Raw genomic sequence first — 57,671 nt, 5'->3', positions numbered from 1 at the left:
GGCTGAACAAGATAAGTCACATCCGTTGTTTGACAAAGTAGGTGGCTACGATCACAACTATGTGCTTCAAGCGGCTATAGAGAATGACCCACAAGCTACGGTTAAAGCAACTGATACAGGCATTACGATGGAACTATACACTAGTCTTCCCGGACTGCAGTTTTATACGGGGAGCCTGCAAAAAGATGAGCAACTAGGTGCTCTGTGTTTAGAGCCCCAATACTTCCCTGATTCACCTAATAAACCTTCGTTTCCAAATTGTTTTGTAAAGCCGGGTGAAACTTATGAAGAAACAATTCGATATAAGTTCAGCGCTGAGTAAATTCTCTGAGCGGCTAAAAGAAAATTAATTGTTATTAATTTAACAATTAATTTTCTTTATTAGTTAATTGATAAACAACATAGCTTGCTATATCATTACAGGGTAAACGTTTAACCATCGCGTGTTATGTAAAAGCGTTATGCTAAAGCTTAACCGGTCTATTCAGAGAGAGTGATTATGGGAACCCCTTTCGACCCAACCAATGATCCGCATCGCCGTTATAACCCGTTGTTGGGCGAGTGGGTGCTAGTATCGCCACACCGAGCCAAGCGTCCTTGGCAGGGGGCTTCTGAAGAACCGAATAACGAACAAAAGCCATCTTACGATCCTACTTGTTATCTGTGCCCGTCTAACACGCGTGTGAACGGCGAGGTTAATCCAGACTACAAAGGCACATTCGTTTTTCAAAACGATTTCGCTGCGCTCAAGCAAGACACTGAGCAAGCGAGTGAGAAAAAAGGTCTGTTCCAATTTGAAACAGAGCAAGGCTGTAGTCGCGTTATTTGTTTCTCACCTGATCACAGTAAAACACTTCCTGAGCTTACTGACGAAGAACGGGTAGATGTGGTTAACACGTGGAAAGAACAAACCGCTGAGCTGGGTGAAAGCTATCGTTGGGTACAGGTTTTTGAAAACAAAGGCTCAATGATGGGGTGTTCTAACCCTCACCCACATGGTCAGGTATGGGCGCAGCAGCACATTCCCACAGACCCAGCAAAAAAATTAGTACAGTTAAAGCAGTACTTTGGTGAAAACAACGCACCTATGCTGTTAGATTACGCTGAGCAAGAAGTTATTAAGCAAGAGCGCGTTGTATGCCAAAACGATGATTGGGTGGTTGTGGTTCCATATTGGGCTGCATGGCCATTTGAAACGTTATTACTGCCGCGTTTTGATGTTCAATCTTTGCATAAGCTATCTGATTCGCAATCGCTTTCACTTGCTAAAATCATTGGTGAGATAACGGCGAAATACGACAATTTATTTGAGACGTCTTTTCCATATTCAATGGGTTGGCACAGTGCACCATTTGATAATGAAGACCACCCTGAGTGGACGCTCCATGCTCATTTCTTCCCGCCACTATTGCGCTCAGCGAGTGTTCGTAAGTTTATGGTTGGATATGAAATGATGGCCGAAGCACAACGAGATTTGACCCCTGAACAGGCGGCAGACAGATTAAAAGCACTGCCTACGGTGCACTACAAGCAACGTGAGAATACTAATGGATAACCAAGTACTTTCTTCTAAATTTGAAGCGCATTACGGCAACGAGCCAACGCTGATAGCACATGCCCCTGGCCGAGTGAACATCATTGGTGAACACACCGATTATAACGAAGGGTTCGTCTTTCCGGCTGCAATCAACTTTGGAACTTGGGTTGCGGCAACTAAGCGCGATGATAATGACATTTTGGTTACTGCTATGGACTATGAAGATCAGCAGAATCAGTTCTCATTGTCAGACATTAATTACGACGAGGAACAAGGTTGGGCAAACTATGTTCGCGGCGTAGTGAAAGTATTAAAAGAGGCTATGCCAGACTTTGGTGGAGCAAATTTGCTGGTAACAGGCAATGTTCCACAAGGTGCTGGTTTAAGCTCTTCTGCGTCTTTTGAAGTGGCAATTCTGAAAGCCTTGAGCGCATTGTATGAATTGCCTCTAGACGGTGTACAAGCCGCACTATTAGGTCAAAAAGCAGAAAACACTTTCGTAGGCTGTTCATGCGGAATCATGGATCAATTAATTTCAGCCATGGGCAACGAAGGTATGGCAATGCTGCTTGATTGCCAGTCATTAGCCATCGAACATTCACCGCTTCCAGATTCTCACCAAATAGTGATTATCAATTCGAATGTAAAACGTGGTTTGGTAGATAGCGAGTATAATTTGCGTCGTCAGCAGTGCGAGCAAGGTGCATCGCTACTGGGTGTTTCATCGTTGCGCGAAGCAACCATGGAGATGCTAGAAGAAGCCAAAGCGCACATGCCTGAAGTGGTTTATCGCCGAGCAAAACATATTATTACTGAAAACGCGCGTACTTTAGCAGCAAGCCAGGCTTTAAAGTCTGGTGATATTGAGACGGTAAGTGAAGCTATGGCGCAGTCTCACGTTTCTATGCGCGACGATTTCGAAATTACAGTACGTCCAATTGATTTCTTGGTTGAAATTATCGGTGAAGTGCTTGGTAAATCTGGTGGCGTTCGTATGACGGGCGGTGGTTTTGGCGGTTGTGTTGTAGCGCTTGCCCCTACAGACCAAGTTGATGCTGTGAAGCAAGTAGTAGCAGACAAATACTTTGACGAAACTGGCTACCATGCAGATATCTACGTGTGCACTGCAACACAAGGTGCTTTCGCCTAGGAATACACCATTAGGAACAAAGGTTTTAAATACATATCGCTCCCTTTTCTAAACAATTCTACTCCCTAGAATTGTTTGTGTCCCTTAAGCCGCTTCCACAAGAAGCGGCTTTTTTTACAAAAGTGCACATTTCTTGTTAAAAAAAATCAACAAAGTGTGGTACTAATACTACCCGCAATAACACGATGCGTTTATCGGTGGTTTTCTGACCGGTGAACGGTTTATCGTAGAATGCGAAACGCGTTTTAATACGTGACACTGGTGTGGCAAAAACCAATAAAATAATAAAAACAATTTTTCACCTGTGTACCCTGCATAATAATCGCCGCACCCAAAATAAAAACTTTGGGAAAAATTATGAAATTAGCATCAATAGATATCACATTATTCGTGATATACGTCGTCGCGCTAGTCACAATAGCATGGTGGGTTTCTCGCGAGAAGCAGGGGCACCAGAAAGACACAAACGATTATTTTCTAGCAGGCTCAAGCTTGCCGTGGTGGGCGATTGGCGCATCGTTAATTGCCGCCAATATCTCTGCCGAACAAATCATTGGTATGTCTGGCTCAGGTTATCAACTGGGCCTTGCTATCGCGTCATATGAGTGGATGGCCGCCATTACACTACTCATTGTGGGCAAATTCTTTTTACCTATCTTTTTGAAGCATAAAATCTATACGATGCCTCAATTCTTAGAACAGCGATACGATCATCGCGTGCGCAAAGTAATGGCAATATTCTGGTTGGGCGTTTATGTATTTGTAAACCTTACTGCAGTGCTGTGGTTGGGTGCTTTGGCCATCAATACGATTGCCGGTGTAGATATGGTTTACGGCATGATGTTTTTAGGTCTTTTCTCGCTAGCCTATTCACTTTATGGCGGCCTGAAAGCGGTAGCGTTAACCGACATTATTCAAGTGGTGCTGTTAGTCATTGGCGGACTGTTCCTATCGTATACTGCGTTAAACCTAATCAGTGATGGAAACGGTGTTATTCAGGGGTTTGTCGATTTAACCAATAAACTACCTGAAAAATTCGACATGATTTTGTCAAAAGATAACCCGCACTATATGGACTTGCCGGGCATTTCTGTACTGGTTGGTGGTATGTGGATAATGAACCTGTCGTACTGGGGCTTTAACCAGTACATTATTCAGCGTACGTTGGCAGCAAAGAGTGTGCAAGAAGCCCAAAAAGGTATTGCGTTTGCGGCATTCCTTAAGTTACTTATGCCGTTAATTGTTGTATTGCCTGGCATTGCTGCGGTACTAATTGTGCCTGATCTAGCTAAGCCTGACCAAGCTTACCCAAGCTTGATGACGCTAATGCCTGTTGGACTTAAAGGTATTATCTTCGCCGCGCTTGTGGCAGCAATTGTCTCATCACTTGCTTCAATGACGAACAGTGTATCTACTATCTTTACCATGGACCTTTATAAAGACAAGCGTCCTAACGAGTCGCAGCAGCATTACGTAAAAGTAGGACGAATCGTAAGCTTGGTGGCGCTTATCATTGCAATGGTGGTCGCTAAACCACTTTTAGGCAATTTCGACCAAGCATTCCAATACATCCAAGAATTTACCGGTTTCTTTACACCAGGTATCTGCGCGTTGTTCGTTTTGGGTATGTTCTGGAAGAAAACCACAGCAAACGGTGGCCTATTAGCTGCGTTAGGTTCATTTTTATTAAGCATTGTATTTAGACAGTTTTGGCCAGAACTACCGTTTATTGACCGTGTAGGGCTCGTGTTCCTACTGTGTGTTGCTCTGGCTGTAGTTGTTTCACTTCTGGAGAAAAAGGGCGTTAGCGAAAACGCGGTTGATATAAATGAAGTGCAGTTCAAAACCACAAGTGGTTTTAACGTAGCTTCAATCGCTGTAGTGATTTTGACGGCAGCGTTTTATATTACGTGGTGGTAGCAAGTACAAGAGGGTGTTTCTAATAGTAACGCCCTAACTAAGTTCTGCTCAAAACAACGCGAAAGTTCAGAAGACGCTGACAATAAATTTTGTTAAGTTCTAGAACGTGTTGCAGTTAGTGGAGTAAACGTGAGGCGAAAAATTTCAATTTTCCCTCATAAAATACGATATACTAGCCGGCTATTATTCGATGAACTTTCGCGCTTGCTGATGTCTTACTAAGAAGAGTTATACAGCAAGCCACTAAAAACGTTACAGGAGACATCAATGGCAACGAAAGGCGTTAATAAGGTTATTCTTGTTGGAAACCTTGGCAATGATCCTGAAGTTAGATACATGCCTAACGGAAACGCCGTTGCGAACTTAAGCCTAGCAACTAGCGAAAGCTGGAAAGACCAACAGGGTCAGGTTCAAGAGCGCACTGAGTGGCACCGCCTTACAATGTACCGTCGCTTAGCAGAAATTGCCGGAGAGTACCTGAAAAAGGGCTCGCAGATTTACGTTGAAGGTAAACTGCAAACGCGCAAGTGGCAAGATCAGCAAGGTCAGGATAAGTACACTACCGAAATTATCGTAGACCAAATGCAAATGCTTGGCGGTCGCGGCGGTGAAGGCGGTGGTGGTAACGGTGGTTACCAACGTCCTCAAAATAATCAAGGTGGTTACAACCAAGCACCAGCGCAGGGCGGCTATAACCAAGCGCCACAGCAAGGCGGTGGTCAACAAGGTGGTTACAATCAAAACCAAGGTGGCGGCTATAATCAAGCACCTCAAGGTGGTAACCAAGGTCAGCCTAAGAACCCACCAATGGCTGAGCCAGACTTTGACTTCGACGACGACATTCCATTCTAGGGAACCAACCTTTTTAGGAAGAATAGTTAAAAATGTTCTAAGAGCCGCTTTATAGCGGCTCTTTTTTTAGCTAAGTTCGCGCAATTATGAGATTGGTGCCTGCCATTCTTTCTCCGATTACCTTAAAATTGTTTTAGTATAATTCCATCGTTGTTTCCCCATAAACGCGGTGAGTTAGCTTTAAGAATGAGTTTTAACGGGTGGTTTTTGCAGTGTCAAAAGTAGTAACCGTAGTAGCTTTTGTTGTGCTATACCTACAGAGCAGCGTGTTGTTTGCTCAAATAGACGGCGAATGTGAAGGGGAAAGCTGTGCTTTTCAAAAGCCTACAGTCGTATGGTTGCGACCACCAGAGCTTGGAATTGAAGGCAGTGGTGTCAGTATAACTTCAGGGCCCATATATGACGTTATGGTGTACCTCTCTACACACTTGCATGATTACGAGCACCAATTTGAAGCTTATCCGATTAAACGCGCATGGTCGTTGGTACAGCATCAACAATCCGCACAAAAAGTGTATTGCTTTTATGGTGCTGCATACCGAGAAGAGCGCGCTGAGTGGGGACATTACTCCCAGCCAACCTCTATAAATTTACCGCTTCTTATTGTTGCTAGAAAAGCACTACAGCCTTCGTGGAAAAATCAGTTAGACAGCGCGCAGCCAATGCAAATGCAGAGGTATTTTGAGTCAATTTCTTTACGTACTCTTCTTGAGCAAAATTTTAAAACGGTACTCTACTACGGGGTGAGTAATGTATACGCCGATACTGTTGAACAATGGGCTACAAAGAATAATGTGGTACGTTTAAATGGGTTGGGTAAAGACTTAGGTATGCACACCATAGCGCTTTTGAAAAGTGGAAGAATAGACTTTGGGTATGTAGGGCACCGCGAGCTTTCAGCATTACCTGAGGAAGAGCTCGATATGCTTAATGTTTATCAAATTACTGAATTGTCACAGAAGTTAAGAGGAACGAAGCGCGTACTTTGCTCTAAAAATGAGTTAGGGCAAGCGGTAACGCATGATTTGGATAAAGCCCTCAGCCACATTATGTCTAGACCTATGGAAAGCCAAACCTTAAGAGACATTAATTTTGCGGCAGATGGCTACCCTTTATTTCTTAAACCGATTTTTGATAAAAGGTGGAAGGAATACCTTTTAAACTGAATATCTATAAGGTGTTACGTTTTACCGTTTCTTTTACGAAAATTTATACTTAATTCAAAGCTCTTGGTGGCTGATGGCGCGCAGTCGTGAAGTGCATTTAGGGCTAATTAATCCCGTGTTTGAAGTCCTCAGTAATGCACGGCTCAGCCGATGTAATTACCTCTCCTTATTTTTCTTAATCAACAATAATAATAGTGTTTGGCTTGTACGATATCCGCGACACGGTATTATAAATTTGCCTATTAATAACGAGAAAATTCCCCGAATTATGAAAACGTTACCCCTGCTTTTTGGCGGTGCTGCTCTGGTTTCAGCGACTGCGGTTATGTCTCCCTCGGTATCAGCTGCTCAAACGCTCTATAAGCCGTTCCCAGCCGATGTAATGCCGTCGTTAAGTGAGAAAGGCACACATACAGTTGGCGTAAAAACTATTGAAGCAACTTACCCTGAAAAAGTGAAAGATATCGCTGGAAACGATGTCGAGCGTAAATTGACGCTAGAGGTTTGGTATCCAGCTTCAAGTGCAGCTGAGACGGCAACCTATATTAATGAAACGCGAAGCGGTCAAGTATTTGAAATTGAGGGTGATGCAAGCCGCGATGCGCCCATTGCTGCAACAGATTCTGATTACCCAGTGGTGGTTATATCTCACGGTTATACTGGCTATCGCACACTTATGTATTATTTAGGTGAACACCTTGCGTCTCACGGCTATGTAGTAGCGGCAATCGACCACACAGATTCTACGAATAAAGATGTTAATTTTGCTGAAAACCCGTATTCAGGTTTTCCAAGCACATTACTAAACCGCTCACGAGACCAAATACTTACTTTAAACAGCATCAGCGAAAATGAATTTTTCAAAGAGAATGTTGACGCAAGTAAAGCAGGGGTAATTGGTTATTCAATGGGAGGCTACGGCGCGGTAAGTACAGTCGGTGGTTGCTACGCATTTAACAATCAAACAGCAGCAACCTTTACCGGAACACAAGACCCTAAAGTTGCAGCCCTTATTAAAGAGGCGCTAAATACGTGCGCCGGTGGTGAAGAAAGTAGCAAAGATGTGCTGCCAGCTTGGAAAGCAGCGCTAGCGCTTGCACCATGGGGCGGACAACATCAACTCTTTGACGTTGAATCACTTAACAATATCAAGGTACCTGTTCTTTATGTGGCGGGCGATAACGACGATATTTCTGGTTACGACGGTATTAAGTGGTTATTCGAAAATACTGGCAGTGAAGGCTCTAAACTACTTACCGTTAAAAATGCGCGTCATAATGTCGCACCTCATCCTGCCCCAAAAGAAGCCTATGGTAGCGAGTTTGATTTGGGCAGCTACATTGAACCTGCGTGGGAAGTGCAAAAGCTTAATGCTATCAACGAGCACTTCGCTTTAGCGCTAATGAACTGCCATGTGAAAGGTTTAAAAGATGATTGTGAATACCTGAACGTGAGTGGCAGTAGCGCCCAAGTACCTGTAGACGGTAAGAAGCCAGAGCCTTGGAAGGGTTTCGACGACCGATGGGCATTGGGCCTAGAGATGGACAGTAAATAACCGTTTGAAAAGGGTGCTTCGGCATCCTTTTTTAATTTTGTTACATATTTATTTTCTATCGTAACCCATTGTGGCGTAATGTAAGACTGCTTCTATCAATCATTGATAGTAAAAAGCGCTTTAAAGCGGCATTTCGGGCTACCCATAAACTAAACCATAAGGAAGTGAAAATGCGTAAATTTGCTGTGTCAGCACTATGTGCGTGTTCTATTTTGTTAATGCCAGCAGCGGCTATTACCGAAAGCCATGCAGCAGCACAAGACATTGCTACAGCGAACGCCGATGAGGTAGCAAGGCTAAATGACTACTTCAAACAAGGCGACTTTAATTACGTTGTAGAATCCCTTGAAGCCGTTAAAGGCAAATCGCCAGAACAGCACAACATGCTTATTTCTGCCTTGATGAACATAGATTTAGATGATGCCGAGGAAGCAGCAGAGCTGTTTATTCAGGATTACAGTGATAACTATAAGGCTTATCATACACACGCCAGCGTAATGGGAGCCCAAGCCTCAAGCAGTATATTTTCGGCACTAGGCTATGCGAAAAAAGCAAAAAAGAGTTTAGAAAAAGCCGTAGAAATTGCCCCAGAAGAGGTTGCTGTTTACCAAGCCTTATTACAGTTTCACTTAATGGCTCCTTCTATCGCAGGAGGGGACATAGATGAAGCCATGACACTTGCGCAAACAATCTCAAAACTAGATGCTACCGAAGGTCAGTTTGCCTTAGCTAAGGTTTATTTGGAGAAAGATAAACAGGCAGAAGCAGAGACAATCTTTGCCTCTTTAATTGAAGATGACAGCACCCAAATTCGCGCTAGGGTGGAGCTTGGTAGTTTTTATTTGGGTGACGAGCAGTACGCAGCGTCTTACAATACTTTGTTGCCGTTATCAGATGCTGAGGTGGCTGTTGTTTCGAAAGCAGATACTGAGGCCTGGGATACTTATCAAGAGCGTAAAGCTAATCTTATGTACGGAAAGTATCGCTTAGGGCAGGTTGCAGTTGAAAGTGGCGAGTACACAGATTCAGGCATAAACGCGTTAAAAAGCTATTTGGAAGACTACCAGGTCACGACCATTGATACTGAAGGCTTACCAGGAGCTAATTGGGCCCAGCTGCGCTTAGCTGAACTTCTTCTTAATGCTGATAAGGTAAATGAAGCGCAAAACCTTGTGGAGGCAATAGAAGAAGATAAAGATGAACGTTTTGCTAAGACACTCAAAAAAATCAAAAAGGCACTTAAAAAGCGAGCTGCGGCCTGATACCGCATAGCTCGCTTACTTTTATTTACATTAGACAGCGCTTAGAAAGCTAAACCGCTTTAACAGTATAAATCAGCGCTGTCTGTGGAAAGAGTACCGGCAGTTGCATACCGTATTTCATCAAGACTTCGCCAGAGAATACTTGCCCTTCAGTTTGCTGCAAAATTGAAGGAGTGTATTCTTTCAGCTTTTCAGGCCATACACGCTCAATGGTGTATTGCTTGTTAGCATCAAGCCCTGCAAAGTAGAAACGATTCGGCGTAGTACGTACGGTTTCTGTAACACTGTTATATGCAAAAATGCCTTCCTGCTTGTCTTTCGACATATAACCAAATTTCACATTCATGCCGTCATCGTCCATGCGGAATAGGTCGCCGCCGTGGGTAATATGACGATATTTCTTATAAAGCGAAATGGCGTCTGTTAGCACGCTTTGCTCGTGGTCTGTCAGTTCACGTGGGTCCATTTCTATACCCATGTGACCAAACAAGGCGACTGCTGAACGAATTTCAATAGGTAGGTTACGGCCAGTTATATGGCAGTCACGCGGACCTACGTGGGCGCCCATGACTTCAGATGGGAAGAAGTAAGAGCAGCCGCGCTGAATATATAAGCGGTCTAGTGCATCGTTAGAGTCTGACGTCCAGAAGCGATCTGTGTGTGGCAATATGCCTAAATCTACACGTCCGCCACCTGAGCAACAGCTTTCTATTTCAATGCCTGGCTTAGCTGCTTTTACGCGGTCAATTAAACCGTAAAGCGCTGCCATTTGGCCGTGCATTGCCGGTTTGCCTTGCAGGTTCCCTGGATGGTTTACGTCGCGGTTCATGTCCCATTTGATGTAGCTAATTTTGGGATAGGCTTTTAGTACATCAGTAATCACTTTATAGAGGTACTCAACCACTTCAGGGTTGGTTAAATCCAATACGTACTGATTTCTGAAAGGAACGTGAGGGTTATTCTCGGTTTGCAGCGCCCATTCAGGATGCGCGCGATATAAATCGCTATCTGGGTTAACCATTTCTGGCTCAAACCAAATACCGAATTCCATGCCAAGGCCGGTAACATGGTCAATTAGCCCGTTTAGTCCTTCTGGGTAGATAGCTTCATCTACAAACCAGTCACCAAGTCCAGCTTTGTCGTTTCTGCGGCCTTTGAACCAACCATCGTCTAAAACGAAGCGCTCAATGCCTAACGGTGCTACTTTATCAGCCAAGGCTTTAAGTTCGTCTTCGTTGTGATCGAAGTAAATTCCTTCCCAGGTGTTGTAGTGCACTGGGCGAGGTTTAGATTCAGCATTGTGGTTTAGCACATTACTGCGAATGAAATTGTGGAACTGTTGCGACAGGGATGAAAAACCTTCGCAGCCATAGCCTGTGTAAAGCACCGGAGATGTGTAGCTGTCCCCAGCATCAAGTACCACTTCACCAGGAAACAGTAATTCACCGAACTGAACATAACTTCTGCCATCAGCCATGAGTTCGGCGCGAAGCTTATGGTTTGCTGAAGCGCCAAGGTGGTAACCAAAGCACTCACCGTTAAGTTCACCTGTTCCTTCAGGAAATGCAATTAAACCGGGAAAAGTGTCGTGAGAGGTTTTGCCACGACGGTTTTCACGCACGTAGCTGCCAAAGAATAAGTCGTGATCTTTAGTTTGGAATTCAGCAGACCAACGACCTTCGAATGTCTTAATTTTACTAACCGTTGTAGGAAGTGGAAGGCTAGCGGCATTTAAGTAATTTAAGTTAAGTGGAGTATCACCACTGTTTTCAATGCGAGAAACATATTTTACCACACTAGTATCTGCATCGAGCTCGGCAGTTGTAATAAGGCGCATGCCGCGGTGCGAGTCTTCGGCAATAAAAGAGACAGATTGCGCGTTATGATTAATATCAACCAAGGTAAAGCCCGCCGACCACTGATCTGCATTGCCCGATACCTCTAGTCCTGGCTGACCTGTCCAACCTTCACCGTGAGTAGGCACTAGTGTAATCGGTGGCTCGATAACCGGCGCACATTTAGCTTCTTGACGTGTATTAAGAACGCTTAGCATCTCTGGTGTGGTGCTGTCACTTAATGGCGCACCATAGTAAATGACCTTGGGCATACGACCTTGGCAGTCGAATATTAAAGTAGCCTTTTCGTTCGACAGGCGCACGAATTGAGAAAGTGACGACATAAAAACCTCAGCGTTAATAAAACGTAAATTAGGTGGTGATACAACTCTTTTACAACGCAAGCAGCGTCTTCTTACGTCATAATTTTGCATATTAAATCACGTTCACTAGACCTATTCTACAATTTTAGGGTAAACGTTTTACTTTCAATGGTAGTCTGCATTGTGAACGAAATGAAGTCTGACCAATAGTTGCAAAATATAGATGATATTAACTGTTAAAAACAAAAAAGGATGTCAAAAGACATCCTTTTTCGACATGTTACTAATTTGTTAGGCTTCTTTTTTATAAAGCTCCAAGGAAAACTCTGCCTTCTGGTTAAACACTACACGGTTCACAATAAGAGCAAAGGCGACACAGCCGATAAGGGTTGCGAACATTAGGTGTATGTAATGAAGTCCAAATGGTGCATACAGAGGTGAAGCTTCAAAGCTCATTAATGCGTAAATTGAAACGCCGAATAACACTGCACCAATGGCTGCAAATGCATGCACGTTTCTAAACAGTAAGCCAACGATGAATACCGAAAGAATAGGCATACTTAATAGACCGTAAAGCTTCTGGACTAGGTTAATAATACTATCAGCTTGTTGGTATACGGGGATTAGCGCAAGCGATACTAAGCACAACAAAATAGTCACGTAGCCGCTTAACTTAGGTACGTTAGGTGTTTTGTTGATATAGCTTTCATGAATGTCGCACACGTAAAGTGCAGTAGCAGAGTTCAGGTTACTGTTAAACGTGGTTAACACCGCAGCTGCCATAGCCGCTGCGAATACGCCAGAAAGCCAATCAGGCAATACCGTTGCAACAATTTTTCCGTAAGCACTATCACCAATATCACCAAATAGTTTGTATGAAACAATACCTGGAATAACAATAATGGCAGGTACAATCAGCAAGCGAATACCGGCCGCAGCGAATACGCCTTTCTGCGCTTCTTTCAACGAAGGTGCCGCCATTGCGCGCTGAGTAATAACTTGGTTAGTACCCCAGTAAAACATTTGGATAAAGATCATCCCGGTAAGCAAGGTATGCCAAGGAATTGGAGACTCATCATCGCCAATTAGGGTAAGTCGCTCTTGCGGAATGCCGTCAAAGTTATAGTCGATGGCTTGAAGCGCCAGAATAACCACCAGTACGGCCATGGTTAAAAGAAGCACGCCAGAGTAGGTGTCAGACACCGCTACTGCGCGAAGGCCGCCGAAGATAGCATATAGGGCACCAACGATAACGAAGATAACCGCAATGTACATAAGCGGCAGCTCAACGTTAAACATAGACTGCATGAACAATGAGCCCGAATAGATTACTGCCGGGCAAAATATCAAGGCACTGCCTGCGAAGAAGAGCGCACTAATAACCGCGCGAATGTGCTTATCGTGATAGCGCTGCTCTAGAAGTTCTGTCGTCGTTGTACACTTGAACTTGTAATACACAGGTAAGAATACTTTTGCCAGTACGAAAAGGCCCACAACGGCTGCTAGTTCCCATAGGGCTAACAAAGCCATTTGGTTACCGTTCATACCTACAAGCTGATCGGTACTCAAGTTAGTGAGCGTGATACTACCTGCAACGAAATACCAAGCTAGACCTCCGCCTGCAAGAAAGTATTCGCGGTTTTGATTTTGTGCATTTCTATTTTGTCCGCGGCAACTTAAATAGGTAAGAAAACCAATTAAAGCAGTCACAAAGACAAAAACAGACACCTGAATAGTGCTGGAAAACATGTTTTACTCCTAGAGAATAGTTATGACTTGCTGGTTTCGAACTTAATGTTATTTACAGCGCGTTCAGGAAATTTAGTGTTATGAAGACGGATAACGCGGTTTACTTGCAAAATAGAGCCAAGAATATTGAAAAGCACGTTGAGCAGGCCCTTTTGATTCAAACTAGCCAGCTCTTCAGCTGTAAGGTTTTGCAAGCGTTGTTCATTCACCGTAGCTAATCCGCCCACCCGCTGACTAGTGTTGTCTTTGTACTCTATGATCAAGTCGACAGTATGAATTAGCCCCATCTCGCTAATTTGATTCATCATTACAGCGGTTTGCTGCATGGCGTTAACGCGCTCATCTAGCAATTTCTTCTTATTATCAAGGTATGCAGTAGGGCGCTTTGAAGGCAAAAAGAGTGCTTCACCGTCTTGAGAAGAAACAGCTGGCGAGTCCACATCAACTAAAACTTCTTGTTGCTGAGCATCATTTCCCAACCGTACGATAAAAGGTAAGGTGCGAAGACTGAGCGGTGTATAGTGACCAAGCCACATGCCTTGCGTTTCAAATACGTTTTCTTGGGGAGCAAGGCCGCACAGCGCTGAAATAGTCCAATATTGTGCTTCAGAAGATTTACTGAAAAACAGAGGAAAATCACTAGATGCTTGAACGGCTTCTTTTATCTCAATATTGAGAAGATGAAATTTCGAATAAGTACTAGCAAGCTTGCTCTCGTCAATAGTAAGAGCGTTGTGGGTATCAGCCGATAAGGTTTCAAATTTTGGCATATTATAGTTCTCGTTAGCTTGCCAACCACTGCTCAATGTAGTCGCGGTGATTAGGTAGACTGCTTAGTTTTTGCTGGGTGATTAGCTGATTTTGCTGGATGACCTTATCAGCTAAGTCACGTTCGTTGTAGAAATGAGATTGCAAAGAGAAATCTGGAGAAAATCCCATTCCATATAGTACATACTGATAGCTGGCGGCAGGGAATAACTCTATTGCCGCTGAAAAATCAGCAATTTGAGGGCCGCGATACTTCCAAATTTCCAAATCTTCTTTTAAAGAGTCGGGAATGCTTGAAGGATCGCGATTAGCAACCCAATAAGGTTCATTGCGTTGATTGAAAATATAATGGAGTTTTAAAAAGTCGATAATGCGTTGCCAGCGATAGTTCATTTGCTTGTTAAAGCGCTGACTGACTATAGGCATGGCAGACACAGGCAACGGCATTTGCTCTGCAATATAACGTGCTGAAATCTCGATAAGCATAAGGGCTGTTGCCTCTAATGGCTCTACGAACCCTGCGGAAAGACCCACACCAACGCAGTTGCCTTTCCAAATGCGCTTCTTATAACCAGAGTTGAAACGAATTGTGCGCGCTTTCAAATCGCCGTGTTTGTCACCGACATACTGACGCAAGACCTCTTCCGCTCGCTCGTCGGTAGTAAAATCGGTGGAGTAAACATGACCTACGCCTCTTCGAGAAGATAAACCAATATCCCAAATCCAGCCTGCTTCTTGTGCTGTTGCCTGGGTATAGGGTTTTATTTCGAAGTTCTCCTCGTGGGGTACATGAAGGGCAAGGGCTGAGTTATTAAATAGCACGTCATCTGTGGGAATAACGCTTTCACCAAGGGTTTCGCCGAGTAATAGGGAGCGAAACCCAGAACAGTCGACAAATAAATCGGCGTGTAAAACCATACCGTTATTGAGAGTAACGCTTTCGATATGTTCGTTTGAGGTTGCGGCTACGCTTTCTACCGTGGCGACAATGTGTTTAACGCCTAGCTCCGCCTTACTGAAGTCTCGTAACATGTCAGCGAATGCGCCAGCATCTAAATGGTACGCGTAGTTCGACTGCGCGCTGCTGTATTCTTGTTCGCTGAGCGTGCGAGGCGCCATATTACGCTCACACACGTGCTGCTGAAAGTTAGTGGCGTTGGCAAAATTTGCAATATCGCCTACGTAAGGGGCCATCTCAACACGACCATAACCTAGCGGAACGGTAAACGGGTGGTAATAGAAGTCACCGTCGCCATTTACCCAATTTACAAACTTACCGCCTTGCTTAAATGCTGCACTACAGCGCCTAAATACTTCTCTTTCAGACAGGCCAATGTCTTTAAGCGTATTACGCATTGTTGGCCATGTTCCTTCACCTACACCTACAGTGGGGATGTCACTGGATTCAACTAGGGTAATTTCTAGACCAGATTCACCCTTTGCTACTTGATGCTTAGCTGCGACGATGGCGGCAGTAAGCCAGCCTGCGGTACCACCACCTACGATAACAATACGCTGTTTTTGAGATGTATTAGTTGAATGGTTCATGAAACAACACTGCTTAAATAGAATTATGACTGTTTTCTACATTTATCCATAAACGTACTCGTTTTGCCAATAGGCTTATGGATAAATGGCAGGGTTTTACCCCTGCCAAAACACACACAAATCTTAGAATGAGCCTCGGATACCTACAGAGTAGCGAGCACCATTGTCTTCAATTGAGTAAATTTGGTCTGGGAAGCGACCAATCTGCGTAAGTTCTTCTTCCGTTACGTTAATACCTTCAACGAATACTGTTAGGTGTTCATTGATGTCGTAGCTTGCACTCACATCCCACTGACCATAGGTTTCAGTAGTGGTTGGTTCGCCTGATAAACCGTTATCAAGTGCAAATAGGAACGACTCACGGTTGTTAAACGCTACACGAGCTTGGAACGCATCGCGCTCATAAAACACGATAAGGTTTTGTGAATCGCCAAGCCCTTCTAATGCAAACGTTTGGCTAGTATCACCAGATACTTCCGCATCACTGTTAACTACCGTAGCGTTAGCAGTTACACCAAAGCCGTTATCCCATACGTGGGTAATAGCCACTTCATAACCATTAACCGTTGCTGTTTCGCCGTTTTGAGGGCGAGTTACTGTATAAACTTCGCTTGCACCATTAAGCTCTTCAGTATCAGCTACCACATCGCGGTCAGGGTCTTGTGGGTCAAGCGAAACGCCCGGCGCACAATCTGCTGCTGCACAGCGGAAGTCTCCTGGTAGGCGGTCAGTCATAGTGTAAGTTTCTGCGCCTGAAAGCGTAACAATGAAGTCTTCAACTTCTTTGCTAAATACTGCAAACGAGAATACAGAGTCATCGCTGTAGTACCACTCAAATGATAGATCCCAGTTTTCCGCACTAAATGGCTTCAGATTAGGGTTACCACCGCTTGCCTGAAGGTTTTGACGACGAGGTTCACCAAAGGTGGTTGCTGGAGACATCTGCGACATAGTGGGGCGCGTCAGAGAGTCGTAGCGCGAGAAACGTACAATCATATCTTCTTGTACTTCTAACTTCACGTTAAGGCTAGGTAAAAGGTTAGAATAAGACGTTGTTCCAGTAATATCCTCTGCTGGAGCAAATACGTTTGAGAAAAGCGTTAAGTCAGTGGTTGGAATAATGTCAGAAACAAACGCTTGTACCGCTGAAACAGCCACGTTTGTCTCTTCATAACGTGCACCAAAGTTCATGGTTAATGGCATATCACCAATGTCATAACCAAATTCGAACTGAGCATAAAGTGCAGTGACTTCTTCTTCAATGTTGTAGTAGTTGTTTTGCAACGTTGGCGTTACTGGAGCACCTTGAGAGGCAAGGTAGTCTAGATATGCATCACCATCATAGGTATACCAAGTGTCAATCAGACCGCTGAAGAAGTTGTTTGCAGTAAACGGGCGGATATTAAGCTCATCAATTGGCGCTGCTGTACCATAACCACAGAACGCACATTGTGACGCAAACTCTTGGAATACGAATTTTTCGCGCTCAGAACGCAAAATACCAAAATCAACCTTACGGAAAACGTCTGAATCAGCTAGGTACGTAAAGTCTGCTTTATATTCCGTAACTTCATCTTCTGATGCAACTACGTTACCCAAGTCATTGTAGTGAAGGCGGTTAAGGTTAATGTCAGGCAATTGACCGTTGCCAAAACCGTCGTGAATTACTGTAGGTGTGCTTCCAGTGCCGTCAAACTCGTAGTTATTAATAATACCAACTACGTTGAAGCGTCCTTTACCGCCAATATCATTTTCAGCTTCAGATGTTGAAACGTCGAATGTTGCCGAAAGGGCATCTGTTACTTGCCAGTCAACATTTAAACCAAAACCCTTGTTAGTTACGTCACGTACACCACGGGTCGATGAAACGAAGTCAGACGCAGGGTTACCGCTACCTTGGTGTAAGTCAATTTCTTGCGTAAATTGAATAGCAGTGCCGTATTCAGAAATGGTCGCAGAGCCAACGCGGTCTGGTTCGAACCATGATGCTAGGTCAGTTACTTGTGAATCAATTTCAAATTTAGATACAAAACCGTCTAACGTGATAGTGACATCATCAGATGGTGCGAACTGCGCAACAAGCGACGCATTTGTACGCGTTCTGTCTTGTTGATCTACAACCTGATCCCAGTTACGAGGAAGGTATACATTTGATGCAATTACGCCGTCATTTCTGTTCGACAGTGTCAGTCCTGGTCGCCAGCCTGCTGTTTGAATGCGGTTAATTTGAACTTCACGCTCTTGATGTGATACCGCTAGGAGTAAGCCGAACTTATCGTCAGCAAACGTGTTGCTAACTAAGAAAGAAGCTTGTGGAGACGTTTCTTCAGAAAGCGTCTCATACATGCCTTTCAAGCTACCAACAGCTTGAAAGCCGTCGTAGTCAAACGGACGAGCAGTAGAAACGTTGATGGTAGAGCCGATACCACCTGATTGAAGGTTAGCAACGCCACTCTTGTAGATATTTGCGCCAGTAATTTGGTCAGCAGCAAGTACGTCAAAGTTAAATGCACGCCCAGCATCATCTGAAGCTAGTTGGCGACCGTTAACAAGTACCGTGTTAAATTGGGGACCAAAACCACGTACTGTTACCTGCTGGCCTTCGCCTCCGTTACGGTCGATAGAAACACCAGTGATACGCTGAAGTGATTCAGCTACGTTTAAATCTGGGAACTTACCCAAATCTTCTGCTGCAATACCGTCTGAAACAGCGAGGTTTTCTTTCTTATCAGCCATAGCGCGTTTCAGGCTGCTGACAATACCGCGAACCTCAATAACTTCAACAGGTGCATCGTTTACACTTTGAGTGTCAGCATCTTGAGAAAATGCTACCGGTGCGTGTAGGGCAGAGGCGATAGCGACACCCAAAAGTGAGCGTTTCGCAATCGGGCCTAACTGTGATGTGTTAATTTTATGTGTCACTGTGTTTTCTCCGTGAGTAGGCTACGTTTTAACGTACTTTGCACTTAAATTACGTTTTTGGTATCTGTGGATCAAGCTTATTAACATTACTTTTACATATTTAACGTTATATTTTCTCGATTATTATTTGTAACTTTTTGAAAAATATAGCGTTTACGTTTAAAGGTAAAAGGTGAAACGTTTACCTTGGGTTCAATACTAGCACAAAATGACAATGTAATTACAATGTTATAAAAATTTTTTTTGTATAAAAAAAGTGCGGTATATAACCGCACTTTATTAACAATAGGAAAAATAAGGGGAATTTAAGCGTCATTAACTGCAGCGGATACGTTCTACGGCTGCTTTCCAACCTTCATAGGCCTGATCGCGCTCCGGCTTCGACAGTCTTGGAGTGAAAACGCTATCACTCTTCCAGCAGTGGGTTAAATCGTCAATTGAATTAAAGACACCAGCCTGTAATCCTGCTAGGAAAGCTGCACCTAGCGCAGTAGTCTCTGTAATTTCAGGGCGTTCTACTTCAGCCCCTAAAATATCCGACAGAAAGCCCATGACCCAGTCGTTGCGCGACATGCCACCGTCTACACGTATATTTGTAGGGCGAGCGCCGTCGCTTTCCATCGCCTTTTGAAGGTCTTTGGTTTGATAACAAACCGATTGCAGGCCTGCTGCAACGATCTCGCTTATCCCTGTATCACGGGTAAGCCCTAAAATGGCGCCACGAGCATCAGGATCCCAATAAGGCGCGCCTAACCCGGTAAATGCGGGAACTAAAAACACACCGTTATCTTGTCTAGCGCGCTGCGCTAAAGCTTCTGATTCTGCAGCATCATCAATAAGCTTTAAGCCATCCCGTAGCCATTGAACGGTGGCGCCAGCCATGAAAATACTACCTTCAAGTGCATAGGTAGTTTTCCCTTCGAGGCGGTAACCCACTGTTGTCAGTAATCGATTTTTCGATTGAAGCGGGGCGTCGCCTGTATTAAGGATCATGAAGCAACCCGTGCCATAAGTACTCTTCGCCATGCCTTTTTCGAAGCAAGCCTGACCAACCAAGGCGGCTTGTTGATCACCAGCTACACCATGAATAGGAATCGCTTTTCCGATGATGTCTTCTTTAATAACTCCGAAATCTGCTGCACAGTCCATAACTTCCGGCAGCATTGAAGCTGGAATTTTAAATTTATCGAGTAGCTTTTCATCCCAACACTGGTTATGAATATCAAACAACATGGTTCGAGACGCATTGGTGGCATCAGTTTTATGTGATTCACCGCCCGTTAAGCGCCAAATCAAATACGCATCCACAGTACCAAATAGAAGCTCGCCATTTTCAGCCTTCTCTCGTGCGCCTTCGACGTTATCTAGTATCCATGCGACTTTGGTTGCTGAAAAGTATGGGTCGAGTAAAAGTCCTGTTGTCTCAGTTATGTACGAAACAAATTCTTGGTCTTCGCTAAAATCTCGGCAATATTGCGCTGTGCGTCTGTCTTGCCACACAATAGCGGGGTAGATGGGCTTTCCGGATTGTTTGTCCCAAACTAGCGTGGTTTCGCGCTGATTTGTGATACCAATGGCGGCGATATCTGATGGCGCGACACTACATTTGTTAAAAACTTCCTTCAGGGTAGCGACAACGCTTTCCCAAATTTCCTCAGGGTCATGTTCTACCCAACCATCCTTAGGGTATTTTTGCGAAAACTCTTGTTGAGCAATAGCTTCTATACTTCCTTTCGGAGAAAAAATAATGCTGCGAGAGCTTGTTGTGCCTTGGTCAATGGCAAGAATATGTTGTCCCATAAGGTCACTCCTGAAGATGATTTTTCATAGAGTTTGCATCATTTACAGATGTTTAACAATGCTATATTTTCGAAAACGAACATTTGATTTTCGTTTTATCGCGTGAAGTTTGTTTTTAGGCACGTATAATTAGTGTCGATTTTACTTCTGAGGATGTGTGATGAACCAAACGCAAAGGCACGAAAAAATTGTTGGGCTAATTAAGCAACATGGTTTTATGTCTATTGATGATTTGGTTAGTGCTTGTGAAGTGACGCCACAGACCATTCGAAGAGATTTAAATCAACTGGCTGAAAACGGTGTAGTCAGTCGCTACCACGGTGGGGCTGGCTTAAATAGAAGTTGGGAAAACACGCCTTACCAAGAACGTAAAACGCAAAACAGTGAAGTAAAAGAGAAAATTGCAGAGGCTGTGGCAGCCATGATCCCTGATGGTGCGTCTTTGTTTATTAATATTGGTACCACAACCGAGCTTATTGCCACCAAACTGCTCAACCACAAAAATCTCCACGTAGTAACAAACAACATCCATGTTGCGACAATCTTATCTGCTAAAGAAGACTTCTCGGTGATTATCGCCGCTGGTGAAGTACGCTATCGCGACGGCGGAATTATTGGCGAAGCAACCTGTGATTTCATTAGTCAGTTTCGAATGGATTACGGCATTATCGGTATAAGCGGTATAAGCTCAGACGGTGCACTGCTTGACTTCGACTTTAGGGAAGTGAAAGTCTCACAAGCTATTTTAGAACATACCCAGCACGTTATTCTTGCGGCCGACTATAGCAAATTCGAGCGTCGCGCTATGGTTGAACAGGGCCATATTTCACAAGTAGATTGCTTGGTTTGTGATAAGACACCACCGCCAAGCATAGTAAAAATTATAAAAGAGAATAACATTACATTTGTAAAAGCATAGCTATCAATAGTCTTACTCGTTTATTGTCACAATCACAGGTCTGTCATAATTATGGACTAGCCTTATCTTATCGATGATATTGCACGTTGCTTCATCGCTGATTATTCCTTGCACATGATTTTGTGTTGATTCGCTTGGCTATTTATATTCTCAAATATGCGAGTCGATGCATGTAGATTTGCTGAGCCCTTCATCCTTTATCTGCATTATTTACCAACAAATTAACACATAATCGGGTTTCTTTAACTTTCCTTAATGTTCGATAATGTTCGTTTTGTGTTGACATGTTTTCTTTTTGGTTGTCAAATAGCCAACAATTAGATAAAGCAAATGTGAATACGAGCAGGGGCGAACTATGAGTCACAGCAATGAATCTGAAAAAACAGTCGACGTTTTAGTTGTTGGCGGCGGCGTTAACGGTGTTGGCGTGGCGCTAGACGCTGCAGGGCGTGGGCTTTCAGTAGCATTATGTGAAAAAGGTGACCTTGCTGGCGCTACATCTTCATCAAGCAGTAAGCTCATTCATGGCGGCCTTAGATATCTAGAACATTACGAGTTCCGTTTAGTAAAAGAAGCATTGGCGGAACGGGAAGTACTCCTTCAAAAAGCCCCTCATATCATGTGGCCCTTGAGGTTTCGCTTGCCGCATCAAAAGCATTTGCGCCCAGCCTGGATGATTCGAATTGGATTGTTCCTTTACGATTCATTGGCGAAACGCAATATGCTACCTCGCTCACGTAAGCTGTCGACAACAAGCGAAAGTCCGTTGGTTAACGATATTACAACCTGCTTTGAGTACTCTGATGGGTGGGTGGATGATGCACGCTTAGTAGTATTGAACGCACTGGCCGCACAAGATCAAGGCGCACAAATTTACACCCGCACTGAATGCGTTAAAGCTGAAAAGCAAGATGATCTGTGGAGTGTTGAGCTTAAATCGGTAAAAGGGAAAACGTTTACAGTAAAAGCGAAGTCTATTGTCAATGCTGCAGGCCCGTGGGCGGTATCCTTCCTAGATCGTCTAGTAAATGTTAACAACCCAAATGCTATGCGTATGGTGAAAGGAAGCCACTTCATTGTGCCGAAACTTTACGATACTGATGAAGCCTATATATTACAAAACAGAGATGGGCGTATTGTTTTTGTGATTCCGTATGAAGGGGATTTCTCGCTGGTAGGCACTACTGATGAAGACTTCAAAGGCAACCCATCAGATGCTGCTATCTCGGATGAAGAAACCGAGTATTTGATAGATGTGGTAAACACATACTTTAAGTCAAAAATTACTCTACGCGATATCGTTCACTCTTACAGTGGCGTAAGACCTTTATTGGAAGAAAAGAATGCTTCTGCTCAGGAGTTAACGAGAGACTATAAAGTAGAACTCAAAGGCGAAACAGGCAAGCCTGTGCTGCTCAATATTTTTGGAGGGAAAATAACGACCTACAGAAAATTAGCTGAGCATGCGGTAGACAAACTGACTACATGTTTCCCTAAAGCTAAGAAAGCATGGACTAAAGATGTGTCTTTACCAGGTGGCGCATTCGAAAGCCAAGACGAGCTTGTAGATAAGTTAATTGGTGAGTTTCAGTGGTTGAACAAAAACATCGCTCAACGCTATGCGCGTCAATATGGCCTTTTAAGCTACAAATTTTTAAAAGGAAAATCGTCAATTGCTGAGATGGGAGAAGACTTTGGCGCAGGTATGTATTGCGCAGAAGTAGACTATCTAATCGAGAGTGAATGGGCATGTACGCTGGAAGATGTTATTTGGCGCAGAACTAAGCATGGGTTGCGTTTAAACAAAGCGCAACAAGAGGTGCTATCGCAATACATCGAACAAAAAGCGGACTCCCTTGATAGCGAGGGTCAAGCTATTGACCCAGTATTGGCGAGTGCGTAACGTTGTTAGCTCGTTTCAGTATGTGCAAAGGGCGTTGTGTTTAAACTAACGCCCTATGTTTTCGTATATTCCCGCTATATGAAGTAAATAACAATTCACATAGCCCATTACGCTTGCGAAACAGTTAGATTTAATTAAATGGACTTAGTATGAATACGGATGTCATGAAAGGAAGCGCGATGAAAGAAGTAGTTTTCATACGCCACGGAAAGCCACTTTCAGCCCACAATGAGAAAGTGAATGCCGCCGAATATGCAAGCTGGGTGCGGAACTACAATAAATCTTCCCTAGACCCAGCCAGTCAACCCAAGCAAAAAATAGATATAACCGGTAGCTATATCGCCGTCAGCCCACTTTTAAGAGCAAAGTTAACAGCTGCTCAGTATGGCGTAACTTCAATTGATGAAGAGTTACCGGAACTGAGAGAAATGGATATACCTTATTACAAGCTGCCTTTCATCTTACGCAGTTGGCATTGGGTTTTGCTAAGCCGCGCCCTCTGGTTTATGGGAACTAAAGGCCGCTTTGAGAGTTTTAAATTTGCTAAAAAGCGAGTTGAAAAGCTTTCCCTGCATATCGATAAACTCAGCGAAAAACATCCTAAAGTGGTTCTGTTTGGACATGGTATGACTAACTTCTACACGCGAAAAGCGCTCATGAAAAATGGGTGGCAGCTGAAGCAAAAAGACAGTGATTTCTGGGGTATCACTATTCTGCAAAAAGCCATTAACGCTAATCATTGATAGTTTTAAACGAGCTAGGCTTGAGGGTTCGTTTAATTATCTATGCGAACTAGTATTACTTCATATTTTATTCAAAATGCCGATAAACTATCGACATAGCGAGGTCGTTTTTCGCTTGCGATAGCCGATTTATGTCTTGCATATCTTGATAAAAACCTAGGGTAAACAAGAATTGTTACCGCGGTGATAAGCTGAGAATCCGTAAATGAATAAAAATAAAAAAGACGCCGACACCACGAAAAACGTTATAAAAGCGTCCATTGCCGTTATTTTTGCGGTAACACTAGGGGTAGTAATTAACTATTTTCACATTGGTGAAGCAGATACGACTACAGAAGCCTTTGCTGAGCGTTTAGATACTTTTAAACGGCATGTGGTTTCTTCACATTGGCAATGGCGAGTGCGTCAGCCCACTACTATGATAATGCTCATTCACTATGATGACGCGGGTAGTGAAGTAAACCGAACGCCAGTTCGTATGAATCACAATGGATGGCCAACAGCTAATATGTCGGATGCTGGATGTGAGAAAATTTGGTCATCAGTAGTGGCATCTCCACTCCGTGTAGATGGGTTTAAAGTACATGCAAGATACTACGCCGAGCTTGAAGCAAATGAAGATAACTACTGGTGTCGCTTTAGCTTGAGTAATGGTACCTACTTTGACTATTACCCAGTAAGCGGGTCGGTAACCGCCTTAGAAGACTAATAAGGTCTTCATATCTATACATATTAATATAAATGTTCTGCTATATAGGTATTTGGTTTATTTAGATAATTAGTCTACTTTTGAGTTAGCGCCATGTCACAAATTGAAACCTTAAGGTATTGTTGAAAATAAGATAATACTCGACACTAACGAATTAAGTAGGCATATGCTATCTAGCTTATTCTCTTCGAAAAAGAACAGTGCAAAGCTCACCGTAGGTGTGTCTGTGAGTGCGACTGAGTTACATGTTACCGCGATTAATTTTGGGGGTAGTGATTATGTGCTTAGCTCAGTTGCGTCTGTTCCTTTCGATAATCGAAAGCCACTTGAGACACAATTAAGTGATGCATTGCGTGATTTCGATAAGGAAACGTGCCGAGTATCTGTCGTGCTTCCACAAGAAATGTACCATATGGTACAGGTCGATAAACCTGAGTTACCTGAAGAAGACATTACAACGGCGCTACCTTGGACTCTTGGCGAGTTAGTTCCTTTTGACTCTAGCAATATTGTTTTGGACTACATCGACTATCCGGTCCAAACTCGATCCGGCGGTAAAAAAATCGATGTGTTCGCTGCCGATAAATCCTCGCTTTCTGCGCTTGTACAAAGATTATCTAAAAAGAAAGAGGTAAAACTCACTCATATCCACACCAAAGAGGTGCTGGCGACAGAAATGGTGCCTGATGATGATTATGCGCGTTTGCTTATTATTCAAGAGCCTGATAGCGAACCATTTTTGATGATTGTCCGTTCGCGTGCTATTTGGCTATCGCGACGTTTAAGGGGCTTTGTTAAGAAATCCGCCGGCCAAGAAGACCTCGTTCAGTTGAGCGACATGCTTGGATTAGAAATACAGCGATCGATGGATTTTTATGAGTCACAGCTAAAACAGCCACCGCTAAAAGAAATCTTGTTCAGAACACAGTTTGATTGCGAGCCTGTAATAGAGCGCTTGAAGCCATTTCAGCCTGCGGCTATGAAAAAATTTATTCCGGAGCTTGAGTTAGCTGATGTTGTTGAACCCGCTTGTCATTTTGCTTTAGCTAGCGCGCTTGTCGCAGTGAGGGATGAACAGTGAAGCGCACAATAAACCTTTACCACCCCTCGCTTAAACCTCGAAAAGAGCGCTTACCCTTATCAAAGGTACTTTGGGTAAACGGCGTAGCATTTGCGCTAATGCTAACTGCTGTTATGGCCTTTAACGTGTTGCTAAACGCCAAGCAAGAAAAAATAGAACAGATGTCAGCATCGACACGCCAAATCAACGACGAGATTAAAACACTCAATGATGCCCTAGAGAAAAAGCGAGATACCAAAGCGCTACAACAGCAGCTTGAGCAAGTGAATGCAAAGATTCAAAACAGAAAGCAACTGCTTGCTTATTTAAAAAGCGGAGAACTGTCTTTTGATGCAACTAAGTATGGTGAAGTGATGGATGACCTTGCGGACTATCACAACCAGAATCTATGGCTTACCAGCATAAATATAGACACCCAAAAAATTCGCCTGTCAGGACAAACAATCGCACCCTCGTCTATTCCTGTTTGGCTAAAGAATTTACAGCAGTCTCCTTTCTTCCAAGGGAAGTCATTTTCGTCAGTGAAGTTCGACGAAGTAGATGGTGCTGAAAATGTGAAGCAATTTTTAATATCAACCGATTTTGAGGGAGACGCTGATGAGTCAGTATCAACAGCTCTCTGATAAGTTTTCTGCGCTTGAAAACAGAGAAAAGCAGCTTATTTTGTGGGTGAGCTTTGGCCTTATCGTTTATTTGTTCTTTTGGTTCGGCATATCACCAGCGCTGGAAGACATGTCTGCCGCTGACAAAACAGCTACTCGAAAAGAAAGTGAGTATAAGGCGCTAGTTATTCAACGTGATGCTATTAAACAAGCACTGTCTGTCGATTACACACAACGTATGCAGCAAGAATTAGATAGCGCGAGACAAGCGCTACTGAGCGTTGATGAGGCGCTACTTTCATTGAACGAAGGCTTTGTGGCGGCTGACAGAATGCCTGAGCTACTGATGACGTTGTTAAACGAAGAAAATAATGTGAGTTTGGTTAATTTTAACGTTGAACCTACTCAAACTATTCGTTTTGGCGAAGGTGATTCCCAAAGTACAGCTTTTTATCGTCACAATATGCGCCTAGTGATTGAGGGAAGTTACTTTGATTTACGTAGTTACCTAGCGCGTCTGCAAGCAGCACCCGAGAAAGTCATAGTGACTGACTTCGCTTATAACGCCGGTGAATATCCCAACGCATCACTGACGCTTGGGTTAGCGACAGTAAGCAATAACGCTACCTTTATTTCGCTTTAGGAGTCTAGGTGAAGATAATGAAATACTTTGTATTTAGTTTGTTGGTATTAGGTAGTGTTTTCAAGCCTACACTAGCTGCCGTAGACCCAACTAAACCTGCCTTGTTCAAGGGGGCGAGTGTAAAGGAAAACGGCCTTTTAGATGGTGAGTTGGCACTGCAGTCAATTTTTAAACGCAGTTCAGGGTATAGCGCGATTATCTCTGGCAAATCTTATCGAGAGGGTGACACGCTTAACGAGTTCACTGTGTCTAAAATTCACCCTAAACACGTGATTATCACTGACGGTCGTCAGCAGAAAATACTAAGAATGTATGCATATGAAATTAAAAAATAGCCTTATTTCTAACGCACTGGTCCTAGCTGCGGCGTTTGTTATCGCGGGTTGTCAAACCTATGGTGTTGGCGAGGAAGTTAAGCCGCATATTCGCGAGGAACTCAATCGTTCTCAGAATGCGCCTGTCAGCAAACCCACGCCACCGCCACAGCTAAACCAAGAATTGCTGTCAGAAGTGGCTCGCTATCAGTCGCTACCAGCCCCTACGTCTCAGAAAATGTTTGCCGTATCGGCCAATAATGTAGATGTTCGCCCTTTCTTCGATGCGCTAGTGGAAGATACGCCATATAGTGTGGCTGTGCATCCAGCGGTCTCAGGTCAAATCAGCCTAACCCTTAAAGACGTAGCCCTTGATGATGTGCTTACGATTATTTCTAGAATGTATCCGCTGGATGTATTTTTAGAAGGCAAAGTCATCCAGGTAATGCCGTCGCAGTTAAAGACAGAATCTATCCCGGTTAACTTCCTAATGATCAAGCGTTTTGGTGTATCGAACGTAAGCGTAATTGCGGGCGGTGTTAGCGAGCAGGACCAAAATAATGGCGGTAACAACGGCGGTATTAACGGCAACAATAACATCAGCGGTAACGCTCTGGGGGGGCAAGGCGGTTTTGGTGGCCAAGGTGGTCTTGGCGGCAACAATATCCAACAGCTTAATGGCTCAAACATTCAAACCACCAGTGAAAACGATTTTTGGAGTGACTTAAAAGAGGCTTTGAAGGTATTAGTATCGCCCACAGAAGGCCGTCAGGTTGTGGTCTCGCCGCAAGCGGGCTTGGTAACGGTGCGCGCGCTACCAAGCGAAATTGCCGTGGTGAAAGATTTTCTAAATCAAAGCCAAGAAAGCCTGCAACGTCAGGTAGTTCTAGAAGCTCGCATTATTGAAGTCACGCTAAATGATGGTTACCAACAAGGCGTTAGATGGGACCGTATAGCTAGCGGCTTAACGGGGAGCGTCAATTTTGGGTTTAGCGGCGGGGCGCTTGCTTCTAATTTTGCAGCAAACACTGCTGCGGGAATCGACCCGGCTATTAATGCGGTAAATGCTATTGGAAATACTATCTCAACCGATATCGGTGGAGTATCAACGCTACGTATTTCTCGCGGCGACTTCGATGGTGTTATTAATATGCTTCAAACTCAGGGTGACGTGCAAATGCTAAGTAACCCTCGCGTTACGGTAACTAACAACCAAAAGGCGGTTATTAAAGTAGGACAAGACGAGTACTTTGTTACCGATGTGTCGACGAGTGAAGATCAGAGTGCGACCCAGACTGAAAACGAAAACGATATCGAACTAACCCCCTTCTTCTCTGGTATTGCTTTGGATGTAACACCGCAAATAGACAGAAGTGGTTCTGTGATTCTGCATGTTCACCCTTCAGTAACAGAAACGGCGGAACAGACAAAGGTTATCCAAGTAGGTGACCAACAAATATTGTTACCGCTGGCGCAAAGCAATATTCGTGAATCAGATACCGTGATCCGCGCTCGCGACGGTGAAATTGTGGTGATAGGCGGTTTAATGGAAACGGTTACCAGCGAGCAAGAATCTAAAACACCTCTGTTAGGTGATATCCCTATTATCGGTAACGCGTTTAAAAACAAGGCGAAAACCCAGAGCAAGCGCGAGTTGGTTATTCTCATTCGCCCTTCGGTGGTACAGCCAGATACGTGGGAAAAGCAGCGCCTTCGCACCCAGTCATTACTTGATCAATGGTATAGAAACTAATTATGTATCAAGGCTTTTATCATTTCACAGAAATGCCGTTTTCGCTTACGCCGAACACGGATTTCTTTTGTGCGCTGGCGCCGCACAATGAAGCGTTAAAAGTCATTTTGTCTGCGTTGAGTATGTCTGAAGGCTTTATCAAAATTACCGGTGAAGTAGGGACTGGCAAAACCCTGTTGTGCCGCAAGCTTATAAACCACCTTTCGGATAAATTCGTAGCCTGTTATTTGCCGAATCCATACCTGAGCCCTGACGAGTTGCGTATAGCATTCGCCAATGAATTAGGTATTGATATGAGTAAAAACGAAGCCTCTCAGGGGTTACACAATGCCATAGAGTCAAGGCTTTTAGCGCTCAAACAAGAGGGACGGCAAGCGGTACTGATTATCGATGAAGCGCAATCGTTAAGCTGGGATGCACTTGAGATGCTGCGCTTGTTTAGCAACTTAGAAACAGAAAAAAGCAAGCTGCTTCAAATTGTCTTATTCGGTCAGCCAGAGCTTGACGCTAACCTGTCAAACCCCAAGGTTAGGCAAATCCGTCAGCGCATCAGCTTTTCGTACACATTGCGCAAGATGACGTCGGCAGAAGTAGATTATTACATAGGGCATAGACTGACAACGGCGGGCGGCAGTGAGCAGTTAATATCAAAAGGTTTACGTGCGTTTATTGCATTAGTCACCCGAGGAACGCCACGGTTGGTCAATATTGTTTGCCACAAAATTCTTCTTCGTGCTTACGGTCAGGGTAAAAGCGCAGCGAATTGGCAACATACGATGAACGCAGTGTTTGATACTGATGATTGTAAGCGAAGGCTTGTTCCTAGACAAAGCATCGTTATTTTATCCATAGCTGCGGTTGCTGTAGCAAGTGTGCTTTACCTTTACGGGGCGCAGGGCTTATGAGCATTTTAAATGACACCTTAAAATCGCTAGATGAGCGAAACCAGAACAAAGATTTTGGCTTGCCGCCTACGGTGCACGTCGAAAATCGCTCGCTTTGGCCAAAAGCGCTAATTGCGCTCATTGTACTAGGTCTAGTTATTTGGCTGGTGTTGAGCGGTATGACTGAGTCTGGGAATAGTAAGCGTGTTGGTAATACAGGTAGCGCTGACATTGTTGCAAAAGGCGATGTACAGAATACAGCAGTAAGCGCAATGGAAAATAAGCCCATCCAAGCGGACAGTGAAGTTACTTCCAAGCAATATGTCGATAGTGCCGAACAACACTTAGAAGGCATGAAGTCTACGCCGTTATCCGAAGAAGATTTGGCATATCAAAATACGCCGTCAGATGTGGCTGAGATTGTATTTAATAGTATTGATGAGGCGGAAGTCGACGACGAGGCAGAGTATAGGCAACGTTCGCAAGTTGCTAATTCTTCAAGCTCAAACTCGGATGCCCAATCAGATCAAAAGTCAGATAAAAAGGCAGCCGAAGTTAAAGACGAAACCCTATCAGCCGCAAACATATCAGAAGAGACTGAAGAAACCGGCTCGGCGGTAGTGAAAGCCTCAAGCTTAACCCAAGAAAAAGCAAGCATACAAACGGCCAGCAGGACAAACCCTGGAACAAACGTTAAAACAACTGGTGAATTAAGCTCGCCTAAACCAGATAGCATTATTTCACGTGAGCCAGCGATTGACGTTACGCCTAAATCGCCAGAGCAACAAAGCGCCGTTCATTTAGAAGCTGGGCTTAAAGCTTACAATTTTGGTATTTTCGACGACGCTCAAAAAAGCTTTACTCTTGCACTATCTACCTACCCGCAAAATACCGAGGCTCGCAAACAGTTGGCCGCCCTTTATTTTGGTCAAAATAACAACCTACAAGCGTTACAGGTACTTTCAGAAGGCGTTGTAATATCACCAGAGGCGTTAGTGTGGCGCGAACTCATGGCTAAGATTCTGGTTCAAGAAAACCGTTTTGAAGAAGCTCTGAACCTTATGCCAGATAGCTTAGATGCGAAAGCACTGGCTGAAAAACGTATCGATTATCTGATACTAAAGGGGACCTCTGCACAGACAATCAATAAACCAGAGCAAGCTATCTCGGCGTTCAGTGCCATGACCTCGCTACAACCGAATAATGCAAAATGGTGGTTGGCACTGGGGGTCAACTATGATGCATTGGAAGACAAGCGCTTGGCCATTTCTTCATATTCAAGAGCCCTTGCAATAGGCGGGCTTTCTTCAACGTCATTGCAATATGCCAGTGCCCGCCTAACCGATTTACAGGAGCAACCTTAATGCGTCCTCGATTAAAGATGCGCCTCGGCGATTTATTAGTTCACGAAAATATTATTACCAGCGAGCAGCTTGATAATGCGCTATCGGCACAGCGCTCATCTGGGCGAAAACTTGGTGATACGCTCATTGACTTAGGGTTTATAAGCGAGCCGCAACTTCTTCGTTTTCTTGCACAGCAGCTTAATATACCTTTTTTAGATATTACCCAGCGCCGAATAGACCCAGAACAAGCTCAACTTATCCCAGAAACCTATGCAAGACGTTATCGCGCGCTAGTACTAGAAGCTGACGATGATGAAGTGCTGCTAGGTATGAGCGATCCTACAGACTTAGGTGGTCTTGATCAGCTTGGGCCGCTAGTGGCACCGCGTAATATTGAACTGGCGATAGTACAAGAGAATCAAATGTTAGAGGCGTTTGATTCGGTTTATCGTCGTACCCAGGATATAGCGTCATTTGCAGAAAAGTTAGGTGAAGAGTACGCCGATGAAGCTGACTTTGAATTATCTGCTCTCGACGATACCACTTCAGATGCCACAGTAGTAAAGCTACTCCACTCTATTTTTGAGGATGCAGTACAGGTGCGAGCATCTGACATTCATATTGAGCCTGATGAAAATATTCTGCGCATCAGGCAGCGTGTAGACGGTGTGCTGCAGGAAAACACGCTAAACCAGGTTAAAATTGCCTCGGCATTGGTACTTAGGCTAAAGCTGATGTCTGGTCTCGACATATCAGAAAAGCGTATTCCTCAAGACGGACGTTTCAATATTAAAGTGAAAGGTCACACCCTTGATGTGCGTGTTTCAACCATGCCTGTCGCTAACGGTGAAGCGGTGGTTATGCGTTTGCTAGATCAATCCGCGGGTCTTTTGACGTTAGATCAGACGGGGATGCCTGATGCGATGGCTGAGAAATTTCGCGCCGCCATAAACCGACCTCATGGCATGATCTTGGTAACCGGGCCAACGGGTTCGGGTAAAACCACCACCTTGTATGGCGCGCTAAGTGAGCTCAATAAGCCCGATTTAAAAATCATTACTGCAGAAGACCCCATTGAATATCGCTTGCCTCGTATTAATCAGGTGCAAGTGAACTCAAAAATTGGTCTCGATTTCGCGTCTATTTTACGTACCACCCTTCGACAAGACCCTGACATTATCATGGTGGGGGAGATGCGTGATCAAGAAACCGTTGAAATAGGGCTCAGAGGCGCACTTACTGGCCACTTGGTTTTAAGTACACTTCACACCAATGACTCTGTAACTAGTGCCATCCGTCTTATCGATATGGGCGCGGCGCCCTACTTAGTAGCTACTTCACTGCGTGGGGTGTTGGCACAGCGTTTGGTACGTCGTGTATGTGAAAATTGTAAAGAAGAGCGAGGGCCCAGTGCGCAAGAGCAAGCATGGGTAGGTTTTTTAAAGCCAGAGCTAGCGAACGCGACTTTTTATAAAGGACGAGGTTGCAATAGCTGCAACCATACTGGTTACAAAGGTCGTATTGGCGTGTTTGAGTTTTTAGAGATGAATGAAGACATGATGGAGGCTCTGCGCGACGATAATACACAAGGGTTTGTTGATGCAACGAAGGCCAATAAAGACTTCGTGCCTCTTTCTCATATGGCCCTTGACTATGCTGCAGAAGGTAAAACCTCGTTAGATGAGGTCTTTAAGGTGGCTGAATTTGTGCCTGAGGTGGTGAACCACTAATGCCTCAGTTTAGTTATGCGGGTAAATCGGCTCAAGGTGGCCCTCAAAAAGGCATTATTGAGGCTGCGTCTGCGCAAGCAGCGGCGCAGGCTTTGTTGTCTAAAAACATAGTGCCTATTTCGATAGAAGAAACTAAAAAAACAGAGAAAACGGGTACTGGTTTAGACATAGGTCACCTTTTCGAAGCTAAAGTCGGGCTGGATGAGATGATCATCTTTTCTCGCCAAATGTACTCGCTGCTGAAAGCGGGTATACCGATTATCCGGGCAATTAAAGGGCTAAGTGAAAACGCCTCACATAAACGCTTTCAAGAAATTCTAAAAGATATAGCCGATCAGTTAGAGCAGGGCAGAAGCTTATCTTCTGCCATGACGAAATATGAAAAAATCTTCACGCGGTTAACTATTTCTGTCGTCGTAGTAGGTGAAAATACCGGTAAGCTGGACGATGTTTTCCTGCAGTTAGCCCTCTATTTCGAACGGGAACAGGAAACGCGAAAGCGTATTAAATCGGCATTGCGGTACCCCACTTTCGTATTGATAGCGCTCGCTATTGCTATGTTTATATTGAATCTTTTCGTTGTACCCGTTTTCACACAAATGTTTGAGCGGTTCGACACCGAGCTACCCATAATGACTCGCGTGCTAATAGGCACGTCAAACTTCTTCGTAAACTACTGGTGGGTAATTTTAATCGTATTAATTGGAACAATTTTCTCGGCTAAACAATACGTTAATTCGACTAATGGACGACTTAAATGGGACAAATTTAAACTAAAGTTGCCTGTTGTGGGCAGCATTATTGAGCGATCATTGCTGTCGAGATATAGCCGTAGCTTTTCTATGATTCTGCGTGCGGGCGTACCGTTGACCGCGGGTTTGTCGCTAACCGCCGATGCCGTAGATAACGCTCACATGCAAATGCGTATTAAAGAAATGCGTCAAGGCATAGAAAAAGGCGAAAGCTTGCTGAGAGTTTCGAAAAATAGCGAACTGTTTTCTACACTTGTATTGCAGATGATTGCCGTAGGTGAGGAAACCGGGCGGCTAGAGCCGCTTTTAGAAGAAAGCGCAGATTATTACGAACGTGAAGTCGACTTCGACCTCAAGAGTTTAACCGCCAAGATTGAGCCTATCTTAATAGGTTTTGTGGCTGTCATGGTGTTGATACTTGCGCTTGGCATCTTCACACCAATGTGGAACATGATGTCGGCGGTGAAAGGCGGGTAAAGGGTTCGCTATTTCAATGGGGCTAAACGTGGCTAGCACTAGAGCAGGGTTATTTAACTTTATTGTGATCGGATTGGTGCTTGCTGTTTTGGCTACATCGTACGTGTATCACGCAGCACCAGTGATAGACGAAGCTGAAAAAGTTAACAAAGAAAACGCAGTGGCTCAGTTTCAACGGGTTGTTATGTTAGCCAGAGCCCAATGGATAAAGTCCAAGCAATCAAGGGTTTTGATTTACGAAACGGACTTTGATGCCAGTGGCAGTATAAAGCAGCAAAAAGAAGTGGCTGCAGAGGTATTTGTAAATACAAAGGGTTGGCCTGAAGGGCTGGAGCCGGATCAAGGAAATGCGTGTGAATACATGTTCACATTGGCGACTTTAAGGGAATTCGATGTGTCGTCAAAAATATCGGTAAGCGATGAATACGCAAACGGATATTTGCAGTGTGCATTCTTTATTCAAAATAAAGTTTGGTTTGAGTACAACGCTGGTAGCGGCGTAGTAAGAGAAAGAAAAAGTTAACTAAGCGTCGGAGTTATGCGCTTATTTTTTTAATCTAGGAGATGCTATGAACACGAGACAGCAAGGCTTTACGCTAATAGAGCTTATCATTGTTGTAATTATTTTAGGCTTGCTTGCAGCTACGGCGCTACCGCGCTTTATCGATGTTACCGATGAAGCACGAGAAGCCAGTGTAGAAGGTGTAGCAGGTGGCTTTGCTGCCGCTGTTGGTCTTGTGCGTGCCCAGTGGGAAGTAGAAGGTCGCCCAAGTGGCAACAACGGTAACGGTAATGGCACAGTGGTTACTTACGACCAGACGCCAGTTGGCGTTGACGGCACTATTGGCTACCCTACCGGCAGTTCCACTGGTAATACACTTATCTCTACGGTTAACAATACCGAGTGCAAAAACACATTTGACCTAATTCTACAGTCGGCACCTACCAACACCACATCGACAAACGATACGGTTGTTGCTGACTTCAGATACGCGGTACGTTCAGATGACTCTGGCGCAAACACACTGTGTGTTTACTACTTAGTTGAGTCTATGGGTTTACCTAATAGTTCAGCACCAGCAGACGGCACACCTGACGGTACCACGTTTGACGGTTTCACTTATAACCCAGCCACTGGCCAGGTTACTGTTTTTTAATTAATACTCAGGAAGTTTGATTATGCAAAAAGTATCAAGACAACAGGGTTTTACCCTTATCGAGTTAATCATTGTAATTGTATTGCTGGGTATTCTAGCGGTAACAGCAGCACCTAAGTTTTTGAACCTTCAAGATGATGCGCGTGATTCTGTACTGGAAGGTATTGCTGGTTCATTGGAATCTGCTTCATCTGTCGTTTATGGCAAAGCACTTATCAATGATGTAGCTGCTTCAAGTGATGGTTCGGATTCGGTCAATATCGGTAATAGTACTACTGTATCTTTGGTGTTCGGATATCCAGATGCTGGAACTGCAGCAAATTTCACTAATATTCTTGATGCTGACATTAATGTAGTGGATGGTGATGGCAACATAGTGGGAGATTACGCAACTGCAGCAGTGGATGATGATACTATTCTTATATACTATACGGGTGCATACGATGGGGCACCTGCATCTCCTGCTGCTACTAGTGCTTGTTCTGTTGCCTATACTAACTCAACAGCTGAAGGCGAGCGCCCTACAATTACTGTAAACACATGCGTAGAGTAATGTGAAGAAAAACGGTTTTACACTCGTAGAACTTATTATAACCATATTGGTTATTGGGGTGCTGGCGGTGACCGCCGCACCCCGCTTTCTTGGTAGCGACACCGAAGAAGCCATCGCGCTTCGCGACAGAACCCTTCAGTTGGTGCGCAATATGCAGCTTCGCGCCATGCAAAATGTACAAGACACCAGCTGCGTGAAAATAACAAGTACAGTTATTGCTCCCCCCGCTGACCATGATTGTGCTAATTCCCTATCTACTGCTTTTGATGACGACCAAGTTGTCAATGCATCTAGCACTGATTTCACTTTTCTAACTGCAGATGAAAACGGCGATAGTTTTTCTCAAATCCAGTTTGACGGATTTGGCAGACCAAGCAATATTGCCTGCTCAACTAACTGCAAAATTCAAATAAGCACTTTTTCTATGTGTTTGCAAAGTGAAGGGGCCATTTATGCGTGCTAGCGCTATGTTTCTTACGAGCAAAAAACACAGTGAAGGCTTCACTTTATTAGAGCTAGTGATTGGTATTGTTGTATTCACTATCAGCTTAACAATAGTGCTGTCGCTTATTGTGCCGCAAGCTGAACAAACGGCTGAGCCGTTTCGCCAAGTAAAGGCAGCTAAGTTAGGTCAATCGTTAATGAACGATATACTTAGTCGCTCCTATGACGAAAACAGCGACAGAAGCCCGCCTTTTGAAACCTGTAATGCCAAAGGAAATTGCTCAACAACCCTTGGTCCGGAAGAAGCTAACGAAGACGAATATGATGATGTGGACGATTACAATGGCTATGTAGTCAGCAATGTGGGCGGAAACTATAACAATTTTGGTTTTGCGGTAACGGTAGATTACGACAGTGACTTAGATGACAGCACGCCTACTGATGGTCAAACGTTTAAGCGCATTGATCTAGCAGTAACTGCACCAGACGGCCAAGTTTACAACTTCAGTGCTTATCGAGGGAGCTATTGATGTCCCTTCCAAAAGCACAGACCCAGCGCGGTTTTACGCTTATAGAGCTTATTTTAGTAATCACTATTCTGGGCGTAATTAGCGTTTCTGTCGCCCAGGTGATTTCTTTAAGTGCGCAAATTTATATAACAGGTGCTGAGCGTACACGCCTTGTATCCGACGCGCGCTTTATTATTCTGCGACTGGAAAAAGAGTTACGCAATGTGGTGCCGAATTCAGTGTCATTTGATGCAAGTTTAGGGTGCCTGTCTTATTACCCTATCAAAGAAAGTGGTACCTACGTGGGTGATGCGTTTAACAACCCTATGCACGTAGTCGTGTTCAATAGTCAGTTAAGCGTGAATGATACACTTGTGATATACCCCACAAACCCGCAGAGCGTGAATGATAATGGACTAACAATAGATACTATTGCTGATGCGGCTTCTGAGCCAACTAGCGATAATCAATATGATCTCACGCTTAGCGCCGCTAATACACAATCTTCCCCAGGCAAACGCTTCTTCGTTCCTGAAGAACAAGTGACAATATGTAGAACATCTACCGCTCAGGGAGAGCGTTTAATAAGAACACAAGGTACTACTTCCGGTGTTCTTGGTACTAATGTGGCATCGTGGAGCGCGAACGTAGTAACAGCAGGGCTACGGCAAAATGGTCTTATAGAGCTGCAAATGACCTTAGAAAGCAGTGATGATGAGCAGATATCGGTTGTACACGAGGTTCACTTTCCTAATGTGCCATAATAAAACGCGACTAAAAGCTAGTCATACCAAAAATCGAAGGCCTGTCGGCCTCAGGAGTTCGCCTTTCCAGCAAAGAGGCTCCACGACTATTGTAGCCATAATTATAAGCATTGTTCTTTTAGGGCTTGGTATTGCGTTGTCCAATCAAATTTCCTCCAATATACGTCAGCAATCCATTGAATATTATGGCGCTCGCGCTTATTTGGCCGCGCAGAGCGGAATGGAAGTTGCGATTTCTAGACTAATTAATGGTAACAATCCAGCATGTACCGCTATTATCCAGCCAGTAACTATTAATGCCTCTAACGTGCAGAATTGTTCGATTACACTCTCTTGCGATGTGGAGACTGAGGTAGAAGAGCCAGAAGTCGCCGCTGGTGAAATTAGAGTCTATGCGTTAGGGGCAGAAGCGCAGTGCAGCGCGGGTCAACTTGAAACCTCAAAACGCGTTCTTGTTGAAGTAAGGCAGGAAGAATAATGACATACCGTATACCTTTTGTTCGCGCCCTATTTATAGGAGTTCTTGTTGTTTTAGCACTGCCCGTATTAGCCGTCCCTCAAATTGAAGGCAGGTTCATCGAGCTTCAAAATACCTACAATAAAGCAGAGTGGACGACTATAAGCTTTTCGCAGGTGTATGACGAGCCTCCGGCCGTGTTCATGCTTTCGACCAATCAGGGGAGTAACCCTGCAATCGTTAAAATTCGCAACGTGACCAGAACGGGCTTTGAAGCATTGCCCCTTGAGCCCTCTGGTGAAGATGGCCCTCATATCACAATGGGAGGTCATTACTTGGCTATTGCCTACGGCGTTCACGAATTTCCTGATGGCGATATCGTTGAAGTAGGCAAAATGGAGTTAGATGCTACTACTATCCAAGCATCTACTAATTCTCCTTGGTATACCCCAACAGGACCATTAGTGCCTGGTACTGAAGATGCGCGATACGCAGAAGTGCCTCTTCAGACAGACTTTGGCGAGCAACCCGTTTTCTTCCACTCTATTCAAACTGTTAATAACCAAGTTGACGTAAATGGCAAGAAACCTCCCAATGAACATCTACTGCCATTCTTAACCATTGCAGCTAAATATGAAGCGCCTTCATACTATATAGCTTTGGAAGCGTCAGAAACAGATTATGAGCCCGTAACACGCACTGAAACGGTTGCTTACATGGCAACCACGGAAGGGTTTGACCGCAGGTTCTTCGACGACAATGGTGTAGAGGTAGTCTGGGAGGCTGACTTTGCAGACGTGCGCATTCAGGGGTGGGACGACGGCTGTTTTCGAAATAACTTTAAGAACTCTTATACACAAACACCACTAGTTGCTGCCAGTAAGATTAGCCGCAATGGCGCTGATGGTGGTTGGTTACGCAGTTGCCAAGTTAACAAAAATAGATTGGGGCTTCGCGTTGATGAAGATCGAAGTTTAGATTCAGAGCGCAATCACGCCGAGGAAGAGGCCAGTATTCTGGCTATGACATCAGAGTTTGTGTTCAGTGGTGAAGTGCCAAGTTGTGACGTGGCATTTCCTGGCGCGGTAGCAGCATTTGGCGGCTCGGCCATTAATCTTCCCGCGAATAGCCGTATTATCGATGAAAACAGCGGCGTACTAAGTGCAACGCAATTAATCCCCGGAGGGACAGCTGGCACAGCGGATTACCCTAAATGTGGAGAGCCGGGTGTTGACTGTACCGTAAATAACACAGACTCACTGACCGAGTCACAAGCCAGAGCAATACCGAGTATTACAGTTGATGACAGCGGCCCCGAAATAACCGCCGGTAATTTAGCAGGAGATTACTACTTCAACAGGCAGAATGTGCTGATGGCAGCGGGCAACTATAACGTCGTAGCCCCTACACGCATCTATATTTCCGATCCAGGTACAAATCCAATTGGCGAGTCAACCCGCTTCGTTATGGCCAATGCCAACGTTACTGTTGCTGATGGTGCTTATCTAGCGATTTATGTAGACGGCGACGTAGTTATTGATGGCTCTAACCCTAACGCCTTAGTTATTGCAAAAGGTTCGGTCACATTCGCTAATGTTGGTGATGAAACCATCATTGGTCGTTTTAATGCTGGTGGAGGAATTGAATCCGTTTCTTCAACAACGGCAACTCTTCCAGCACCTCTTAGAGTTACTGCAAACGAAGTACCGAATAATATTCCCGGCATATGTGGTCGTGAGGTTATCGAAGTACTTAATCACTATCGCTATGAATTAGCGGACAATAAAGGCAGTAGCTGTGCGGCTAAACAGATAACGCTTAAGGCTTGTGCAGATGTGAATTGCGATCTCATCTACTCTCAGCCTTCAACGGTTAATCTGTCTCCGCAAAACAATGCTAATTTTCAGTGGAGCGGAAATGATGTCGTCTCTTTTACTGGACAGATTTCGTTAGCGCTAGACAGCTTGAAAGGAAACGATACAAAGCTTGCAACACTAGGCGAAACGCCATCAAGTCAGCTTCGCTGTTTTATTGGCGGAAAGGATGTAGGTATTGAAGGGTGTAAAATTGACTTCAAAGACGATGGTCTAGTGTTTAAAAACCTTACAGACAACACCGCCACTATTGTAACCCAACTATCTGGCAAACCATCAGACCAAGGCTTTAATAGTAAGACCTATGCTGTCGAGGCTTGTGGAAATTCAGAACTCTTAAAAAATAAAATAGTAGATGTGGACCTTAACTACAATTGCGCAAGTTCTAGCAATTGCTCGAATAAGGTGGCCCTGTCAAATAACAATAACACGTATGAACTTGGGTTATCTGCGGATACCTTCGCACTGCAATTTGACGCAAACTCTCGCGCAGAGTTTACGGTGCAGTACCCTGATGCGGGTGAATTATCGCTTACAGGAACAATTACTGACAGGACAGCAATATCCGGGTCTTCAAATATCTTTGCGGTTCGACCGTTTGGTTTTGCTATAGACATCCTAAATGACAGTGCTACCAGTACGAACCCTAACGGTTATGCAAGTAACGCGAATGGCTCACTGCTGAAGCGTACGGGAGAGGACTTTGTAATAGGGCTGCGCACTGTGCAGTGGGTTGATGGCGAAGATAATAATAACGATGGTGTACCAGATAATTTTGCAGACTTAGCTAATAACAACACAGCCGAACACTATTCAGGAAGTGTCATTCTAACGCCTCAACAAACCTTGCCAGCAGGTGGAGCAACAGGGTCATTAAGCACAACCAGCGTTAACTTTGATAACGAAGGTAAAGTTAACTTGGCCGTAAATTATGATGAAGTGGGTGTCATTTCTATTGCAGCTCAAAGTACATACTTGAACGACACCACGGTAGTGGGCCAAGTCGATAACGTGGGAAGGTTTGCGCCCTCTAACTTTTCACTAACCGGGGATGTTGTAGCGGCATGTACTGCCAGTGATGGGTTTAACTATTTTGACCAACCGATTGATGAGGTCAGTTTTACGCTTACTGCCCTTAATCAAAATGGCAGCCGCACCGCGAACTACTACGGAGGCTTCGATAAATTAACAAACCTAAGTTTGCAGGTTGAACACGATGGGAGCCTGTTTGACCGTTTAGAAAATACAAACTTGATAACATGGCCTCAAAGCGGGACGACAGGGCAGATTGTGTTTTCTGACAATGACATTGCATTTAGTCGATTAGGTAGTGCGGCACTCGACGGGGCATATATGAATGCGGCTATCGCGCTGGTGGCTGAAAGTGGACAAATAGAGAACGCAAACTTTAATGGGCTTTCTTGCACTGGTTCCTGTGTTGATGATTTTGGTGATGCAATTAGCTTTGCCTACGGCCGAGCCACGTTAATAAATAACTACGGCGGTGCTGATGAAGCCTTACTATTACCGCTTCGTACTCAATATTGGGACGGTCAAACGTGGCGCATAAACACGTACGATAACTGCACAAACTTTGCACACGCTAATATAAATGATGCCTCAGGTGAGCTAGTTTCTTCTGAAGACGGAACCTTAAGTGAAGGTGCGTACGTCACCGGCGAAGGTATGCGCTTATCATCGCCAAATGGAGCGGGTAATTATCCGCTAGCTTACACGCCTGCTGCATGGTTACTCTGGGACTGGGATGGGGATGGCGAAGCTGATAACCCACCTAGCGCCACGCTAACCTATGGTGTTTATAGAGGAAACGACAACATTATTTACAAACGCGAGCAAATCAACAATTAGCAAAGTAGGGGCTGGACTTGGTCGTGACGCTGTGGCTAAAAAACACCATGACGGTCTCAAAATAAAAAGACCTGGCCAATCGACCATTGTTTTTGAACCTTCCGTCTTTCGTGGGGTCATTAGTGGGTCTAAATTAGGAATTAATCGATTAACGCGTAGGCGCGATGCCTTAATTGGGTAGACACCGAATTTGCTTGTTAATAAAGTAGTTATTTTGGCTCTAAGTGACAGCATCACTTGCCCAAAATTGCCCCCATTGTTAAAGTGTGCGAATAAATATCGACTTCACGTTAAAGCGTCGCCATCTCACCTTTGCAAATACGCGTTAACATAGAAACAGGAATACACACTTCATGTTTAAAAAGCTTCGAGGCATGTTCTCTAATGATCTGTCCATCGACCTCGGAACAGCAAACACGCTGATTTATGTAAAAGACCAGGGTATTGTTCTAAACGAGCCTTCAGTAGTAGCTATTCGTCAAGAGCGCGCAGCCGGGCCGAAAAGTGTTGCGGCAGTAGGTGCAGAAGCTAAGCGCATGCTTGGTCGTACACCAGGTAATATACGCGCTATCCGCCCGATGAAAGATGGTGTTATCGCCGACTTTTACGTGACTGAAAAAATGCTACAGCACTTTATAAAGCAAGTGCATGACAATAATTTCTTGCGTCCTAGCCCTCGTGTTTTGGTATGTGTACCTTGTGGTTCAACACAAGTTGAACGCCGGGCTATTAAAGAATCTGCTTTGGGTGCAGGTGCGCGTGAGGTTTACCTTATTGACGAACCAATGGCTGCGGCAATCGGTGCAGGCTTGCCTGTATCAGAAGCGCAGGGTTCTATGGTGGTTGATATCGGTGGTGGTACTACTGAAGTTGCTATCATCTCACTAAACGGCGTGGTCTATTCATCTTCTGTTCGTATTGGTGGTGATAAGTTTGACGAAGCTATCATTAATTATATTCGTCGTAATTTCGGTTCTCTTATTGGTGAAGCTACTGCTGAGCGCATTAAGCACGAAATTGGAGCGGCGTACCCAGGCGAAGAAGTTCGTGAGATCGAAGTTCGTGGTCGCAATCTAGCAGAAGGCGTGCCTCGCGGGTTCACGCTAAACTCAAATGAAATTCTTGAAGCACTTCAAGAACCGCTAACGGGTATCGTTTCTGCCGTTATGGTGGCACTAGAGCAGTCTCCACCAGAGCTTGCTTCTGATATTTCTGAGCGCGGTATGGTACTTACCGGCGGTGGTGCACTTCTTAAAGATCTAGATAGGCTATTAATGGAAGAAACGGGTATCCCAGTGGTTATCGCTGATGATCCCTTGACCTGTGTAGCACGCGGCGGTGGTAAGGCTTTCGATATGATTGACCTTCACGGTGGCGACCTGTTTAGCTACGAATAAACAGGAAAGGCAACCGTAAGGTTGCCTTATTTGTATCATGGATACTATTTTTACTCGCGGCCCTTCTTTAAATATCCGGCTTACGCTGGCCCTTGTGTTGTCAGTAACACTGATATTTGTCGACCATAAAATGGATGGCTTCAAATCTACGCGGGTGTACCTCAACTCTTTAATGAGCCCACTTCAGTACATTGCTAATCTTCCCGGGTTAATGCTTAGCGAAAGCGCACAGCGGCTCACCTCTAAAGAACAGTTGTTAGCAGAAAACCAAAAGCTTAATAACCAATTGTTGCTAATGAGTGAAAAGCTTCAGCAATACGATGTTATTGCAAAAGAAAACGCACAACTTCGAGAATTACTGCAAGCGCCCGTGCGCCTATCTTCGAAAAAGATGGTAGCCGAACTGATGGCGGTAGATAAAAACCCGTATAGTCAGCAGGTGGTTATCAATAAAGGCGCTATAGATGGTGTGTATCCTTCTCAGCCTGTCCTCGATGACAAGGGTGTTGTGGGTCAGGTTATGGAAGTGGGGTCAACCAACAGCCGGGTATTGCTGATCGCTGACGTTACACACGCCATTCCTGTGCGCTCCCTTCGAAATGATATTCGCTTTATCGCTACCGGCAGCGGCGCGCTTAACGAATTATATCTCGAGCATGTACCGCACAGCGTCGATATTCAGGAAGGTGACACGCTTATCTCATCTGGACTTGGAAAAGTGTTTCCAGAAGGTTACCCCGTAGCAACAGTCACACAGGTAGTCAGAGATGAAAGCCGTCCTTTTGCTCGAGTTATTGTCACCCCGCAGGCAAATTTAGATAGACTTCGTCACCTCCTGCTCTTATGGCATGAGGATGACTTATCACAAAAGCCTGATTCAGATAAGGAAGAAAAGGCAAGTAAACCTGTTATCAACGAGGAAGAGTCTTCAGATGCGTAAACGTAACCTCGTTATTTGGTTAAGCCTGCTAGTGGCTATGGTACTGCAAATAGTACCTCTGCCCACTCAAGTTGACTTGTATCGGCCTGATTGGGTGTTGGTCGTGCTTGCATACTGGAGTATGGCACTGCCTCACAGAGTTAACGTAGGTGTGGCGTTTTTAACTGGTGTTGCTATGGATGTGCTGGTTGGCACCACGTTGGGCATTCATAGCTTCGGTTTAAGTATTTGTGTTTATGTGCTGGCCGCCAATTACCAAAGGCTAAGGAACTACTCTGTGTGGCAGCAGGCGATTATCATCGGGCTACTTGCCTCGCTATATCATTTGTTGACGTTTTGGGTTCAGCATCTGTTAACGGATATTTATTTCCAAGTTGATTACTTGTGGCCAGTCTTAACATCCATGGTGATTTGGCCGTGGGTATTTTGGCTACTTAGACGTACACGCAGACAATTATCAATTTCTTAATATAAACACCTTCACGATTAAACCAAAGGTAAGCCAATGACAAAATCGGTAGTGTTAGCGTCAGCCTCACCACGACGCACAGCTTTGCTCAAGCAAATGAACATAGCCCATACAATACAACCTGCCGATATTGACGAGTCGCCCCGTGACAATGAGTCACCGATGGAGCTTGTCGCAAGGCTTGCGACTGAAAAAGCCCAGGCAGTAAAGGCGCAACTCTCATCTCAGCAAGAAATGACGGAAGACAAAATCATTTTGGCCAGCGACACGCTCATATCTTTTAACGGAGAGAGTGTGGGTAAACCTGAAGATAAAGCGGACTCAAAACGCATTCTTACCATGCTTTCTGGTAAAACTCATGACGTCCTTACCGCTATTTGTGTGCTTAATAACGCTCAGCAACAGACCCAAGTCATTACCACATCTGTGACTTTTGCAGCATTGACGGATGAGCAAATTGACGCATACTGGGAAACAGGAGAGCCTGCCGACAAAGCAGGGAGTTACGCTATTCAGGGTATTGGTGGTGAGTTTGTGGTCTCTATCAACGGTAGTGCAAGCGCCGTCATAGGCCTACCGCTATACGAAACCCGCCAATTACTTAATGCATTTGGACTGAATGAATTTGGAGTAGTATCGTGAGTGCTGAACTGCTTATTAACGTTACCCCGTCAGAGTCACGGGTGGCGCTTATTGAAAACGGAATACTGCAAGAAATTCACGTAGAGCGTCATACTAAACGGGGTTTAGTTGGCAATATTTATCGCGGAAAAGTAAGTCGTGTATTGCCGGGCATGCAGGCAGCTTTTGTCGATATTGGGTTAGAAAAAGCTGCGTTCTTACATGCCTCCGACATTGTCATCCACAATGAGATTGCTGAAGAAGTCTCGGCAAGTCATATCCAGAAGCAAGACATTCGTGAGCTGGTGCGTGATGGTCAAGATATTGTGGTTCAGGTGGTAAAAGATCCTATCGGTACCAAAGGTGCACGTCTTACCACAGACATTACTATTCCCAGTCGTTATTTGGTGTTTATGCCGTCGGTAACACACGTGGGTATATCGCAACGCATTGAGGAAGAATCAGAAAGAGAGCGCTTAAAGTCGCTGGTGCAAGAGTTCTGTGATGAGAACGGCGGTTTTATTCTTCGTACTGCCGCAGAGGGCGTGGGCAAAAATGAATTGCAATCTGATGCCGCGTTTTTGCGAAGATTATGGGATAAAATCCAGTCTCGTATGAAAAAGCGCAAGTCGAACGTGCTTTATGAAGATTTACCGCTGGCACGACGAGTACTGCGAGACTTTGTCGGCACTGAATTAGATAGAATTCGCATCGACTCAAAACTCTCTTTTAATGAACTTCATCAGTTCACAAAAGAGTATGTGCCCGAAATGAACGGCAAACTCGAATACTACCCTGGTGATAGACCTATTTTTGATTTGTATGATGTGGAAAATGAAGCTCAGCGGGCACTAGAGCGTCGCGTTGACTTAAAATCTGGCGGTTATCTGATCATCGATCAAACCGAAGCCATGACCACTATCGATATCAATACTGGTGCCTTTGTTGGCCACCGAAATTTAGAAGAAACAATTTTTAACACCAATATTGAGGCGACGCAGGCAATTGCTCGTCAACTAAGATTGCGTAACTTAGGCGGTATGATCCTAATCGACTTCATCGATATGATGGAACCAGACCACAAAAGACGTGTCTTACATTCATTAGAGGTGGCGACGAACAAGGATAGAGCCAAAATAAACATTCACGGTTTTACCGCGCTAGGGCTTATTGAAATGACCCGCAAGCGCACTCGTGAAAGTATTGAGCATATACTGTGTGGCGAATGCCCAGTGTGCAAAGGTCGAGGCACAGTAAAAACTATTGAAACCATTTGCTTTGAAATTATGCGTGAAATTGTAAGGGTGAATCGAGCCTATGACGCAGATAAGTTTGTGGTTTATGCTTCACCAAAAGTGGCGGAAGCCTTAATGGGTGAAGAATCTCATATGCTGGCAGAACTAGAAGTATTTGTGTCTAAACAAATCAAGGTTCAAACCGAAACACTGTACAACCAGGATAAGTACGACGTCGTCATGATGTAATGCATTAACGTATACAAAGGCAAAATGTGACAAATTTTTCGTCGGTAGCCGCTTATCTACTTAAGAAGTTTTGGCTGCTACTCGCCGTATTGCTTGTACTTTTCGCGCTTGTCTTAAGCGCTGCACGCTATGCTCTGCCGCATATTGAGCACAACAAACATCTGTTGGAAAATTATATCAATGAGCAGTATGGCGTAAACCTATCTATTAAAAGTGTGCATGCTGTTTGGCAGCGCAGTGGTCCCAGCATTGTGCTCAATTCTGTGTCGCTGGCTAAAAACGATGCTTCTCCTGTTGCGTTGGATATCAGACAAATCTACGTTGAGCTAGATTTTTGGGAATCGCTACGCCATCAACTTATTTCATCTACCCGTTTCGAGCTGCGGGGGGTAGTGATTGATATTGATGCTGATCGCCTCTCTAGTGACGGTAAAAATAACTTCCCCGTGGTGAAGGCCCTTGAACGTCTTTTCTTAGAACAGCTACAAAGCTTTTCGCTAGAAGACGGTGTGGTTTCCGTTACCCATCTCAACGAAACTAATTCCTTCGATATAGAAAGCCTATCGTGGAACAACCGCGAGGAAAGACACCAAGGTTTAGGGCGGCTGAAAGTTGCAGATTTAGCTGCTAATTCAGCGTCTTTCATTATTGATGTTACCGGCACACGAGAAGAGTTTGAAGGTGTGTTCTACGCCAAAGCCGAAGAACTCGATATCTCCCCATGGGTCAGCGACCTGATTAAAACTAAGCGTCCGCTTGCCGAGAGTCGTGCAAACTTCGAGATATGGACTAATTTTTCTCAGAGCGAAATTACCAGTATACAAGCTGAATTAAGTGAGAGCATTTTAGAGTGGGGGAGTGACCGCGCGAAAACGGTGACTGGTATCAGCGGCGGTAGTCTTCAAGCGTTGCCCAATACCGAAAGCAAGCAAGGCGGGTGGAATGTTAGGGTAGACCAGCTTGTGCTTAACTCAAGCAATGAGACGCTTACCACTGACCTTATCGGGAGTGTAGGTGCAAACGGTGATGCGTTGATAAACACCGTGAAGCCCGTGCAAATTGACCCTTTTTTGCTGTTACTACCACTTTTCATGGATGACACTAGTGAAGAGGAAATACGCGGGCTAAATCCAAAGGGGGAATTAGCTACGTTGCAAATTCAACTGCATAATGGTCAGCCTTCTTTAGCCGCTAAAGTACTCGATCTACAGTGGGATAAAACGGATGAGGTGCCGGGGCTTTCGTCCCTAAATGCCGACCTCTTTTGGTATAAAAATAACGGTGCGATTTACTTAGAAAGTAAGAATAGTGTGCTCAGCGCTGATGGTGTAATCAAAAAAGACATCAACATAAAGCAGTTCAAATCTCGATTTTATGTTTATCCAGAGCAAATAGACGAAGCAAAAAAACAGTGGATAGTACAAGGTAGCGACATGTTGCTTGAAAGTGATGCTGTTACTTTGAATCCACAGTTTAAATTAAATACTGCAACCGGGTTTATGTCGCTGTATGTCGATGTTAGCCCGTTGGCTTTAAATGAAGTAAGTAACCTGTTTCCCGCTTCCCTAATGGGTGTCAATACCGACAAATATCTCACTCGAGCGTTTAACGGCGAAGGTGAAATTACAAACGCGCGTGTGCTGTGGCATGGCCGCACAAGTAACTTTCCCTTTGAAGACAATAGCGGTATTTTCCAGGCCTATGTTGATATTAAGCAGGGGGATTTTCTTTTTGCACCTGACTGGCCTGCGCTCAATAACTTAGATTTATCTTTGTATTTTGTGAACAACGCCCTAGTGATGGAGAGCCCAAGCGCAACTCTTGCTGATGTGGAAATAACTGACATGTCGGCCTCTATTCCTAGCTTTAAGCCTGGTGCTCGCTTGAATATCTATGCCACTGGTTCAGGTTCTGGCGAGGCGCTTACGGCGCTAATGATGGACTCATCCCTAAAAGACTCTCTGGGTAAGGTTTTAAACGATGAAGTTCAAATTAGCGGGCCGTTAACTACTAACCTCAAATTAGATATACCTTTTAAGGGCAAAGATGTCGTGGCATCGGGTTCCGCGCATTTATCTAACAACCCTGTTTATATTGCGACAACTAACATGCTTTTTGATAAAGCGTCGGGTGAGGTGTCGTTTACTAACGGAAACATAGACGCAAGTGATCTCACTGCAAAATTTCTAAAACAGCCGGTGAATTTGTCGTTGTCTGGCAGGCAGAGCGATACGTACGATCTCCATGTAGAATTAGGTGGGCGTTGGCACGTACACCCGTTAGCTAACTATGTAAATACCGAACTCACTGAATACATTGACGGTGAAAGCGATTGGAACACCATAGTAGATATAACACTTGCTAAAAATGGCTTTGAATACTCTGCGAATCTCACGGCAGATTTGACGGCCACGCAAAGTGTACTGCCCGCCCCTTTTGGCACTCCGGCTGGCAGCACCTTACCGTTACAAATAATCAGCATTGGCGATGGCAAAGCATCGAATGTTAAAGCTACGCTTGGCACCAACATTCGCTTTGACGGTGTGCTACCCCACAAAGAAATGCAGTTCTCGCGGGCGCATCTAGCCCTAGGTGAAAGCGATATAGCCAATATTGGGACAGGCTTTAGTATCAGTGCAAATCTACCTCAAGCCGATGTACAAGAGTGGTTTACCACTATTGACATGTTGCTTTCTGGCAAAGGGAAAAACGCCCTTAATACCTATGCGCAAACCGATGGACAGCCCGCTAGCAAATCAGAAGAGACTGATACTAAGCGTACCAACTTATTCGGCACGCCCTCTCGTATATTTGCTAAAGCAGACATGCTTAACTTTGCTGGTCACAGCATTAATAAGGCAGAGCTGAATGCAACTGAGCGCAATAAGGATTGGATCTTAGACTTAGCTTCACCTCAGGCCAGGGCAACTATTCGCATCAACAGTGATTTAGATGAACAAGGCATTGAAGTAAATGCCGACTACTTGTCGTTAGATAAACCAAGTGAACCTGAGATATCCGCGACATCAGATGATGAAAGTAATGCCGTATTAGCCGCTACAAGCGAGGAAGACGAGTCACCTTATAATATTGACCCCAACACGCTTCCGCCCATTTATTTTTATTGTCAGTCATGCGGTGTACATGGCATTGATTTAGGTGAAATCACGTTAGACGTGGCAAAAGACGATCATGGCCTTGCCATACGACAACTTTTGGTAAAATCTGATGAAACCAACATTACAGCAACGGGCTACTGGAAACATGTAAATGGCAAGGTGAATAGCGCGTTAAATGGCACGTTGACGTCACCTGACGTGGGGCAAATGCTAAAAGAGTACGGCGTTGAATCGGGAATTAAAGATTCTAGTGCAAACGTTAAGTTTGACATTAACTGGCCCAATGCACCAATGGACTTTGGGTTTGAACAGCTTAACGGCAATGTAGAGTGGTCACTGTCTGATGGCTATCTTACTGAGTTGAGTGACAAGGGCTCGCGTATATTTACCCTGTTCAGCTTAAACTCGTTAGTAAGAAAGCTCAGCCTTGATTTTCGAGACGTTTTTGCTAAAGGCTTTTTCTACGACGACATGGGCGGCACGTTAAGCATTGTTAACGGCAAAGCGTATACTGACGATACTGAAATTGACGGCGGCGCGGGAGAAATAGAAATTACCGGCTTCACCGACTTGAATACGGGCGGCTTAAATTACAATGTGTCTTTCGCGCCCAATGTAACCGGAAACCTTCCGTTTCTTGTGTATTTCTTAGCAACGCCGCCTACTGCATTGGCTGCTCTTGCCATAGACCAAGTGCTAACATCTGCGAAAGTGATTTCAAATGTGAACTATCGCGTAACGGGCACCATAAAAGAACCTAAGTTTGAGGAATTTGAGCGCAATAGTAAAGACATTAGCTTACCTGCTCAAAATGCGCCTGTACCGGCCAATCCACAAGACAGGCCATTAACGGATGATGACGTGCGCAGGCTGAAAATGGAGGTGATCGATGGTTAATTTAGTTGCACTACAAATGACTTCTACGCCAAACGTAGAAGAAAATCTCGACATAGTGGCAAGTGAAATGGCTGCGGCCAATATTGCAAAGGACAGCTTGGTAGTATTGCCAGAGTGCTTTGCCTGCTTTGGCGGCAAAGATAAAGGCCAACTTGAAATCGCTGAAGTAAAAGGTGATGGTGTAATACAGCACAGTTTATCGTCACTTGCAAAGCAGCATCAATGCTACATAGTCTCAGGTACATTTCCTGTGAAAACGGAAAACCCCGATAAATTTTCTGCTGCTTGCATGTTATTTGGACCGAGTGGTGAGCTGTTGGCTGACTATCGTAAAATTCACATGTTCGATGTATCGGTAAACGACAATACAGGCAGCTACAAAGAGTCCGCTACTACTGAAGCAGGAAGCGAAGTCGTCACTGTTCAAACGCCAATAGGCAACATTGGGCTTGCGGTGTGTTATGATGTACGCTTCCCAGGGTTGTTTACTGCAATGGGCGATATCGATATTTTGGTACTGCCTGCGGCCTTTACCCAGCGCACTGGAGAGGCACACTGGCACGCACTGTTGCAAGCCAGAGCCGTCGAAAAACAGTGTTTTGTGGTAGCGCCAAACCAAAGTGGTGTGCACGCTAATGGTCGTGAAACGTATGGGCATAGTATTATCCTATCGCCTTGGGGCGAAACCCTTGCCGAACAAGCCTCTGAAACAGGGCTGGTATCGGCAAACGTAGATATTGCAGCAAGAGAAACTATTAAACAGAATATGCCGGTTGCCGAACATAACCGATTCAGGAGTCACTTTGTCTAAATCTGTTGAGCGTCATTTATTATCTGACTCAGGCCTAGATATTTCTAAGCTAGAGAGTGCGCTAGCGACCATTTATCGCCACGACACCGACTATGCCGATTTGTATTTTCAGTCAAGCCAACACGAAAGCTGGGTACTGGAAGACGGTATCATCAAAGAAGGCAGCTATAATATTGAGCGTGGCGTTGGCGTGCGTGCAATTAGCGGTGAGAAAACGGGCTTTGCTTATTCTGACGAAATAAGCGAAGAAGCATTAACTAAAGCATGCAAAGCCGCCCGCGGCATTGCGCCAAGTGGCGGCTCACAGCAAGTTGCTTCACTGGGGCAAAAATCAGTGCAAGCGCGATACAGCGAAAATAACCCTATTCTTGCGATGCAAGATGCCGAGAAAATTTCATTGCTTAAAGCGGTAGATGCCTACATCCGTAAGCAAGAGCCGTCTGCCAATCAGGTGGTAGTAAGTTTAAGCGGCGTATATGAAGAGATTTTAGTTGCTGGTAGCGACGGTACTTTAGCTACAGATATTCGTCCCCTTGTGCGTCTAAACTGCTCAGTATTGCTAGAGCAAGGTGATAGACGCGAGCGCGGTTCAGCGGGAGCTGGTGGGCGATATGCTTACTCATTCTTTAAGCAAGATGAAGATGGCAAACACTATTATGAGCAACTAGCCGATGATGCGCTGCACATGGCGCGTGTTAACATGCAGGCAGTGGCCTCACCGGCAGGCGCTATGCCTGTAGTATTAGGCAACGGTTGGCCAGGAGTGCTACTTCACGAAGCAGTAGGTCACGGTCTGGAAGGCGACTTTAACCGTAAAGGTGCATCAACTTTCAGCGGTCGCATTGGCGAGCGCGTAGCCGCCAAAGGTGTAACCGTTGTTGATGACGGTACATTAAGCGATCGTCGCGGTTCATTGTCAGTGGACGATGAGGGCACGCCAACGGCACATAACGTACTAATTGAAGACGGTATTTTAAAAGGCTACATGCAGGACAAGCACAATGCCAAGCTAATGGGCGTTGCACCTACCGGTAACGGCCGCCGTGAATCCTATGCGCACTTGCCTATGCCCCGCATGACGAATACTTATATGTTGGAAGGTCAACACGATCCGCAGGAAATTATCGCGTCTATCGACAAAGGTATTTACGCGCCGAACTTCGCTGGCGGTCAGGTAGATATTACGTCTGGCAAATTCGTGTTCTCTAGCGCTGAAGCTTACCTTATCGAAAACGGTAAAATTACTGCACCAGTCAAAGGGGCAACTTTAATTGGTAATGGCCCTGAGGTTATGCAAAAAATCTCAATGATTGGCAACGACACTGCGCTAGATAAAGGCGTGGGTGTATGCGGTAAAGACGGTCAAAGCGTACCAGTAGGTGTAGGACAGCCTACGCTTAAAATTGACGAGCTAACAGTGGGCGGAACCGCCTGATAATTGTACACTTCCACTGGCTTGCGCCAATGCAAGTCAGTACTTTGCTTCGTACTTTTTCTAGATAAAAGGAATTATCAATGATTGTTAGTGTATTAAAATGGATGGCTATCGCAGTACTGGTTTTAGTGGCCTCAGCTGCAGGATACGCTCTTTTTGTTCAGCTTTCTTTTGACAGCACGAAGCCCATCGAAAACTATGGCAATGTAGACACTGCCCTTTTCACGGACAAGTCACAAACGCGCCCCTTGCTTGTTTATTTTGGCGGCAGCGAAGGTGGCAACAGCATGACAAAGCCATCTAATGTATCTGAACGAAACCTGTATTTAGACGCGGGCTACGCTGTTCTCGCGGTAGGGTATTTCAAGATGCCAGGTTTACCTGAAGAACTTGATCGTATATCGCTAGATGCAATTTACGAGAAAGTAATAGAGGCCCAGCAATTGCCGTTTATTGACTCTCAGTGTGTTGCCGTAATGGGAGGCTCTAAGGGGGCTGAGTTGGCTTTGCTGCTTGCATCATTATATCCCGACATCGACGGTGCTGTTGCGTTCGCTGGTAGCCATGTTTCTTTTGCAAGCCCCTCTTTTAGGACAGGAGCGTCTACCGCTTCGTTTCAGCACAATGGTCGTGACATCCCCTTTGTTCAGATACCAAATGGCGCTATTCCTAAAATGCTTACCGGAAATTTTCGCGAGGCACATAACATTGCTCTTGAACAAGGCGCGCAGGAAGGCAGCAAATGCAGCGATTCGCGTTGAGAATATAAAGGGGGCAGTGTTGCTAGTATCTGGTGAAAACGATCATGTTTGGCCGTCTGCAGAAATGTCGGACAGAGTCATAAAGCGGCTTGAGGAAAACAAATTTGCTTACACGTACGAACATATTGTGGCACCTGGCGGTAATCATTTTACGCCTCAAAGCGACTACCACGATCGTGCAATAGCCTTCTTAAATAGACATTTTAAGACTACTTGCCAAAGTGAAACCAACGAGAAAAAAGCGTAGAATCATCTTAACATTGCTTTGAATTAGGTATTGTCTAGACTTCCTGCTTGTACTTCGCAAGATAAGCCACAACAGCTGGCCTCCACCTCTTGGAAGCCATGTGTATTCATTGCAGAGAACGCGCCTTTTTAATCATCTAGCATGGCGTCTTTCAAATACTGAGACAGCTCTCTGAATGCTTTAGGCAGCGCATTCTTTTCACGCTCTTTCTTAATTTAGCGGTGAAATTGGCGCAGCTTTTGGCGGTCAAGTTCAGGGTGCGCTTCAATCAGCTTTTGAATAGCGGGGTCGCCCTGTTCAATCACGGCTTCACGGGCTTTTTCTAGTTTTGTATGCGAACAGTTATAAGTCGCGGCTAACTTTCAAACCCTTTTCCATTCAACCACTCAATAGCATCTTCCTCGTTGGTAAAAATACCTAATTCAAGGCCTGCATTGTCGTAAATTCTCTGAAATTGCGCTCTTACAATGGGTTGTACTGTAGTGTCACCAATAACTAGCGCACCAAGCGCCATTCCGTGTTGCGCACGCCACTCAACCGAACGTTGAAGTTCTTTTTCGCCGGCTTTAGTAAGAAGGGCTGAACCATGCAAAAAACCTAAAAATGCCCAGTGATCCCCACCAAAGCTGTTAATCACATCCATCATATCCCGCGCATAGCGCTCTATGGCTGAGTCATCGGCAATACCTTCAGCCGACACGCCAACAATGTTACCAAGTACAGCAATTTGATACTGACCGTACTTGCTTTTCAGTGTTGCGTTAGGGTTAGAAAATATTTTCACACTATCTCCCCTTGGCTGGTGAAGGATACTCTGATGTAGATATTAGTGTAATTATAGACCATTAATCTTCGTGAATAACGTCTTTCAAATATTGAAATAACTCTCTGAACGCCTTAGGTGGCGCATTCTTTTCACGCTCTTTCTTAATTTGGCGATGAAATTGACGCAGCTTCTGGCGGTCAAGTTCAGGGTGCGCTTCAATTAACTTCTGAATAGCTGGGTCGCCCTGCTCAATTACCGCTTCTCTGGCTTTCTCTAGCGCATGAAAAGCCGCGTTTGCAGCTTGATGCTGGTGGGTAAGTTTAGCTAGCGCCTCTTCTATGTCGGCAGTATCGCGATTACGTAGTGCTTTACCAATAAACTGAAGCTGACGTCGATAACCGTCTTTTTTCTTGTTAACTTTACGGGCAATAGCAACCGCATCGGCCAGCTCTTCATCCATAGGAATAGTGGCGATGTTTGCATCGGTTAAGTTAACTAAGGTTTCACCTAGCTTGTGGAGCTCTTTTGCTTGACGCTTTAGCTCAGTTTTACTGACAAACTCTTCCTCTTCGAACTCATCTGCTTGCGCATCTTCGAAGTAAGGATCTTCAGGAGAATTGTATTTCTGATCACTCATTTCAAACTCATTAGTGTTACACTTTAGCTAAATTGTAACTATCACAGTCGAATTAAGACAGCGAAACTTACTATGCAAATTGAGCAGCAGTTAGCCGACATTCAAAATGTCGTAGATGATGTACTAAAATTAGCCGTTTCAAAAGGCGCTACACAAGCCGAAGCCAGCATGTCTAAAGTGCAGGGCATCGCCGTATCTTCACGTATGCAAGAAGTTGAAAACGTTGAATTTACCAACGACGGTGGCTTAGGTATTAGCGTATATGTAGGTAAGCGAAAAGGCAGTGCTTCTACCGCTGATTTAAGCAAAGCAGCATTAACACTGGCGGTAGAAAAGGCCGTCGATATTGCACGTTACACCAGTGAAGATCCTTGTACAGGTTTGGCCGATGCTGACCTTATTGCTACTGAATTCCCAGATTTAGACCTGTATCACCCCGAAGAGTTAGATACTGAAAAGGCCATTAAAACTGCTATTGAGGCCGAAACTGCAGCAATGAATTACGACTCGCGTATCACAAATTCAGATGGCGCGTCGTATAACGCAAATCTAGGTATGCGCGTGTACGGCAACACGCACGGTATTAATGCAGGTTATCCTAGCAGCCGTTATTCACTAAGCTGTATGGTAATTGGCGCACAAGATGACGATATGCAGCGCGATTACGCTTACACGGTAAGCCGCAAAGCCTCTTTGCTGCAATCAGCAAGTGCTGTAGGCATTGACGCTGCAAAAGCCACTGTAGACCGCTTAGGCGCCCGTAAGATTAATACGGCGAACGTACCTGTACTTTTACACCGAGATATTGCTTCTAGTTTGTTCGGTCATTATGTCGGTGCTATCAGCGGCGGCAGCCTTTATCGTCGTTCTAGTTTCTTACTTGATAGCCTTGGCAAACAGGTTTTCCCTGAGTGGCTTAATATTGAAGAGCGCCCGTTTATTAAAGGCGGCTTGGCAAGTTCTAGCTTCGACAACGAAGGTGTAGCCTGTTCAGATATGACTATTGTAGACGCAGGCAAGTTGGCCACATATCTTTATACTACGTACTCCTCGCGTAAGCTAAACACCCGCTCTAATGGTCATGCTGGTGGTATTCACAATTGGCTAGTAGGCGATACAGGACATAGCGACGCTGACCTGCTTAAAGAAATGGGCACAGGACTATTTGTGACCGAACTTATGGGGCAAGGCGTTAATGGTGTGACGGGTGATTACTCGCGCGGCGCAGCGGGATACTGGGTCGAGAATGGCATTATTCAATATCCCGTCCATGAAGTAACCATTGCCGGTAATCTAAAAGATATGTTCAAAGGCATTGTGGCAATTGGCGCTGAAAAAGATGTGCGCGGCAGTGTACAGACTGGCTCTGTGCTCATTGACCAAATGAAGATAGCGGGCAGCTAGTTCCTAGTTCGCGTTTTCTCGAAACGCTGAAGGAGACAGCCCGGTGGACTTCTTAAAGCGTTTCGAGAACGTAAATACATTTGCGTAACCCACATAGCTGGCAATATAGGAAACGGGCCACTGTGTGCTTAATAATAAGCTTTTGGCTCGTGTCATACGCAAATGGATAACGTGCTGTTTTGGGCTTCGTCCGTATACTTGTAAACACAACCTATGAAGGTGAGGAGCAGAATAATGGGCCTTCTCACTTAAGCTTTTCATATCCCAGTCAAACTGTAGCTGTTTATCCACCACTGAAAACAGTGCATGTACTCGACTTATTTGACGTCGCTCCTTATCGTCACTGGCAGGCTTTTTACCTAATGGAGCATCTGCTATACGGAACAGATAACGAGAAACAAACTGCATGGCAGCGCGACGGTTCTCAAGGTCGCGTTCCAAATACACAAGTTCCATGGCGTGATGCAGTCCTTCTAGCATGGCGTTATCTACAACCAGCGCATCGCTTTTTCTAAATGACTTCCAGCGCTCGACATTAGCTAAATTTACCCAAATTATGTCCCACTGCTCGCTGATGATGGAAACTTCAAAGCTTTGTCCAGCAGGTAAAATAATAAGCTGCCCTTCATGTAGCTGCAGTTCGCCTGATGGAACGCGAAACTTTCCTTGCCCCTTGATGCTATAGAACAAGGTATGGTTAGGCGGAGAAACACGCCCCACTGTATAGTTCCCTGATAAGTTAGAGCATCCTGCCAGTTCAATGCCTAGATCACTGATTTCTGGCGCGTTACTGCTATCTATAAAGCGTTCGAA

The 57,671-nt window shown here is 44.7% G+C and carries 49 protein-coding genes and 1 pseudogene (2 of these 50 running past the window's edge); 40 read left to right on the top strand and 10 right to left on the bottom strand.

The features are described from left to right. From ACYX4M_RS05990 to ACYX4M_RS05955, 8 genes are all read left to right on the top strand, one after another. Positions 1-322, top strand: the 3' end of a protein-coding gene (locus ACYX4M_RS05990) for an aldose epimerase family protein (protein WP_476082280.1). Its footprint begins 701 nt before the window's first position; 322 of the gene's 1,023 nt are visible here — the last part of the coding sequence; its start codon lies off the left edge, out of view; its stop codon occupies positions 320-322. A 177-nt stretch (positions 323-499) separates the two neighbouring features. After that, positions 500-1,555: a UDP-glucose--hexose-1-phosphate uridylyltransferase gene (locus ACYX4M_RS05985; RefSeq protein WP_476082279.1), complete on the top strand. Its 1,056-nt coding sequence runs from the start codon at positions 500-502 to the stop codon at positions 1,553-1,555. Beyond that, positions 1,548-2,687 carry a galactokinase gene (galK, locus tag ACYX4M_RS05980; RefSeq protein WP_476082278.1) on the top strand — a complete coding sequence of 380 codons (1,140 nt, stop codon included), beginning with the start codon at positions 1,548-1,550 and terminating at the stop codon, positions 2,685-2,687. The genes ACYX4M_RS05985 and galK overlap by 8 nt, the downstream gene beginning before the upstream one ends. A 357-nt stretch (positions 2,688-3,044) precedes the next feature. Beyond that, positions 3,045-4,607: a sodium/sugar symporter gene (locus ACYX4M_RS05975; RefSeq protein ID WP_476082277.1), complete on the top strand. Its 1,563-nt coding sequence runs from the start codon at positions 3,045-3,047 to the stop codon at positions 4,605-4,607. A 267-nt stretch (positions 4,608-4,874) separates the two neighbouring features. Further along, the gene (locus ACYX4M_RS05970) at positions 4,875-5,459 is read left to right on the top strand and encodes a single-stranded DNA-binding protein (RefSeq protein WP_334058631.1); all 585 of its coding nucleotides are present in this window, start codon (positions 4,875-4,877) and stop codon (positions 5,457-5,459) included. 212 nt (positions 5,460-5,671) lie between these two features. Beyond that, entirely contained in the window at positions 5,672-6,625 is a 954-nt protein-coding gene (locus ACYX4M_RS05965; RefSeq protein ID WP_476082276.1) for a hypothetical protein, read from the top strand. 268 nt (positions 6,626-6,893) lie between these two features. Further along, positions 6,894-8,180, top strand: coding sequence for an alpha/beta hydrolase family protein (locus ACYX4M_RS05960; RefSeq protein ID WP_476082275.1), 1,287 nt, complete (start codon positions 6,894-6,896; stop codon positions 8,178-8,180). A 170-nt stretch (positions 8,181-8,350) separates the two neighbouring features. Beyond that, positions 8,351-9,442: a tetratricopeptide repeat protein gene (locus ACYX4M_RS05955; RefSeq protein WP_476082274.1), complete on the top strand. Its 1,092-nt coding sequence runs from the start codon at positions 8,351-8,353 to the stop codon at positions 9,440-9,442. Positions 9,443-9,491: 49 nt separating this feature from the next. On the opposite strand, the gene ACYX4M_RS05950 is transcribed toward ACYX4M_RS05955, so the two are convergent. From ACYX4M_RS05950 to glpK, 6 genes are all read right to left on the bottom strand, one after another. Beyond that, the gene (locus tag ACYX4M_RS05950) at positions 9,492-11,621 is read right to left on the bottom strand and encodes an alpha-galactosidase (RefSeq protein WP_476082273.1); all 2,130 of its coding nucleotides are present in this window, start codon (positions 11,619-11,621) and stop codon (positions 9,492-9,494) included. A gap of 270 nt (positions 11,622-11,891) precedes the next feature. Further along, on the bottom strand, positions 11,892-13,349 hold the full coding sequence (locus ACYX4M_RS05945; RefSeq protein WP_476082272.1) for an SLC5 family protein: 1,458 nt from the start codon (positions 13,347-13,349) through the stop codon (positions 11,892-11,894). 20 nt (positions 13,350-13,369) lie between these two features. Continuing rightward, complete coding sequence (locus ACYX4M_RS05940) at positions 13,370-14,119, bottom strand: SapC family protein (protein WP_476082271.1); 750 nt, start codon at positions 14,117-14,119, stop codon at positions 13,370-13,372. Positions 14,120-14,132: 13 nt separating this feature from the next. Then, entirely contained in the window at positions 14,133-15,665 is a 1,533-nt protein-coding gene (locus ACYX4M_RS05935; protein ID WP_476082270.1) for a tryptophan halogenase family protein, read from the bottom strand. Positions 15,666-15,788: 123 nt separating this feature from the next. Beyond that, on the bottom strand, positions 15,789-18,587 hold the full coding sequence (locus tag ACYX4M_RS05930) for a TonB-dependent receptor (RefSeq protein ID WP_476082269.1): 2,799 nt from the start codon (positions 18,585-18,587) through the stop codon (positions 15,789-15,791). A gap of 315 nt (positions 18,588-18,902) precedes the next feature. Next, entirely contained in the window at positions 18,903-20,387 is a 1,485-nt protein-coding gene (gene glpK / locus ACYX4M_RS05925) for a glycerol kinase GlpK (protein ID WP_476082268.1), read from the bottom strand. A gap of 160 nt (positions 20,388-20,547) precedes the next feature. On the opposite strand from glpK, the gene ACYX4M_RS05920 reads away from it, so the two are divergent. The 31 genes from ACYX4M_RS05920 (at position 20,548) to ACYX4M_RS05770 (ending at position 54,051) form a co-directional block, all read left to right on the top strand. Then, positions 20,548-21,306, top strand: coding sequence for a DeoR/GlpR family transcriptional regulator (locus ACYX4M_RS05920; RefSeq protein WP_334058614.1), 759 nt, complete (start codon positions 20,548-20,550; stop codon positions 21,304-21,306). A 355-nt stretch (positions 21,307-21,661) separates the two neighbouring features. Further along, positions 21,662-23,209: a glycerol-3-phosphate dehydrogenase gene (gene glpD / locus ACYX4M_RS05915; protein WP_476082267.1), complete on the top strand. Its 1,548-nt coding sequence runs from the start codon at positions 21,662-21,664 to the stop codon at positions 23,207-23,209. Between the two features lie 149 nt (positions 23,210-23,358). Beyond that, positions 23,359-23,952, top strand: a complete 594-nt coding sequence (locus ACYX4M_RS05910) for a phosphoglycerate mutase family protein (RefSeq protein WP_476082266.1) — start codon at positions 23,359-23,361, stop codon at positions 23,950-23,952. A 205-nt stretch (positions 23,953-24,157) separates the two neighbouring features. After that, on the top strand, positions 24,158-24,661 hold the full coding sequence (locus tag ACYX4M_RS05905) for a hypothetical protein (RefSeq protein ID WP_476082265.1): 504 nt from the start codon (positions 24,158-24,160) through the stop codon (positions 24,659-24,661). Positions 24,662-24,827: 166 nt separating this feature from the next. Next, positions 24,828-25,742 (top strand): agglutinin biogenesis protein MshI, encoded by a 915-nt coding sequence (locus ACYX4M_RS05900; RefSeq protein ID WP_476082264.1) that lies wholly within the window; start codon positions 24,828-24,830, stop codon positions 25,740-25,742. Beyond that, on the top strand, positions 25,739-26,365 hold the full coding sequence (locus ACYX4M_RS05895; protein WP_476082263.1) for a PilN domain-containing protein: 627 nt from the start codon (positions 25,739-25,741) through the stop codon (positions 26,363-26,365). Before ACYX4M_RS05900 ends, ACYX4M_RS05895 begins: the two co-directional genes overlap by 4 nt. After that, positions 26,340-26,987, top strand: a complete 648-nt coding sequence (locus ACYX4M_RS05890; protein ID WP_476082262.1) for an agglutinin biogenesis protein MshJ — start codon at positions 26,340-26,342, stop codon at positions 26,985-26,987. The genes ACYX4M_RS05895 and ACYX4M_RS05890 overlap by 26 nt, the downstream gene beginning before the upstream one ends. Positions 26,988-27,004: 17 nt before the next feature. After that, positions 27,005-27,322 (top strand): agglutinin biogenesis protein MshK, encoded by a 318-nt coding sequence (locus ACYX4M_RS05885; RefSeq protein ID WP_476082261.1) that lies wholly within the window; start codon positions 27,005-27,007, stop codon positions 27,320-27,322. Then, positions 27,306-29,054, top strand: a complete 1,749-nt coding sequence (gene mshL / locus ACYX4M_RS05880) for a pilus (MSHA type) biogenesis protein MshL (protein WP_476082260.1) — start codon at positions 27,306-27,308, stop codon at positions 29,052-29,054. Before ACYX4M_RS05885 ends, mshL begins: the two co-directional genes overlap by 17 nt. Positions 29,055-29,056: 2 nt before the next feature. Further along, the gene (locus ACYX4M_RS05875; RefSeq protein WP_476082259.1) at positions 29,057-29,959 is read left to right on the top strand and encodes an ExeA family protein; all 903 of its coding nucleotides are present in this window, start codon (positions 29,057-29,059) and stop codon (positions 29,957-29,959) included. Beyond that, positions 29,956-31,302: a tetratricopeptide repeat protein gene (locus tag ACYX4M_RS05870; protein ID WP_476082258.1), complete on the top strand. Its 1,347-nt coding sequence runs from the start codon at positions 29,956-29,958 to the stop codon at positions 31,300-31,302. The genes ACYX4M_RS05875 and ACYX4M_RS05870 overlap by 4 nt, the downstream gene beginning before the upstream one ends. Further along, positions 31,302-33,014 (top strand): GspE/PulE family protein, encoded by a 1,713-nt coding sequence (locus ACYX4M_RS05865; protein WP_476082257.1) that lies wholly within the window; start codon positions 31,302-31,304, stop codon positions 33,012-33,014. The genes ACYX4M_RS05870 and ACYX4M_RS05865 overlap by 1 nt, the downstream gene beginning before the upstream one ends. Further along, positions 33,014-34,243, top strand: coding sequence for a type II secretion system F family protein (locus ACYX4M_RS05860; RefSeq protein ID WP_476082256.1), 1,230 nt, complete (start codon positions 33,014-33,016; stop codon positions 34,241-34,243). The genes ACYX4M_RS05865 and ACYX4M_RS05860 overlap by 1 nt, the downstream gene beginning before the upstream one ends. A gap of 28 nt (positions 34,244-34,271) precedes the next feature. Continuing rightward, positions 34,272-34,766, top strand: a complete 495-nt coding sequence (locus tag ACYX4M_RS05855; RefSeq protein ID WP_476082255.1) for a hypothetical protein — start codon at positions 34,272-34,274, stop codon at positions 34,764-34,766. Positions 34,767-34,812: 46 nt separating this feature from the next. Beyond that, on the top strand, positions 34,813-35,400 hold the full coding sequence (locus ACYX4M_RS05850) for a prepilin-type N-terminal cleavage/methylation domain-containing protein (RefSeq protein WP_025256917.1): 588 nt from the start codon (positions 34,813-34,815) through the stop codon (positions 35,398-35,400). Between the two features lie 22 nt (positions 35,401-35,422). Then, a complete protein-coding gene (locus ACYX4M_RS05845) occupies positions 35,423-35,953 on the top strand; it encodes a prepilin-type N-terminal cleavage/methylation domain-containing protein (protein WP_476082254.1) in 531 nt (176 codons plus the stop codon). A 1-nt stretch (position 35,954) separates the two neighbouring features. After that, the gene (locus ACYX4M_RS05840; protein ID WP_476082253.1) at positions 35,955-36,416 is read left to right on the top strand and encodes a type II secretion system protein; all 462 of its coding nucleotides are present in this window, start codon (positions 35,955-35,957) and stop codon (positions 36,414-36,416) included. Next, positions 36,406-36,927, top strand: a complete 522-nt coding sequence (locus ACYX4M_RS05835; protein WP_476082252.1) for a type IV pilus modification PilV family protein — start codon at positions 36,406-36,408, stop codon at positions 36,925-36,927. The genes ACYX4M_RS05840 and ACYX4M_RS05835 overlap by 11 nt, the downstream gene beginning before the upstream one ends. Next, positions 36,927-37,670, top strand: coding sequence for a prepilin-type N-terminal cleavage/methylation domain-containing protein (locus ACYX4M_RS05830; protein WP_476082251.1), 744 nt, complete (start codon positions 36,927-36,929; stop codon positions 37,668-37,670). The genes ACYX4M_RS05835 and ACYX4M_RS05830 overlap by 1 nt, the downstream gene beginning before the upstream one ends. Before the next feature lie 136 nt (positions 37,671-37,806). Continuing rightward, the gene (locus ACYX4M_RS05825; RefSeq protein WP_476082250.1) at positions 37,807-38,148 is read left to right on the top strand and encodes an agglutinin biogenesis protein MshP; all 342 of its coding nucleotides are present in this window, start codon (positions 37,807-37,809) and stop codon (positions 38,146-38,148) included. Beyond that, positions 38,148-41,870: a DUF6701 domain-containing protein gene (locus ACYX4M_RS05820; protein ID WP_476082249.1), complete on the top strand. Its 3,723-nt coding sequence runs from the start codon at positions 38,148-38,150 to the stop codon at positions 41,868-41,870. The genes ACYX4M_RS05825 and ACYX4M_RS05820 overlap by 1 nt, the downstream gene beginning before the upstream one ends. A 353-nt stretch (positions 41,871-42,223) precedes the next feature. Next, complete coding sequence (locus ACYX4M_RS05815) at positions 42,224-43,267, top strand: rod shape-determining protein (RefSeq protein WP_118490596.1); 1,044 nt, start codon at positions 42,224-42,226, stop codon at positions 43,265-43,267. Between the two features lie 37 nt (positions 43,268-43,304). Continuing rightward, positions 43,305-44,207 (top strand): rod shape-determining protein MreC, encoded by a 903-nt coding sequence (gene mreC, locus ACYX4M_RS05810; RefSeq protein ID WP_476082248.1) that lies wholly within the window; start codon positions 43,305-43,307, stop codon positions 44,205-44,207. After that, on the top strand, positions 44,200-44,676 hold the full coding sequence (gene mreD, locus ACYX4M_RS05805) for a rod shape-determining protein MreD (protein WP_476082247.1): 477 nt from the start codon (positions 44,200-44,202) through the stop codon (positions 44,674-44,676). The genes mreC and mreD overlap by 8 nt, the downstream gene beginning before the upstream one ends. 36 nt (positions 44,677-44,712) lie before the next feature. Beyond that, positions 44,713-45,318, top strand: coding sequence for a Maf family protein (locus tag ACYX4M_RS05800; RefSeq protein ID WP_476082246.1), 606 nt, complete (start codon positions 44,713-44,715; stop codon positions 45,316-45,318). Further along, positions 45,315-46,781, top strand: a complete 1,467-nt coding sequence (gene rng / locus ACYX4M_RS05795) for a ribonuclease G (protein ID WP_334058570.1) — start codon at positions 45,315-45,317, stop codon at positions 46,779-46,781. The genes ACYX4M_RS05800 and rng overlap by 4 nt, the downstream gene beginning before the upstream one ends. A 26-nt stretch (positions 46,782-46,807) precedes the next feature. After that, entirely contained in the window at positions 46,808-50,797 is a 3,990-nt protein-coding gene (locus tag ACYX4M_RS05790; RefSeq protein ID WP_476082245.1) for a YhdP family protein, read from the top strand. Beyond that, entirely contained in the window at positions 50,790-51,608 is an 819-nt protein-coding gene (locus tag ACYX4M_RS05785; RefSeq protein WP_476082244.1) for a carbon-nitrogen hydrolase family protein, read from the top strand. Before ACYX4M_RS05790 ends, ACYX4M_RS05785 begins: the two co-directional genes overlap by 8 nt. Further along, the gene (tldD, locus tag ACYX4M_RS05780) at positions 51,601-53,043 is read left to right on the top strand and encodes a metalloprotease TldD (RefSeq protein WP_476082243.1); all 1,443 of its coding nucleotides are present in this window, start codon (positions 51,601-51,603) and stop codon (positions 53,041-53,043) included. The genes ACYX4M_RS05785 and tldD overlap by 8 nt, the downstream gene beginning before the upstream one ends. An 80-nt stretch (positions 53,044-53,123) precedes the next feature. Further along, on the top strand, positions 53,124-53,804 hold the full coding sequence (locus tag ACYX4M_RS05775) for an acyl-CoA thioester hydrolase/BAAT C-terminal domain-containing protein (RefSeq protein WP_476082242.1): 681 nt from the start codon (positions 53,124-53,126) through the stop codon (positions 53,802-53,804). Between the two features lie 16 nt (positions 53,805-53,820). Next, on the top strand, positions 53,821-54,051 hold the full coding sequence (locus ACYX4M_RS05770; protein ID WP_476082241.1) for an acyl-CoA thioester hydrolase/BAAT C-terminal domain-containing protein: 231 nt from the start codon (positions 53,821-53,823) through the stop codon (positions 54,049-54,051). Between the two features lie 128 nt (positions 54,052-54,179). Here ACYX4M_RS05770 and ACYX4M_RS05765 read toward each other — a convergent pair. From ACYX4M_RS05765 to yjgA, 3 genes and pseudogenes are all read right to left on the bottom strand, one after another. Next, positions 54,180-54,380, bottom strand: a pseudogene (locus tag ACYX4M_RS05765) (dual-action ribosomal maturation protein DarP); the annotation flags it as partial. Positions 54,381-54,406: 26 nt separating this feature from the next. Further along, positions 54,407-54,835, bottom strand: a complete 429-nt coding sequence (locus ACYX4M_RS05760) for a hypothetical protein (RefSeq protein WP_476082240.1) — start codon at positions 54,833-54,835, stop codon at positions 54,407-54,409. A gap of 61 nt (positions 54,836-54,896) precedes the next feature. Beyond that, the gene (gene yjgA / locus ACYX4M_RS05755) at positions 54,897-55,454 is read right to left on the bottom strand and encodes a ribosome biogenesis factor YjgA (protein ID WP_334058562.1); all 558 of its coding nucleotides are present in this window, start codon (positions 55,452-55,454) and stop codon (positions 54,897-54,899) included. Positions 55,455-55,526: 72 nt separating this feature from the next. Between yjgA and pmbA the strand changes: the two genes are divergently transcribed. Then, positions 55,527-56,858, top strand: a complete 1,332-nt coding sequence (gene pmbA / locus ACYX4M_RS05750; protein ID WP_476082239.1) for a metalloprotease PmbA — start codon at positions 55,527-55,529, stop codon at positions 56,856-56,858. 3 nt (positions 56,859-56,861) lie between these two features. Here pmbA and ACYX4M_RS05745 read toward each other — a convergent pair whose 3' ends face one another. Then, positions 56,862-57,671, bottom strand: partial view of an AraC family transcriptional regulator gene (locus ACYX4M_RS05745; RefSeq protein ID WP_476082238.1) — the 3' portion only. Its footprint extends 45 nt past the window's final position; the window shows 810 of its 855 coding nt (coding positions 46-855); its start codon lies beyond the right edge, outside the window — the gene reads right to left on this strand; the stop codon is at positions 56,862-56,864.

This window comes from Alteromonas sp. ABV4_150 (assembly GCF_056311745.1).
Note: the sequence above shows the minus strand (reverse complement) of the source record. Positions and strands in the feature narration are given on the sequence as shown.

Excerpts from the sequence above, each read along its gene's own strand:
- pmbA (WP_476082239.1), top strand. The coding sequence starts at position 55,527 with ATGCAAATTGAGCAGCAGTTAGCCGACATTCAAAATGTCGTAGATGAT.
- ACYX4M_RS05900 (WP_476082264.1), top strand. The coding sequence starts at position 24,828 with ATGCTATCTAGCTTATTCTCTTCGAAAAAGAACAGTGCAAAGCTCACC.
- ACYX4M_RS05905 (WP_476082265.1), top strand. The coding sequence starts at position 24,158 with ATGAATAAAAATAAAAAAGACGCCGACACCACGAAAAACGTTATAAAA.
- galK (WP_476082278.1), top strand. The coding sequence starts at position 1,548 with ATGGATAACCAAGTACTTTCTTCTAAATTTGAAGCGCATTACGGCAAC.
- ACYX4M_RS05945 (WP_476082272.1), bottom strand. The coding sequence starts at position 13,349 with ATGTTTTCCAGCACTATTCAGGTGTCTGTTTTTGTCTTTGTGACTGCT.
- ACYX4M_RS05970 (WP_334058631.1), top strand. The coding sequence starts at position 4,875 with ATGGCAACGAAAGGCGTTAATAAGGTTATTCTTGTTGGAAACCTTGGC.
- mreC (WP_476082248.1), top strand. The coding sequence starts at position 43,305 with ATGGATACTATTTTTACTCGCGGCCCTTCTTTAAATATCCGGCTTACG.
- ACYX4M_RS05950 (WP_476082273.1), bottom strand. The coding sequence starts at position 11,621 with ATGTCGTCACTTTCTCAATTCGTGCGCCTGTCGAACGAAAAGGCTACT.
- ACYX4M_RS05850 (WP_025256917.1), top strand. The coding sequence starts at position 34,813 with ATGAACACGAGACAGCAAGGCTTTACGCTAATAGAGCTTATCATTGTT.
- ACYX4M_RS05890 (WP_476082262.1), top strand. The coding sequence starts at position 26,340 with ATGAGTCAGTATCAACAGCTCTCTGATAAGTTTTCTGCGCTTGAAAAC.
- ACYX4M_RS05875 (WP_476082259.1), top strand. The coding sequence starts at position 29,057 with ATGTATCAAGGCTTTTATCATTTCACAGAAATGCCGTTTTCGCTTACG.
- ACYX4M_RS05920 (WP_334058614.1), top strand. The coding sequence starts at position 20,548 with ATGAACCAAACGCAAAGGCACGAAAAAATTGTTGGGCTAATTAAGCAA.
- glpK (WP_476082268.1), bottom strand. The coding sequence starts at position 20,387 with ATGGGACAACATATTCTTGCCATTGACCAAGGCACAACAAGCTCTCGC.
- ACYX4M_RS05960 (WP_476082275.1), top strand. The coding sequence starts at position 6,894 with ATGAAAACGTTACCCCTGCTTTTTGGCGGTGCTGCTCTGGTTTCAGCG.
- ACYX4M_RS05940 (WP_476082271.1), bottom strand. The coding sequence starts at position 14,119 with ATGCCAAAATTTGAAACCTTATCGGCTGATACCCACAACGCTCTTACT.
- ACYX4M_RS05955 (WP_476082274.1), top strand. The coding sequence starts at position 8,351 with ATGCGTAAATTTGCTGTGTCAGCACTATGTGCGTGTTCTATTTTGTTA.
- mshL (WP_476082260.1), top strand. The coding sequence starts at position 27,306 with ATGAAATTAAAAAATAGCCTTATTTCTAACGCACTGGTCCTAGCTGCG.
- ACYX4M_RS05845 (WP_476082254.1), top strand. The coding sequence starts at position 35,423 with ATGCAAAAAGTATCAAGACAACAGGGTTTTACCCTTATCGAGTTAATC.
- ACYX4M_RS05830 (WP_476082251.1), top strand. The coding sequence starts at position 36,927 with ATGTCCCTTCCAAAAGCACAGACCCAGCGCGGTTTTACGCTTATAGAG.
- ACYX4M_RS05800 (WP_476082246.1), top strand. The coding sequence starts at position 44,713 with ATGACAAAATCGGTAGTGTTAGCGTCAGCCTCACCACGACGCACAGCT.
- ACYX4M_RS05985 (WP_476082279.1), top strand. The coding sequence starts at position 500 with ATGGGAACCCCTTTCGACCCAACCAATGATCCGCATCGCCGTTATAAC.
- ACYX4M_RS05870 (WP_476082258.1), top strand. The coding sequence starts at position 29,956 with ATGAGCATTTTAAATGACACCTTAAAATCGCTAGATGAGCGAAACCAG.
- yjgA (WP_334058562.1), bottom strand. The coding sequence starts at position 55,454 with ATGAGTGATCAGAAATACAATTCTCCTGAAGATCCTTACTTCGAAGAT.
- ACYX4M_RS05785 (WP_476082244.1), top strand. The coding sequence starts at position 50,790 with ATGGTTAATTTAGTTGCACTACAAATGACTTCTACGCCAAACGTAGAA.
- ACYX4M_RS05865 (WP_476082257.1), top strand. The coding sequence starts at position 31,302 with ATGCGTCCTCGATTAAAGATGCGCCTCGGCGATTTATTAGTTCACGAA.
- ACYX4M_RS05860 (WP_476082256.1), top strand. The coding sequence starts at position 33,014 with ATGCCTCAGTTTAGTTATGCGGGTAAATCGGCTCAAGGTGGCCCTCAA.
- mreD (WP_476082247.1), top strand. The coding sequence starts at position 44,200 with ATGCGTAAACGTAACCTCGTTATTTGGTTAAGCCTGCTAGTGGCTATG.
- ACYX4M_RS05815 (WP_118490596.1), top strand. The coding sequence starts at position 42,224 with ATGTTTAAAAAGCTTCGAGGCATGTTCTCTAATGATCTGTCCATCGAC.
- ACYX4M_RS05935 (WP_476082270.1), bottom strand. The coding sequence starts at position 15,665 with ATGAACCATTCAACTAATACATCTCAAAAACAGCGTATTGTTATCGTA.
- ACYX4M_RS05820 (WP_476082249.1), top strand. The coding sequence starts at position 38,148 with ATGACATACCGTATACCTTTTGTTCGCGCCCTATTTATAGGAGTTCTT.
- glpD (WP_476082267.1), top strand. The coding sequence starts at position 21,662 with ATGAGTCACAGCAATGAATCTGAAAAAACAGTCGACGTTTTAGTTGTT.
- ACYX4M_RS05775 (WP_476082242.1), top strand. The coding sequence starts at position 53,124 with ATGATTGTTAGTGTATTAAAATGGATGGCTATCGCAGTACTGGTTTTA.
- ACYX4M_RS05885 (WP_476082261.1), top strand. The coding sequence starts at position 27,005 with ATGAAATACTTTGTATTTAGTTTGTTGGTATTAGGTAGTGTTTTCAAG.
- ACYX4M_RS05910 (WP_476082266.1), top strand. The coding sequence starts at position 23,359 with ATGAATACGGATGTCATGAAAGGAAGCGCGATGAAAGAAGTAGTTTTC.
- ACYX4M_RS05975 (WP_476082277.1), top strand. The coding sequence starts at position 3,045 with ATGAAATTAGCATCAATAGATATCACATTATTCGTGATATACGTCGTC.
- ACYX4M_RS05835 (WP_476082252.1), top strand. The coding sequence starts at position 36,406 with ATGCGTGCTAGCGCTATGTTTCTTACGAGCAAAAAACACAGTGAAGGC.